Consider the following 56,986-nt stretch of genomic DNA (forward strand, 5'->3'; position numbering starts at 1 on the left):
GGCATCGGCTTTGCCCCGGAATGGACGCTTGATCTTCCCAATCGCGGCTTTGAACTGAAGAAGGTAAGCGGGATCGACTTCCGGATCGGGCTTGGGATCGCCTGGAATAAAGAAGACCCAACCGCTGGGCGCGATGATATTGTCGACATCGCGCGGTCGCTGGCAAGGCGCGGCTGACAGCATAGACCAACGGATCTAGGCAGGGTCGGTCGCCCCCCGCTCTTTGGTGCGCTCGCCGAGACGCGATGATGTGGGGGATTGCCATCTGAACCTGTTAATTCGCGCCGCAGGCATGAGTTTCATCTGCAGCCACGGATACTCCTACCCTCTGTCGCCTCCCCTGGGGGCGTATGTCGTTATTCCATCCTGGTTATGCCCGAAACTCGGTGTCGCGACTGAGGCCAATGGCACTTTGGGCATTATGAAAAGTTGGGCTTGCGCGAGAGGCGGCGGGATCACAGATTGAGGCATCACCATAAGCAAAGGACGGGAACGATGAGCGGCAATTTCTTTCAACCGGTCGATGCTGCCGAAGTTCCGCGCTTTGCCGGACATTCAACCTTCATGCGTCTGCCCGCCGTGCAGACCGCGATCGGGCTTGATATCGCCCTTGTCGGCATTCCCTGGGACGGCGGGACGACGAACAGGGCAGGCGCACGGCACGGGCCGCGGGAGGTTCGCAATCAGTCAAGCCTCATGCGGCGCGTACACCATGTCTCGGGCACCGCGCCTTTCAGCATCGCCAACGTCGCAGATGTCGGCGATCTTTCGGTGAACCCGATCGATCTTGCCGACGGCCTCGATCGCATCAGAAAGGGAATGGATACGATTGTCGCCGCCGGTGCCATTCCGCTATCGGTCGGGGGAGACCATTTGACAACACTGCCCGTGCTACGTGCCGTGGCAAAAAACAGACCGGTCGGCCTGATTCATTTTGATGCGCACTCTGATACCAACGATCGCTATTTCGGTGACAACACCTATACGCACGGAACACCGTTTCGTCGTGCGATCGAGGAGGGACTGCTCGACCCGAAACGAATCGTTCAGATCGGAATTCGAGGGTCGATCTATGATCCGGGCGAGCATGACTGGGCGAAAGAGCAGGGCATCCGGATCATCTACATGGAGGAGTTTGTCACCCGCGGCGCAGACGACGTGATGCGGGAGGCGCGAGAAATCGCCGGCGGCCTGCCGACTTACGTTACCTTTGATATCGACTGCATCGATCCATCCATGGCGCCGGGAACCGGAACACCCGAGGCCGGCGGCTTCACGACCCGTGAGGCGCAGCAAATGATCCGTCTGCTTGCCGGAGTTGAGATCGTGGGCGCAGACGTTGTCGAAGTCGCGCCGCCATTTGACCTGGCCGGCATGACGGCACTTGCCGGCGCCACCATGATGTTCGAACTTCTCTGCGTCATTGCCAAACAGGTTGGTGTTCGGCGCAATGCTGCCGGCGCCCCCGATCACCGGCCATCCCCTCGCTAGGGGCGGATGACAGCCTCGCCCGATAGCCGGCGGTAGCCGCCACGCCAGTAGAGCAACGGCTCGACATCGTCACGCGTTTTAATCGCGCAAACGTGACCGATAAGGATCGCGTGCGAATGGTGGTTTAGTACCGTTTCAAGTTCGCAGTCGATAACCGTCAGCGCATCTTTCAGCGCGGGCGTGCCGGTCGAAAGACTATACCATTGCGCGTCCTGATAGCGCTCCGCCCCTCGCCGCCCATCGAAGCCGGCGAAGGATTGAGCGATATGCTGCTGGTCGACGGCAAGCACATTGACGCAGAAGCGGCGATACCGTTCAACCACCGGCCAGGAAGACGACCCGCGATTGAGGCTGACGATGACCGAAGGCTGCTCGGCGGAAAGCGACGAAACCGATGTCGCGGTAAAACCTGTCCGCTCGTCGCGTTCGCCTACGGTGATGACGCTCACCGCGCCGGCCAGGTGGCGCATGGACAGCTTGAACGCAGATTGATCGACGACAGGTCGGCTTGTCATCTCTGGCATCCGCTCTCTCCTTGGTTAGCCTGTGGCTTCTGCCTTCGCGAAACGATTGGTCGGCATCGAAAGGCCGAGGTTGTCCCGTAGCGTCTTGCCCTCATATTCTTCCCGGAAAAGTCCGCGCCGGCGCAATTCCGGCAGGACGAGTTTCACAAAATCGTCGAGACTGGATGGCAGCGTCGGGAACATCAGGATGAATCCATCCGCCGCACGGGTCTCGAACCACTCCTCCATGAAGTCGGCAATCTGTGTCGGCGTACCGGTGATGCCATTGCCCGTGTGCTTCTCGGCGTAGTGGCGGACCAATTCACCGACGGTACGACCGCTCTTTACGAAATCGGTGAGTTCCTCAAACAGCGCCCGCGACCCCTTGGGTTCCGTCGGCAATCGATCCATCGGAAACGGCTTATCCAACGGGACGCCGCGCAAATCGGCTTCGAGGAACTCTGAGAGCATCAAGCGACCAACGTCCGGGTGCATCTTGTCGATAAGGTAGTTGACCTTCGCCTGTGCCTCGGCTTCCGTTTCACCCACGTTCAGCACGACACCAGGCATGATCTTGAGGTCGTCAGGGTTACGTCCGTAGGCCGGCATACGTCCCTTGACGTTTTCGTAGAATGCGCGGTTTCGCTCGATGTTCGAGGCGAGGCTGAAAACGATCTCGGCCGTGCGTGCTGCCATGTCCATGCCGGGCTCCGAGCCGCCGGCCTGCGCAATGACCGGCCGGCCCTGCGGCGAGCGCGCAATGTTCAGCGGCCCGCGCACCTGGAAGTGCTTGCCCTTGTGATTGAGCGTATGGTGTTTGGTCTTGTCATAGTAGACACCGCTCTCGCGATCGAGCAGCAACGCGCCGTCCTCGAAGCTGTCCCAGAGACCAAAGACGACATCCACAAACTCGTTGCCTCGCTCATAGCGTAGCGCGTGCGGATCCAGCCCCTCACGATTGAAATTGTAGCCAGTCTCGTCGTGGTCCGAGGTAACGACGTTCCAGCATACCCGCCCGTGGCTCAGATGGTCGATTGAGGCAAATAGCCGTGCGACGTTGTAGGGCTCGTAGTAGCTGGTCGATACAGTGGCGACGAGACCGAGCTTCTCCGTCGTCACCGCAAGCGCGGCGAGCAACGACAACGGCTCGAAACGGTTCATCTTGGTCGGGATGCGCGCGAGAGCATCCGGGTCGCCGACGGCTGCGGCCGGAGAATCGGCCATGAACATGAAATCGAGTTTCGCCGCTTCTGATTGCTTGGCAACATCGAGCAGGTGGCTAAAATCGTTGGCGCCATGGACGTCGCTTGCCGGATGCAGCCATGAGGCCGGGTGAAAGCCGAACGTATAGACGAATGTACCCAGTTTCATCTTGTCGGTACGCGCCATGCCATTCTCCAGTGGGATTGGTTCTTTGATTGCCCAAGGTAACGCCACGCGACTTTCTTCATCAATAACGCAACACTGACTTCCGTTTTAGTTTTTCTAAAGAGTCGCAGGTGCGGAGATTTGCGCCTGCCGCCGCCGTGGTGATACCGCCGCGCGTTTTATTTGACTCAATTTCGCATGTAACTGACCCTTTTCGCATCGTAGGGATGAGCAAGCTACCGATTGCTGCGGAGAGGAGCCAGTCTCACGGTTCGTCGCTGTCGGAAGAGAGGCTCGGGGGCGTTGCCTCTGGAGACTCCCGAGCCTCCCTTCCTCTGGCGTTCGAGCTTGCCGCAATAGCTGCTCGGTCCCCGCGGCCCGCCATCTCGGGTCAGGTCGCGACGATAGCCATGGTTTCATACTAGGCAAGTTCGACGTCATGGAAACGTATTCTTAGGCGATGGGTTAACGCCGGAACCTTGAGCGTCGCGGGTTCAGAAGGGATCCTGCTCATAGCCCAGCCACTTACTCAAATGTGGAATCGATTTGTGGGTCGGTTCCACATTTGAGTGATGACTGTTTGCGGCCCCAATCGACCGCTGGCTCTTGAAAAACCCAAGTTGTTAGGTTATTTTGGAGCATGGTCACCGTTCTCCGCGAAGCAGGAATGCGATTTGTCATTTACACGGATGACCACGAACCGGCGCACACCCATGTCTATGGAGATGGGGAAGCCCGCATCAATATCCTCGATCTCACCGTGATATCAAACCGGGGAATGAAGAAGCGGGATTTGAGCGTAGCCCTTGCCATTGTTCAGGCGAACAAGCGCCTGTTCATCGAAAAGTGGGAGAGCATCCATGGGTGAAGTTGTCTTTGAAGATCGTCACTACCGAAAAGCTACCGTGAAGGGGGAGGCAGAACGCGCCCGCGCGCCCATCCCGGCATCAGCTCGTTTCGATGAGGCATCCGGCCGCATCGTCGTGGATTTCACCAACGGCGCTGCGTTCATGGTGCCTGCCCGATCGATACAGGGCCTGGAGAATGCAACCGTTGCGCAGTTGGCGGAGGTAGAGCTTCTCGGCGAGACCGGCCTGCATTGGGAAAGCCTGGACGTGGATTTTACTATCGCCGGGTTGATGAACGGCATATTTGGCAATGCGAAGTTCATGGATGCACAGCGCCGAGGCGGTCAATCCCGTTCAACGGCCAAGGTAGAGGCAAGCCGTGCCAACGGTGCCAAGGGCGGACGCCCCCGGAAGAACGGCTAAGCGCTTGCAGATGTCATCGCAATTCACGGCCGAAGGCAGGCCCGATCCCCAATTCTTCGCGCTTGGCGACTATTCGAAATGCAGGTCCGCTGGGGCAAGTCGAAGCCGCTTTGGGTCTTCCGCAAAAATCTCCGGCATCGGCAATACCCCCGACAACCGACGTTGTAGCGACATTGCTAATATATCGCGTGAGTTGCAATACATTGCAAACTTGTCGTATAAAATGTGAATCAATGTTCGCGAAAGCGACCATGACCAGAGCTACCTTAGCGAAGGACTGGTGCGAGAAAGGCGCCCGCGAAGAGAGGCAATCAGAGACCTACCGCAGATTACTGCCAGGCTATCATTGATCTCGGGACTGCCGGTTGGAATTATCCAGCCGCGTGGCTGCGGCAGACAACCGACGACAAGCCACTGGGGTTTAGTTCCATGGTGAGATTGCTTTCACGATTTATCGCAAAGTTCTTCCCGCCGGTACTCGTTATAGCGCTGGCATATTTCTCGGCAGTTTTGGCTTCGGCTGCGACGTACATAATCTTTGTTGGAACTTTGAGACACGCCGGAAGCCTGAATATCGAGACCTTTTGGTATGGACTTTTATTATACTCTGCTGGTTTTGCTGTGCTCTTCGCGATACCTGCAGCGTGCGCGGCTTTGGTGGCCTGGGAAAAAGGATATCGGAACGTCTTTTACTACGCGGCTACATGGGGAGCCGGAGGGCTTGTCTTAAGTGCCATCCCGCCAATGTTTCCCGACATACATCATGACGCTTTCTCGCATCTCAAGTGGCTAGTTTGGACCGTGACCGGTGCAGCGGGCGGAACCAGTTATTGGATCGTCGCGGGGCGTTTCACTCGGGTCGTCAAGGCGAAACGTCACGTAGGATATAAGCCACCCGACGATCATTATTCTAAACGATGATACCGGCGGATATCGGCCGACTGCGGTAGAAAATCCCGCTGCCGTCCGCTCCATTGCGTGTTCGCCCTTATTTTGCAAGACGTTAAAAGTTTGGGCTGAAGTAGCGAAGGTTACGATTGAAGCGTCAAAGGGAATTCGGCCCGTGGCCCATAGATCTAGCTGGTCGAAGCCGCTTTCTCCAAGGCGTCCCGCAAAACCTGTTCCTTCGTTTCATCGAGAGAGGTTTTGAGCACGACGCCACCAAAGGCGGAGATCTCCTTGAGGACCTTATCCGCCGTCATCTCCTGGATCAGCACGAACAACGCCCCACTGCCCGGCTGGAGATTCGCAGCGAGATCCTTCATGAAAGCATCGTTGATTCCGACATCAGTGAGAGCGCCACCTATGGCACCGGAAGCGGCACCTACTGCCACGCCCAATAGCGGATTAAGAAACAGAACACCGATAAAGAGGCCCCAGAAACTGCCCGACGCGGCACCGGCAATCGTGGTATTGACCAACTGGTTCAACTTGATCTTGCCGTCTTCGGCCCTGGTCGCGATGACAGCGTCTCCGACCTTTAGCAAGTATTCCTTCTGCAGCTCGAGCAACCGCTGGCGCACTTCCTCGGCCTTGGCTTCGCTGGGGTAAACAATTGCAATCAACGTAGACATGCCATGTCCTCCATCAACGGAATTGCAGAAGTCGTTAACATAGTAGTAATAAATGAAAAAATACAACTTACCCAGCAGTCGGCCGCGGAACCTTCTACTCGCAAATCTGCGACTCCATGGCGCGAAGGAAAAAAAGACCCCACCTGGGTACAAGCGGGGCGCGGAACACTTAGAGGTTCCTTCGCCGTTTGATCGCAATTTTATCGCCCAGCGCGCCGCCACCCGGCCGCTCTGGCATCTTGTTCATTGCAAAACCAACGTTCGCCGTACTCGTATCGAATGATGGTGTCAGCGTAATTTTCTTGGCCTCTTACGTGGTAGATCTTCTCGCCTGAATTAATCGATATGTTCCCCTTAATGTTACAGGCGGGGTCGTAGAGAGATCTGGGTAAAAGTGTATACCCGCCAGCGCCTAGAAACGACACAGCAGATGAAAGCACGACGATGACCGAAAACTTGCTCATGCCCTTGCATACAAAGAAAGCTTGTAGTTTTCGTTGGTGCAACCTCTAAAATTCTATCTTCAAAGACCGCGAATTGGCCGCTGAATTTGAGGACGCCATCGGTGGGCAGTGCAGTTACAGAAGGAAACGGCGAAGAGGGGAACGCCATTCCACGCGAGCTAAACCAGCCACGTCAATATTTGTACCGTGCATGGTGGAGCGTCTACCGCTGGTTCGCTAGCGCCCCCCGCGAAACGTCAATGCTCCTTTACCCCCGAACTCTTCTATCCTGGCGAGGTGACCATGCCAGTCTCTCCCTAGTCATGGGGTGTGACACACGGAAGTAGCGGGTCGAGTAATGTGCTGCCGCTTGGTGCTTACTGAGAATTGGCAGCTGTCGGAGCAAAGCGCTTTCGAAGAGACAGTTCTACTTCATCCGCCTCCCATCGATCAGGGTACTGGGCTTCCCAAACCAAGCGCTGCAAATCGCGAGGTACAAGGCCAGCGTAACCCAACTGTTCAAGACGAACCTGAAGCAGCGAGGCGTCCGTCTGAACCACCAAACGCGCGGAGTCGCTGACCTGTTTTAGGACGGTGAGCATGGCGGAATATGATTTGAATCCGACCGAAGCTGCCAGCGCTTCATCAGCGTGCGACGACCTGATATTCGGGTACTTTTCTCGAAGCGCCTTTTTCAAGGCAGCGATGTTGGGGGGCGCAAGCCTAATCGTAGCATGGAACATAAGACGATCCGCTGTTCTGTCGAAGTCCGCCGATTACCCTTCGACCTTGTGAACGGGGTCGCCTTCAATGATAGGATTGCCCTTCAACCCGGCAGCAGGTTCGGATGGGCGTCCGAGCGACATGATAGCAAACCGCCGCGTTCCGTCAATTAAGGGAGACGAGTCTACGACCGGGGCAGAAATGACACTTTAAGCAGTCGATGGGTGTGTTCCAGAAGATTGTGGTGAGAAAGCTGAGACCGCCCAACCGGTAATGTTGCCCCTGCTCGGGCATTCTGTTGCGCCCGTAGGCCGCCGCGAAGCTCAACGCTAACCGTGCTCATCAAGCATGAGCGCCATGCGAATAGAATCGATAAATCGCCCATCAATCAATGTACCGCGTCTTTCTACCCCTTCACGGCGGAAACCGACGCGCTCGTAAAGAGCTATAGCGCGAGCGTTGTCGGCATGAACAAACAGTTCGATCCGGATTAAGCCCGCGTCGGTTGCTGCGTTCAAAGCCGCCTCCATCAAACCCTGCCCAAGTCGGTTACCGCGATAGGCGGGAATAATCCCCATGCCGAGCGATCCACGGTGCGATTGGGTCGGCCGGGAATGGCGAGTAATGTCGCACCAGCCGACGACCCGCCCCTTGTCGAGGGCGACGAACTGCGGATTGCCCTTGTCAATCATGCCGAGTACGAAGCTGCGCATCTCTGGAAATGGAGGGGCTTCCAGCCAAGTCAGATACTTTCGTTCCCGTGCTACAACGTCGAGCGCTGTGTGGAAACCTTCGATGTTTTCCGGCGCGATAGGAACGATATCTATTTTACCTGGCGTACACATGGATTTGTCGATTACCCCTTCCCATCGAACTGCAAGCTTCATTGAAGCTCATGCATCCTCGGATTGCAATCGTAAAGTTATGCGACTTTAGAAAGTGTCTCCGCTGAGGTAACACTGGAAGGAGGGACGGGTGGGAATCGAGCGTCGTGCGCGAGAATTTTTTTGCTGATTGCATCAAATTCTCTCGCTTTAATGGCTGTTTCGACCTCACGCGTAGCTTGCGACAATTTCCGGTCAAGAGACTTCGGCTCCTTACGACGCATCTCATGAAGGGTCACTGCGGCCCCTCGGCAAGCCATTGACGCATCGCAGGGGGTTCGCGAGATGGATTCTGATCAGGGCAGCGTGCAACGATGATCACCGGCCGTTCCCTCAGCGTAACGCGCAAAGCGAAGGCCCAAATCGAAGGAGCGGCGTGACCATCTATGACCCAAATAGAACTCGACTATGCACCGGCTGTCGAAGCCCTCACGCCGGTGCTCCACAACCTGCCAGGCAAAATCGTCGCGATCGGCGGATTGCCGGGCGTCGGTAAGACAACCCTTGGTCGATACCTCGCCTACCGCTTCAACGTCTCGCTCATCGAGACCGATCTGTTCCTCATCCCCAATCAGGGGAAGATGGTCTACCGCGAGGACTGGATCAATCAGGTTGTTGGCTCACGACTCGATAAGGACGACCCAGACTGGCGGCGTCCAGTGATCATCGAAGGTTCCACCGTCTTGCGCCTTCTCGCTAGCCTTGGGCGCAAGCCTGACTTTATCATCCATGTCGTCAACAACGAAGCGCCCGAGAGCAGCGGCGCATTGGCCAAAGACCTGAAAAGCTATGACGCCAAGTATGCGCCAGCCTCGAAGGCTGACATAACTCTAAAGTTCTCAGTTTAACCGGAGGAAGTTTCATAATCCCCATCCCGAAAAACTATCCCTGCTACACAGCGATGAAGAAGACCTCCCTGCCAAGTCCATTTCGCTCATCGAGGCAAGGGAGGACATGTCGCTCCACGTCTTGATGATCGAGCTGTGCATGGACACGCTACTATACGATCGCGGGAACACGCCAGACATGAGGATCGGAAGAAAGCGGGCTAGAGACGCCTGCAACCATCACCTGGTTGCGGCCGAGTCGCTTCGCGGAGTAGAGCGCTTGGTCGGCGTGTTCCATGGCGATCTTCATTTGGTCATCCAACCCATTCACCGTCGCGATGCCGAAGCTGGCGGTAATCTGTCGGTGGATCCCTTTCGATTGCCAGTCCATCCGGCCGAGGCGTGTTCTGAGCGTTTCAGCAAGTGTAGTCGCGTGCTCAAGCGAGCTTGCTGGAAGATAAACGATGAATTCTTCGCCGCCGAACCGTGCAGCGCATCCGTTGCGACCCATGACGCCTTCGATCTCCGCGCCCAATTCGATAAGGACGCGATCGCCCGCAGCGTGCCCGAAGCGATCATTGATCTCCTTAAAGTGGTCTAAGTCACAGATCACGACAGCACCTTCGCTATCCGCGCGATACATACGCACGGCCTGCTTTTCAAAGCCACGACGATTTAGAAGTCCCGTGAGAGGATCTCTCTCAGAAGTATCCCTGTGCCGATCTATCGCTTTGGATGCCATGGCACCCAAAGCAGCGAAAGGAAACGAAAGGCCAATAGTTATTGTCGTGATATGGACGGCCAAGTTGTAAGTGGAGTCCGCGAAGTCCGCCAACTGGTCGCTGGATTCGAAGAAGAAGGTGAAAAAGAATGTCCGCGCCAGGGTATCAACTACAATAAGTGCGGCGGTAACAACCAAGGCGATGTCTGCGGCGCGGCATGCCTTCGGGGCGACGGTGAGTACAGCGGCTCCCAGCACGCAGGCGAATGCGAAATCAGTAAGAAAAAGCTGGTACTTCAGGCTCTCCATAACGAAAACGAATTGGCAAAGCAGGAGGGTGTAGCCGGTGACGAACGTCCGATGCCAAAATTTTGAGTTGGGCACCCGAAAGTGCAATCTTATGGCAATGCTGTAGCAACAAGCCGCCCCCATAAAAATCATACCGGACACAAAGGCATCAAATTTCGGTTCAATCGGAAACGTAGAAATTACGAAGCCTAATCCCGCCTGCGCGAACGCAGCACTCCAATGCCAAGTATCCACGATACCAATACGCCACAGGAGGAGGAAAGCGATCGCAATCACCCCGAGGAGCGCGGGAGGCAAGAAGTAGATTATATCGCTGGTCTCCATGATGCCTGCACATCCCAGAATTTCGGTTGCGTCGCACCTCTTGTAGTTGTGATGGCTCAAGGCTTCATTGAATTTCTCGGCGGAATTTCATTATCCAACCTGGCGCCTAGTGACGCCGATATGAGCCTACACACAGGCTAGATGCACAGGGAATACAGTCGTTAAGGTGCCGAACAGAACCCACTGGGAACCCGGCTGAACGAATGCCAGGCTCCACAATCTAGTGGCAATCATGAATGTGTAAGACGCGCCGGTCTGGTTGACTGGCGGTTCAGGTAACTAAGTAGGGGGGCGGATAAGATCCGTCCCCCTCTGCTGGGACACAAAGGAAGGAAGGACTCAATCGGCGTTTTTGGGTTGAGGCCACGGCCTTCACAGTTCAATCGCTTCGACCAGATTGTCGTGCGGAGGCTGCGGTGTTGTTTGACGTGGTTCTGGCGCTGGCCTAGTAACGTTGGGTACTTGAACGCCTGCCGCTGGCTCGTTCTGCTGTGGTGCAGATGCCTGGGGAACACCGGCATCCTGCATGGCAACGATCAGATCACCGCAGGACTTTAGTGAGACAATCGCGTCAAGCGAACCCTTGAGATTATAGACTCCCATGCCAACGATGTTGATGGATTTTGCCTTGGCCCATCCATACAAGTCCGCATTGGTCAGGCTATCGATCATGATCTGATCTTTGCCGATAGCCCGACCAATATAGGTGCCGGACGAACCGAGCGAGGTAACCACGGACACCTTGTATTGGTTACCCGCAGTCATGTTGGCCGACCGCGATGCCAGTGATAGGAACCAACCCTTGGTGTCGATGCCAAATAGAATCTGATCACCCGTTCTCGGATACGCAGTATGCGCAATGCACCTGATGTCTTGGGGATAAGCCATGACAATCCAGTGTTTGGTTTGCTTATAGACCACTCCGTCACCGGCGAGAGCCGGTGTGACGGTCGCGGCTGCAGCTGTCACGGCAAGCACGAATGCGGCGATTGTGTTCTTCAACACTTATACGTCCCTTCCTGAGAGGTTGCGTTCTTTTCGTACTGCGCGATGTGGACTCGAAGCTCGGGGGGCGGCCAGAGCGTTCGGTATTGTCCTCGATCTAACTGAGCCTTCTTGGATCAGGTCTAGTCGTGTGATCGGAAGGCGCGCGGGCTCCCCTACCGTCGCATTGACAAGTGGAAAGCCGAGAGAACATCAGCAAGATGGTTGGCGGCTAGAAGCAAATCTCTGGCGGCAGGGCACAATAATTGGCGACGCAAAGCGGAGACAGGAGAGCGCTAGCGGCGCTCACTCTGGTAGATTTAGCGGCGACGAACCGCATTAGATATCGTGGGACGTTGTTGGGAGATGTGACGTGACAGAGAAGTCTATTCTTTTCGAAGCGGTCACTGTCGCAGCGGTCGCAACGTTACCGCCACGGGATTGAAAGAAGACTATCGACGCATTGCTATCGCGAATGGCCTTGTAGAAATCCGCGATGTCCATCAGAGCGTTCGAACTCGCTACCTACGACAAGGAAATGTGCCCCATGGACTGAGATCGCACCGCGGGCTGGAAATTCCGAAGAAGGAATGAGGTCGAAAAGTTCTGCGGAGGGCGCTACTGTCACGTGCCGCGCAGCCGATGAGGATCACGGAGTTCAATGAGTTAGCTGACTCGAATGTAGCGCTCGGCGTCAAACGCTGACTTCCGTTTCTAGTTTTTCTAAAGAGTCGCAGGTGCGGAGATTTGCGCCTGCCGCCGCGAGATCGCCATGACCCAGTCGCGAAACTCCGAGCCATAAGGCTTTTGCAGCGCGGAGCGGTCCCAAGCAAGGAAGTAACTCTCGCGCAACGGCATTCTGATATCGACCGGTATGACCAATGTCTGCGCTTCCAATTCGTCGGCGATCATCGACATCTGCGCGAGCACGATTCCGCGCTTGTTGATGGCGGCGTCGATGGCGCTGCTCGACAGGGTAAAGGACAAGCCGGAGGGTGGACCCTTGAAGCTCGCCCCGATCTTCTCAGCGAATTCCGCCCAGCTGGGATAGGGCGTGAAATGCCGCTCCCACTCGACATGCAGCAGCGGATAGGACAGGAGATCGGCGGCCGTCAAATTCCTGCCATCCGTCAGGGCAGGGGAGCACACTGGAACAACCCAGTCGCGAAACAACTCGGCATAGTGATCGTGCTGCAGAACGTCCGACCCGTAGCTGACCCGGAAATCAACCTCGTCGAAGCCCATTCGCGGCTCCCTGTCGCGGCCGGTCAGCCTGACGTGAGCGTCTGGATGGAGCACTTGCCAGTCAAAAATGCGCCTGCCGATCCATTTGTTGACGACCGACGACAGCGCGCTGAGAACGAGCGCATTTTCGTTGCGCGCCCGCTCGAGCACCTGCTGGGCGAGCGCAAACTGCTCAAACCCCTTCGATATTTCCCGGTGATAGAGCCGGCCCCATTGCGTTAGCTCCACCGTCCGTCCACTTCGCTCCACCAGGGTGATGCCAAGAAAGCTCTCAACTTTGCGTATCTGCTGGCTGATGGCGCCCGCAGACACTTTCAGTTCCGCGGCAGCCGCCATCACGCTCCCGCAGCGCCCGACCGCTTCGAATGCCTGCAGACCTTTTAGCGGAATTCCCCGAAACTTCTGTTCCTCGCTCACCACACTTCCCCATGGCTCCCGACGTTACGCAGGTTTTTCGGCCGGATGAAAGATGCCGGCAAACTGAAAGCGATCTCCGGGATGCGTGATCTCGACATAGGTCACCATGCGATCATTCTGCCACGTCTGACGAATGAGGCTCAGGCAGGGCTCGCCACGATCGATCTCAAGAATGCGCGCGGTCGCAGCATCGGCCGAGACCGCCCGTATCACATGCTTGGCCCTGGACCATGGCACTTGGGAGAGGAGCCATTTTGCCGGAGGCGCTGTCGCAAAGCTCTCGTCTCTTGCGAGCGGTACTGTGTCCAGCAGTATGATACGACGCTCGACTGCGGTGGGCTTCCCATCGACGATATGCAGACATTGGATCCTGAGGACTTCGGCTCCCGACGTACTGTCCAGCTGTGCGGCCTCGACCGAGCCCAGGGTCTCTATCTTTCGTGTCAGTATCTCGTAGCGATGCACAAAGCCCGCCAAGGTCGCCTCGGTGCCGATATCCTGGATATCCATGACCGTGCGGTCGATCTGCGGCGAGGCGACAAATGAGCCGGCTTTGCGCTTGCGTACGACAAGCCCGCGGTCGACGAGTGCCGTCATCGCCTTGCTTACCGTCATGCGCGAACAGCCGTAGTCGTCGACGAGGTCGTGCTCTCTCGGGATCCGATGGCCGGGACGCCAGTCCCCGGCCAGGATCTTCGCCTCTATATCCTTGAATATCCTGAGATAAATTGGCTCCAAGACGCGACCCCATCCTGCCGCTGGCGAAACGATATGGACGCGAAGCTCGCGCCCCAAAGAACCCGGTAGGCACAAAAATTGCGTCCGTCGACTTTGACGTTGACACCTTAGGCTAGCGCATATCTATTTGTATAGTCAAAAGCGGATCATAGAAGTCCGTGTCACGGGACTAAATCGGGAACTCGAACGCATCCACGGGTGCGAAAACTGGAGAGATGACAATCATGATCGCACGTTCACTGCTGAAGGGCCTCGTCGGCGCTGCCTTTCTGGTTGGGGCGACCCTGTCGGCGCACGCCGCCGATACGCTTGCCGCCGTCAAGGAGGCCGGCACGCTGAAGGTCGGTACGGAAACCGCCTTTGCGCCCTTTGATTTTATCGATGCCGGCGAACATGCTGGCCTGAACGTTGATCTTTTTGCCGAGATCGGCAAGGAGCTGGGCGTCAAGATTGAGTGGGTAGCGCTTCCTTGGGATGGCGTATTCCCGGCGCTCGAAGCCGGCAAGTTCGATGTCGTGGCCGGTCCTGCGACCATTACCAAAAAGCGCATGGAGCGTTACCGCTTCACGCCGCCGATTGCCGAAGCGACCATCGCAATCCTGAAGAAAGCCGGTGACACGACCATCAGCAAGCCGGACGATATCGCCGGGAAGACGATCGGTGTCGGCAAGGCCACCTCGCAGCTCGATCAGTTGAAGGAATTCTCGGCAACGCTGCCTTCCAAGGTGGATGTACGCGAATACCCCGCTTTCACTGAATCCTATGCCGATCTCGCCGCCGGTCGTATTGCCGGTGTCGCCAACTCGCTGCCGAACATCGCCTTCGTTGCCAAGCAGCGCGAGGGAACGTTTGAAGTCGTGCTGCCACCATTCGGCAAGAAGTCCTACTTCGGCTTCATTGGCCTGAAGGATGCCGACCATGCGCCGCTGATGGACGCGATCGATGCAGCACTGCTGAAGATCAAGGCTGACGGCCGTATGGCCGAGCTCCAGAAGAAGTGGTTTGGCGCCACCTTCGAAACGCCTGATGCGGTCAAAGACCCTGCGTTCTGATAGAAGACGATCGTTGATTGCGCCCCTTCCAGGGCGCAATCAAAGACGCCATCGTGCCTCCATGACAGCCAGGCGGGCAAAAGCCGGACATGTCCATCAAACTCTTTGAACTGCTTCTCTACGCGTCGATCTACACGGTGCTGATAAGCGTCGTGTCTATTTTGATCGGCTTTGCCATCGCGATCTTTCTCTCGGGCATGCTGCTGTCGAGGAAGGCTATCTTCGTCGTTCCTGCACAAATCTTCATCAGCTTCTTTCGCGGCGTGCCGCTGCTGGTGCAACTGCTGCTTATCTACAATATGTTGCCTGCAATCGGGCTGAACGTACCGAGCATCGTCGCAGCCATTATCGGACTGTCGCTTTGCACCGCGGCCTATCAGGCGGAAAACATGCGCGGCGGATTTGCCAGCGTCCCTGTCGGTCTCGTGGAGTCGGCCGAGATGGTCGGCTTGACGCCGGGGCAGATCTTCCGCCGTATCAAGGCGCCCATCGCACTGAGGCTGACGTTCCCTGCCTTGGTCAACGAGGCGATCCTGATCCTCAAGGCCTCGTCGCTGGTTTCCGTCGTGGGCGTCGTCGAATTGACCCGCATGGCGCAGGATCTTGCCGGCAGCACCTTCCTGCCATTGCAGATCTTTGCTGCTGCGGGCCTCATCTATCTTGCGATCAATTGGCTGGTGGCCCTTGCCGGCGACCTCATCGAGCGCTCTCTTCCGGGATTACCGCGATGACCTTTGACATCAACGTCATCCTCGACCAATTGCCGGCGATCACAAGCGGCGCCGGCGTTACGATCCTGATTTGGGTTGTCGGCACGATTGCCGCGGCGATCCTGGGGTTCTTCGTGGCTGTGGGTCGGCGCTTCGGTGGAGTGCTTCTCGACAAGACCCTCGGCTTTGTCGTCGCGGTCTTGCGCGGGACGCCGTTCCTCATCCAGATCTTTCTGGTCTACTATGGAGGTCCCTTCATTGGCCTGTCTCTCGATCCCCTGCCGGCGGGCTTGATCGGCATCTCGATCTACGGCGCCGCCTACTATAGCGAGATCTTTCGATCCGGCTTCATGGCGGTTCCCAAGGGCCACATCGAGGCTGGCGAATGCGTGGGCCTGACGCAGGGGCAGATCATCCGGCGTATCCTGTTGCCTGAGATGACCATGCTCGTGCTGCCTCCGTCTTTGAACATGGCAGTTCTTCTGATGAAGGAAACGGCCGTCCTTTCGATCATCACCGTGCCCGAGTTGACAGCAACACTGAGCGCGATCGGAGCACAGCAATATGCCTTCGTCGAAGCTCTCTCGGTGCTGGCACTCTTCTATTGGGTGCTCGTCGAGATCACCGGCCGGCTTGGCCGCCTCGTAGAAACGAAATTCACCAGATTCAGGTTTTTCAACGCATGAGCCTCCCAGCGATCGCAGTCAAGAATCTCGTCAAGAAGTTTGGGGAGACGACAGTCCTCCAGAACATCGACCTCGAGATCCCGCAAGGCCAGGTCTCCTGCCTGATCGGCCCCTCAGGCTCCGGCAAGAGCACGCTCCTTCGTTGCATGGCCTTTCTCGAAGAAGCAACGTCTGGAACCATCACAATCAATGGCGAGATCCTGGGTTTCACCGAAAATGCCAAGGGGCTACGGGAGCGCGTCGCTCCTGCCGCCAACCGTGCGATCCGCGCCCAGATTGGCATGGTGTTCCAGCAGTTTAATCTCTGGCCGCACATGACTGCGCTCGGAAATGTGAGCGAGGCACTGAAGACCGTCCAGAAGATGAGCCGCAAGGATGCTGAAGAACGAGCCATGGCGCAACTTGTGAAAGTCGGTCTTGAGGCCCGGGCAGGGCACTATCCGTCGCAGCTTTCCGGTGGACAGCAACAGCGCGTGGCCATCGCCCGAGCGCTTGCCCTCAAGCCGAAGATCATGCTTTTCGACGAACCGACATCCTCCCTCGACCCGGAACTGACCGGCGAAGTGCTGAACGTCATGCGCGATCTCGCCGCCGAGGGAATGACGATGGTCGTCGTGTCACACGAGATCGGCTTTGCGGCCACCGTCGGGCAGCAGATCGCTTTCCTCGACCACGGCAGAATCGTCTTCACAGGGCCCCCGCAGGAGGTCTTCAGGAAGCCGCGCAATGCGCGGCTTGAGCAGTTCCTCGACACCTATCTTGATCGCGGAGCGTCGATGTTGCTGTGAAGGCGCCGAGCCCTGCGCTCATTCATTCGATGTCATCTACGTGAACGCCCACCCAACGGCCCCATGCCAGCAGGCAGTGCACCGACAATATCGTCGACATCGCACGGTCGCTGGCAAGGCGCGGCTGACAGCATAGCCTGACCGGATGCCAGGGACGGTCGTACCGGCCGCTCTGTGTTGCCGTTCGCCGAGGCGCCGATCGCGTTAGCGTTTTCCTCCTGAACCTGTGGATCCGCTTGAACCCGCGTCCCTCGCGTCCTGCTGCGGCTTTCGGTCCTGCCAGGCTCGCTCTGGCCGCAACGGCGTTGCCGTCCTCCACTGGCGTTTCGGCCCTTCGGGTGCCGGCCAGCGCTTGAAGCCCGGCTTTTGGACCGCCGTAGCAGGTCGCGATGGTCGCGACCCCAAGCGGAGGTTCCAACATGACAAGGCAGCAACCCAGCCAACGGTCCGACATCCACGGCCGCATCACCGACACAATCATTGCCGCTCTCGAACAGGGTGTCCGTCCCTGGATCCAACCCTGGCATAACGCTTATCCGTCCGATCCGGTCTCACGACCGCTTCGCTTCAATGGCGCACCCTATTCCGGGATCAACGTCATTCTCCTCTGGTCGGAGGCAATCGCCCGCGGCTTCTCGTCCTCGACCTGGATGACCTTCCGCCAGGCGCTCGAACTTGGCGGCGCGGTTCGCAAGGGCGAAGGCGGAACGACCGTCGTCTTTGCCAGCTCGATCATCCGTACCGAAACCGCTGATGGCGGCGATGACGTCGAACGCTCCATCCCCTTCATGAAAGCCTACACCGTCTTCAATGCCGATCAGATCGATGGCCTCGATGCCCGGGTCCAACCAACAGCAAGCCTGTCCGATCCATTCGAGCGCATCGGTGAGGCCGGTCGCTTCTTTGCCAACACCGGCGCCATGATCCGTCATGGCGGCACATCGGCCTACTATGCCGCAGCCCACGACTATATTCAGATGCCGCACTGCGACGCCTTCCGGGACGACGTCTGTTACTTTGCCATCCTCAGTCACGAGATGACGCACTGGACTTCGTCAAAGGGACGGCTCGATCGCGATCTCAGCCGCTATGGGACGGATCGCAGTGAGCGCGCCCGGGAAGAACTGATTGCCGAACTCGGCAGCGCATTCCTGTGCGCCGATCTCGGGATCGTTCCGGAACTCGAACCGCGTCCCGATCATGCAAGCTATATCGATAGCTGGTTGACCCTGCTCAGCGGTGACAGGCGCGCGATCTTCACGGCCGCCTCACAGGCGCAGCGTGCCGTCGATTACCTGCACCACCTGCAACCGCGTTTCGCGGGCGAGGGGGCGGCGTGAGCCGCCCTTTCACACCTGACCATGCCGCATGGAAAACCGGACCCCGCCAACCCGAGCGGGGTCCTTCCCATTTACGTGTTCAGTGCATCCTTCAGCCAGCTTCTGATTAGATTCGCGAGCGATGACCGCTGCTCGCGGCTTGGCCAAGATACTGACGTCTTGGGCTTCAGGTGTAATGAAGAAAACGGCGCGCTGGAGAGCGCCTCCACATCTTAAGCTTGCTGCTTTTCGAACAGTCCCGCAAATTCCGGATCCGCGTAGTATCTGAGCTTTCCGGCGGCAATCGGCCGCTGTCCGGCGATGAACAGGATCTCGACACTGGCGGGCAGGTTGCGGACCTCATCGGGTGTCAGAAGCGGGCGGGCGACATGCTGCTCGGCAAACGAGAGACCGGTCTTTTCGGAATCGAGTGCGCGCGCAATCGTATTGAACACGACAGTCTCCTCACCGAGCAGGTCGGAGACCAGCCGGGCACTGTCATGATCATTGACCCCGAAGACCTGCAACACACCGGCATTCGATAAGAACGTGCCGGCGCGCTGGCCATAGGTGGCGCGTAGCTGATGAATGTCCTGGACGATGGGCCAGAGCTGCACGCCGTACCCCGCCATCAGCCCCATGGCTCGTTCGATCGGTGCCAGATGGCCAAGGGCTGCAAACTCGTCGAGAAGATATAGGACGGGTGGTGCCGACGAACGTGGCGCCGATGAACGTGACGCCGATGAACGTGACGAAGGTGGCGTGCGCGCCATCTCGATCAGGCTCTGGGAGATCAACAGGCGCAGCCAGCGCGAATAGGCCGCAAGCCTGTCTGGCGGCAACACCAGAAAGACGGTCGCCTTTTCTGACTTCAGATCGCCAAACCGGAAATCCGATCGCGACAGCACGTTGGTCATGCGCGGGCTGTCGAGGAAATGCGTGTGCCGCTGTGCGGCCGAAAGCACGCCGCTTGCCTCACGATCGGACTTGCCAAGATGCCGATTGGCCGCACGCGCGATCAGCCCATTGACCGCATCACTGTCCTGCATCTCGTCGAGCAGGATGCGGAACGCTTCTGGCGCCAGCGTCAGCATGTGCCTCAGCATCGTCAGCGTGCGCCTGTCATCGGGCTGGGTTGCAACGACATGCAGGAGCAGTCCCGCAATCAGGGCCTTGGCTTCCTCGTTCCAGTGAGCATCGCCCGTAAGGCCTGGTTCGTCGAACACGAGCGCATCGGCAAGCGTGGCCGCGTCCTCGGCGACATCGATACTGTCAGCGTCAAACCCGCTGAGAGGATTGAAGGCAGCCGATGGCTTGCCGGTAATGCCGAACGGATCGAGGATATGAACCGGTCCGAAGCGCAGCCGTGCATCGCCCGCTACCCTTGCATTCTCGCCTTTCGGATCGACGCAGATGATCGAACGATCCGCCGTCAACAGGTTCGGGATGATCGTCCCGACACCTTTGCCACTGCGGGTCGGTGCCATCGTGATGAGATGGGCCGGTCCGTCATAGCGAAGAAGCCGGCCCGAGCCAGGCGCGCGACCGATCAGCAGGCCGTCAGGTGATCGCGTTAGCGGTTTGATTTCCTTTTTGCTGGCCAGGCGCGCCGAACCATGCGTGTCGTCACTTGCCATTCCGAAATGCGTGATCAGGGGAGCCGACAGCATCCGCAGGAGCAACGCCAGTGCAAACAGGAAAAACACGCAGTTGCCGACAAGGACGAGGATGCCTCCTTCGCTGCTGCCGAAAACCTGCCGGGTCAGATAGTCGATCCCGATTGAGACGATCAGGATGATCAAGACATAGCCGAGCGCATGCATGGCGAACGACTTTGCGTAGCGGAACGGAAACGTGATCATTGCAACGATCGCCCATAGCGGGTCGCGCGCGGCCATGCGCATCATGTTTGCCACAGCACGTTTGACGAGAGCAAACTGGGTCATTGGCCCACCTCACTGTCAATGGTCGCGGTGCCCGAGGTTGGCGCCTGCACCGTTAGCAGGTCGTCAAACAGTTGCCGGTCGGCGTCCCGGACCAGGAACTTCGGCAGTTCGGATCTGAGCCACGTGGCGAGCCCTTCCGATATCTGGACATCACGGTTGGTCAGTCGATGCAGGATGAGCGCGCCGATCAGCACCTTGCGCCTTGTGTCGATGCTGCGCTCCTGCTTGCTGAGGCGGATCTGCAGGGTCTTTCGCCGCGCTTCCAGCTGCGCCAGCCGTTCGCCGATTGATTTGCGTGCCACGTTGCTGTCTCCCGTTTGAACTGTTGAAGCGCATGTCCGGCCAGGTGTCGTCCGCGATGAATGCGCGGCCATGAGGCTCATCGAACCGGTGGGCTCGGGCAACTCGCAAATCTGTGGGTAGATGCATGCAAGTGGCAGCGAAGACACTCATCGCGGGCATCGCCTGCATGCTCCCATTGGGCCGGAGGAGGCAAGCCGACGAGGGCACAAGGGCGCACTTACGAGTTGCGGGGCAACTCAGTGCGCGGGCCGGCAGACCCCGCGGGAAAGGAGGACTATGGCGATCTACCATCTCAGCATGAAGGCTATCGCTCGCAGTGGCGGGCGCAGTGCTGTCGCCTCCGCCGCCTATCGTGCCGCGGCGCGGCTCACCAATGAGCGCGACGGGATGACCCATGACTTCACCAACAAAAAGGGTGTGGAGCATGCCGAGATCGTATTGCCCGCTGAAGTGTCGGCTGATTGGGCAATGAAGCGATCGGTCTTGTGGAACGCCGCCGAGCGTGCGGAGAAGCGAAGCGACGCGCGTATCGCCCGGGAATTCGAGATCGCGCTGCCGCACGAACTCAATCCAGATCAGCGCTTGGCTTTGACCCGTGCGCTCGCCCAGCATCTCGCCAATCGCTATGGCACGGCTGTCGACTTCGCAATCCATCAGCCCGACGTCAAAAGCGATCTGCGCAACTGTCACGCGCATCTGATGATGACGACCCGAGAGGTGAAAGAGTGTGGCCTTGGCGATAAGACGCTGCTTGAGCGAGAGAACCGATGGCTTCTCGCCAACCATATGCTCCCGTCGCAGTTGCAGCTGCAGGAGCTCCGGCAAGCCTGGGAGCACCTCGCCAATCGGCATCTTGCGAAAGCAAGCGTCGATGTTCGCATTGACCACCGCTCGCACCAGGACGCTGGGCTGACGATCGAGCCGACTGAACATGTCGGTGTTCACGCGACCCAGATAGGTCGCCAAGGTGGGCAAGTCTCGCGTGCCCGCATCGCTCCGCAATCGGCAGATCGAAATGCAGAGACCATTCGCCGGCGTCCCGAAGAGATTCTGAAGCTCATCACCAACGAGAAGAGTGTCTTCAACCGTTACGACATTGCCCGGGCCCTGCACCGCTACATCAATGATGATTCGCAGACATTCCAGAATGCCTTTGCTTCAGTCATGTCGTCCAAGGCGCTGGTCGAACTGAAACCTGAAACAGCGGATCGCGGCGGCAGTGGAGAGGCACGCTATTCGACGATGGAGATGGTTGCGGTCGAGGGTGCGATGGCAACCTCGGTGTTGGCAATGAAAGGACGTCAAAAGCACTGGGTCTCGAAGCGGCACGTTGAAGAAGCGATTTTCGATCAGGACCGGTTGATCAAGGCGAGCGGTGCATCATCGGGGCATGGCCTGTCGGGCGAACAGCGTCGTGCGATCGAACATGTCACCGCGCCTGGTCAGATCGCTGTGGTACTCGGCATGGCCGGTGCCGGCAAGAGCACGATGCTGGCAGCCGCTCGGCAGGCCTGGGAGGCTCAAGGCTATCGTGTTCACGGGGCAGCGCTCGCCGGCAAGGCGGCGGAAGGGTTGGAGGAATCGTCAGGCATAGTGAGCCGTACTCTTGCGTCCTGGGAATACAGTTGGCAGGCCGGTCGCAGTCGCCCCAGATCGAGGGATGTGTTCGTCATCGACGAAGCCGGAATGATTGGAAGCCGGCAGCTTGCGCGCTTCGTCGAGGAGATCAGGGAGGCTGGAGCAAAACTCGTCCTTGTCGGAGACCATGAACAGCTCCAGGCGATTGGAGCAGGAGCGCCGTTTCGAGCAATCGCAAACGTGGTCGGACATGCGCAGCTTTCTGAAGTTCGCAGGCAAAGATCGGATTGGCAAAAGCGGGCCTCAATCGACTTTGCCTCTCACCGGACCACTGCTGGGCTGTCAGCCTACAACGCACACGGAAATCTTCATCTGAAGGCAAGCCGCGAGGATGCTTTGAAGGCGATCATTGCGGATTATGTTGCTGACCGATCGGCAAACCCTGATGGTACACGCATTGCGATGGCGCACAGTCGCAAGGACGTGGCTTCGATCAATGCTGGAATACGGGCAGCATTACAGGAGCGTGGTGGTCTTGCGAAAGGCGCCAAAGGATCGGACGTTCAGGGTCATGAACTCACTTACCGGACGAACAACGGGATACGCGCCTTCGCCCGGGGCGATCGGATCGTTTTCCTGGATAATGATCGCGACCTCGGCGTCAAGAACGGCATGTTGGGTGAAGTGATATCTGTCGCGCCGGACGCAATACAAGTCCGGCTTGATGGAAGCGCACGGGCGGCAAATGGCCAACGCTGCGTGACCATGCCGGTGAATAGCTATCGGGCGTTTGACCACGGCTACGCGACAACAATCCACAAGACCCAAGGGTCGACGGTGGATTGCAGTTTTGTTCTGGCATCGAGGACCATGGACCGACATCTGGCCTACGTCGCAATGACCCGTCATCGTGAGAAGGCACAGCTTTATGCAGGGTTGGACGAGTTCAAGACAGTGCGGTCCTTGAGTGAAAAACTCAGCAGGTCAGGGGCCAAGGAGACCACGCTCGACTATGCCCCATCGGTTGCCGGCCGACACGGCATAGGTGATCACCATGGCAAGGGCGGTGAGGCCGAGAAGGAGGAGCGGTCCGTTCCGGCTGGGCACACCGTCGCGCCGACGCACCAAACGCCGTCGCTGAGTGGTCATAATGTGTGTGAAGGCGCCCGTCCTGAGAGGCTTGACCACGGTCATGATCGTCCGGTGCTAATCCCGGCTATCGCGAAGTATGAGAACAGCGTGGATGACGTCGCACGCTTGAAAGCAATGCCGGTATTTGAACGCGATTGGGAATCCGCGAAGTTGCTTGCCCGACGGATATACTCCAACGCACATGCCGTCATTGACGGGTTGCGGGGCCGTATTGTCGAAGGAACCGCAGACCCTGCTGAACTCGGGAAACAGCTTCGCTCCACGCCGGAGACAGTCGGCACTCTCGTCGGAAGGACAGGAACATTCGGAGAGAACGCCGAACGCCGACACGCACTTGGCCTCGTCAACGCGCTTGCGTTTCGTGTCGAACAATCCGGAAAGACTTGGCAACGCCGTTTTAAGGCGGAATGCAGTTCCGAGCAGTGGAGGCGAGAAAAGGAGGATGTGATCGACGTGCCTGGTCTCAGCAATCATGCCGAGGTGCTGCTTCGGAAGCTCGATGATCTGCCTTACGCGGAAAAGGGGGCGTTCGTTGCACAGCTAAAGGCAACGATCGAGGGCTCCAAGGCGCTCGACGAGGCAAGTGAGACGGCCAGTGCGGTCGAAAAACGCTTCGGCCGCGCCAATCCGTCAGATCTTGCGGAGCAGCTGAGGCGGGCTGGGCTCAATCAGACTGGCGAGATCGAGCGCATCCGCGGCGTCGTACGCCTCGCCGATCGTAGCCATCGGGCCGAACTCACTCAGCAGAGTGAGATGAAGCGCTCGCTTTCACGGAGGAAGGGGTTGCGATTGGGGATGTAGCGTCGACAAGGCCGATGCACTGGCTGTCACCAGATGTTCATGGCGGAAGGCAAAAACTCGACTTGTGTGCCGTTCAGCAATGTGCAGACTTCATGTGGGTGGGGGACGGGAACGCGTGTCGGAGAAGGTGTTCGTAAGTGCGCAGGAAGTCGCTGATAGAGCGGGCGTTTCACGATCCGCTGTGTCGCGGACGTTTACGCCAGGTGCCAGCGTCTCACCCGAGACCCGGCGACGGGTGCTCGAGGCAGCCGAAACGCTCGGTTACCACGTAAATGCTCTTGCCCGCGGTCTCATGCGCAATGAAAGCGGCATTGTTTGCCTCATCGTGTCCGACGTGGCGACACCCAATCGTTCTGCTTTGCTACGCGAACTGACAATGTTGCTGCAGAATGCCGGCAAGGTGGCGATGTTGATCAACACGGACCGCTCGGACGGCAGCGTCGACCAGGCCCTTCGCCAAGCGATCCGCTATCGCGCGGATGCTTCGATCATCCTGTCAGGAATGCCGGACAAATCCATCGCACAACTCTGTCTGCGAAGCGGACAGCGGCTTGTCCTCATCAATCGCGATGACGAACAGCCCGGTCCATTGCGGATCAATCTTGATGATCGCGAGGCGGCCGGGCAGGTGGTGACAGCCTTCGTCAGAGCTGGATGCCGGAAGCTGGCTTTTGCCAACTCGGAAGCCGGAACACCAAGCTTGATGGCTCGTGAGCGGGGATTCATCGCGGCGGCGAATGCGCTCGGAATGGAGGTTTCTGTCGAACGTCATGGGTGGACGGGTTATGGTGCGGGAAAAGTCCTTGCACAGCGAATGTTGACGCGCCCGGAACGCCCGGATGCCGTCTTCTGCGCGACCGACCTCCTTGCATGCGGGTTCATGGACGCCGCCCGCCACCAGTTTTCGATATCGGTGCCAGACCAGCTGTGCATTGCAGGCTTTGACAATATCGAGCAGGCCTCATGGTCCTCGTATGACCTGACCACCTTCGCACAGCCGGTTTCAGCGATAGCTTCCAAGGCGATCGACTGGCTCTCGCATTCGCAGCCGGACAATGACGGCGACGTCCAGGAGCAGTCGATCAGACTTCATGCCGAACTGGTTTGGCGCGGCTCGATTCGAGGCGGCTAAGTCGATCTGCCCGACCGCGTTATTTCCATTCCCAGAACAGAGCAGATGCAAAAGGCCTGCGCAGCACCAAACTGTCCGTTCGAGCCGTCTGCTCGTAGGATGTGGCTTCCGCCTCCCCATTTAATCCGACAAAGTGCATTCGGGTGGACGCCGTCTTTGGTTGTCCCTTCCGACGGTAGTCAAAATGCACCGCACAGGTCGGGTACTGCCAATTATCGGTTAGAAGCTCGGCGAACTGTTTGGCATCCTGCTCGCGCCCCTGTCCGGTGAAGGCCAGAAACTGGCCAAGATTGAAGAACCCGCTGAACAGCGCATAGGCGCTTTCCTGCTGCATCCGGACAGCTTGCCCCGTCGTAAAGTCGCGTCGATAGGAGAGGCCTTCCGTTTGCCCCTTCGCTTTTTTTGCGGAGTAGCTGACAAGGTTCTTGTGGGCCAGCAGTTCCATCGTCAGCGCGTAGCTCTGATAGCTCTCCGCGTTGGTGTGCAGATCATCGATCCTGGCTTTCAGGTCAACGATGTAGTCTCGATACATTGCGGCGGCCATCTCAACTGCTCCGGTGACGTGGAGCGCGCTTGCTATCAGATTGTGCGGCGTGGCCAAACCGATATCGCGCTTCCCAAGCCGTTCCTGCGGAAAAATCGTATCAGATGTGCAGCGCGTGCCCCAACGCCTTCAGTGCTGCTTCCTGCAGGGCCTCGCTCCGTGTCGGATGCGCGTGGATCGTGCCCGCGAGGTCCTCCAGCCGTGCGCCCATCTCGATTGCCAGCGCAAAGCTCGCCGACAGTTCTGAGACACCCGCACCGACGGCCTGCAGGCCAAGAACGAGACCGGTATCCGCACGCGCCACGACCCGCACGAAGCCTTCCTCAGACACCATCGTCATTGCGCGGCCGTTTGCGCTGAACGGGAATTGCCCGACCCGGATCGCGTAGCCTTGGGCGCGCGCCTCCTCCGGCGAAAGTCCTGCCGTTACGATTTCCGGATCGGTAAAGCAGATCGCCGGGATGCAACGCTTGTCCCAGGCACGCTGCTTGCCGGCAACGATCTCCGCAACCATTTCTCCCTGCGCCATGGCGCGATGGGCCAGCATTGGCTCGCCGGTAATATCACCGATCGCATAGACGCCCCGCATCGAGGTGCGGCAGCGATCGTCGACACGCAGATATGGTCCTGTACGATCGAGATCGAGCTCCTCGATACCCGATCCCGATATTTTGGGGCGGCGACCGACGGTCACCAGCACGCGGTCGGCGGGAAGCAGTTGTTCTTGGCCGTCCGACGTCTCGACGGCCAGCGCATTGCCGTCGTCCGAAAGGCCCTTCGCTTTTGCGCCTGTCAGGACCCGAAGGCCAAGTTCGCCAAGCCGTCGTGCAACCGGCCGCACGAGATCGGCATCATATTGCGGCAGTATCTGCTCCATCGCCTCGACGACCGTTACCTCCGACCCCAGCTTCGCAAATGCCGTGCCGAGTTCGAGGCCGATATAGCCACCACCCACAACAACGAGTTTCTTCGGCAATTCGGCCAGCGAGAGCGCCTCCGTGGACGAGATGACCCGACCCCTGAACGGCAGGGCTGCGAGTTCCACAGGTTCGGAACCCGTAGCAATCACCACCGTCTCGGCACGAACGACCTGCGTGCCGACCTCGGTTTCGACCTCCACGGTTTTGCCGTCGCGGAAGGCCGCACGACCGTGAACGATCTTGACCCTGGCCTTCTGCAGCAGGGCGGAGACGCCTCCATTCAGCCGACCGACGATCCCATCCTTCCAGGAGATGGTCTTTGCAAGGTCGATCGACGCAGCCTCGACACGAATGCCCATTGCGTTCTTGCCAGCAAGCATCTGTCTTGTGGCACCAAACTCCTCGGCCGCATGGATGAGCGCCTTTGACGGAATACATCCGACATTCAGGCACGTGCCGCCGGGCTTGCCCGCCTCGACGATGACGGTATCGAGGCCGAGTTGTCCGGCCCTGATGGCGCAGACATAGCCGCCCGGCCCGGCGCCGATGACGAGAAGCTTGCAGACGATCTCTTTCATGGATGTTAGCCTTCGATGAAGATAAGGGCGGGCGTCTCGAGAAGGACCCGAACACGTTGGACGAAGGTGGCGGCATCCCATCCGTCGATGATGCGGTGGTCGAAACTCGAGGAAAGATTCATCATCTTGCGCGGCACGAATTGGGTGCCGTCCCAGGCCGGGCGCACGGCGATCTTGTTGACGCCAACGATCGCGACCTCCGGATGGTTGATAACTGGAGTCGAGACGATGCCGCCAAGCGCCCCAAGCGAACTGATGGTGATGGTCGAACCGCTCAATTCATCGCGGGTTGCGGTGCCCGCGCGCGCAGCATCCGCCAGGCGGCCCATCTCGGTCGCGCAATCCCAGATCCCACGCGCCTCAGCGTTCTTGACAACAGGGACGACAAGACCGGCGGGCGTCTGTGCGGCAATGCCGATATGGACACCGCCATGCCGGGTGAGGATGCCCTTGTCGTCGTCGAAGGTCGCGTTCACGTTCGGTTGTTCGGCGACAGCCCTTACAATTGCCCGCATCAGGAACGGCAGGACAGTGAGCTTCGGCTGCTCCGGCTTGCGGTCGCGGTTCATGGTGGCCCGCAATTCCTCCAGGGCCGTCATGTCGACTTCCTCGACATAGGTGATGTGGGGAATGCGAGAGGTCGACAACGACATCTTTTCGGCGATGCGGCGCCTGAGGCCGGTGAGCTTGATCTCCTCGGTCGACGTCCGTTTGGCGATCGTTACCGGTTGGGACGGCACTTCGCCGCGCGCGATAAATAGCTCGACATCCTCGCGAAGAATGCGGCCGGCGGGTCCCGATCCCTTGAGTTGGCGCAGGTCAACGCCGCTTTCCCTTGCAAAGAGCCGCACGGATGGTGATGCCAGCGGCTTTTCTGCCGGTGTCGAAGCCTCGGGGCGAAGCACAATCGCGGCCTTGGTGACCGGCCGGGTGTCCGGCTCGACGGCAGGGGGTGGACTGTCGGCAGCTTTCGCCGGTGCCTCGGCAGGAGGTGCCTTCACGTCATCTGCCGTCTCGCCATCGCCAGTCTCGATCCTGACAAGCGGCGCCTTGACGGCGATCTTGTCGCCAATTTCAGCGCCCAACCAGACGACGGTCCCCGTAACGGGCGAAGGGATCTCGACCGTCGCCTTGTCGGTCATGACGGCGGCGATGACCATATCCTCCTTGACCGGGTCGCCCGCCTTGACGTGCCATTCAACAAGCTCGGCCTCCGCCACACCTTCGCCGACATCGGGCATCTTGATCGTGAATTCGCCCATGTGTCAGGCCTCCATGACTTCGGCAAGCGCCCGTCCAACCCGTCCGGGGCCGGGGAAGTAGTCCCATTCCTGCGCATGCGGATAGGGCGTATCCCAGCCGGCAACGCGCATGACCGGCGCTTCGAGATGGTAGAAGCAGTGCTCCTGCACGAGAGATGCGATCTCTGCGCCAAACCCCGACGTCAGGGTCGCCTCATGGACGACGACGCAGCGCCCGGTCTTGTTGACGGACTGCACGATGCTATCGAGGTCGAGCGGCAAGAGGCTGCGCAGATCGATCACCTCGGCATCGATGCCCGTGTCTTCGGCGGCGGCAAGCGCCACGTGCACCATCGTGCCGTAGGCGATGACCGTCACGGCTGAGCCCGAGCGCCGGATGTCGGCCTTGCCGATCGGGATCGAGTAATGGCCCTCGGGCACCTCTCCGAGGTCGTGCTTCGACCATGGCGTGACCGGACGCTCGTGGTGGCCATCAAATGGCCCGTTGTAGAGCCGCTTCGGTTCCAGGAACATCACCGGATCCGGATCCTCGATCGAGGAAATGAGCAGCCCCTTCGCGTCATAGGGATTGGAGGGTACGACGACCTTCAAGCCGCAGACATGTGTGAACAATGCTTCCGGGCTCTGGCTGTGAGTCTGGCCGCCGAAAATGCCGCCGCCAGTGGGCATTCGCAACACGATCGGGCATGTGAAGTCGCCGTTCGAGCGATAGCGGATGCGGGCCGCCTCCTGGGTGATCTGATCGTAGGCCGGATACATGTAATCGGCGAACTGGATCTCGACACAGGGCTTGAGACCATAGGCCGCCATGCCGATCGCGGTGCCGACAATGCCGGACTCGCTGATCGGCGTGTCGAAGCACCTTGTCTTGCCGTACTTTGCCTGCAGTCCTTGGGTGCAGCGAAACACGCCGCCGAAGTATCCGACGTCCTCGCCGAACACCACCACATTGTCGTCGCGGGCCATTGAAACGTCCATGGCGCTGCGCACCGCTTCAATCATCGTCATCCTGGCCATGTCAGAAACCTGCCTTCTGCCGCTGGCGACGAATGTGTGGCGGCATTTCCGCGTAGACGCCTTCGAAGATGTCTCGCACCGAGGGTCTGCCCCCTGCATGCAGCGTGCCGTGGTGCTCGGCCTGCTTCTGGGCTTCAATCACCTCATCCATGATTTCGGCTTCGGCCTGGACATGCCGCTCTTCCGACCATGCACCCCTGATGATCAGGTGTTTTTTCAAGCGCAGCACCGGATCGCCCAGTGGCCAGGCTTCGGACTCCGTCTTTGGCCGATAGGCGCTCGGATCATCAGATGTCGAATGGGCGCCAACGCGGTAGGTGACATATTCGATCAGGGTGGGGCCGAGGTTTCGCCGTGCCCGCTCGGTTGCCCAACGTGCGACGGCGTAGACCGCGAGATAGTCGTTGCCATCGACGCGCAGGGCCGGAATGCCGAAACCAAGTCCGCGCGCTGCAAACGTGCCGGAGCCGCCGCGGGCGATCCCCTGGAATGTCGAAATCGCCCACTGATTGTTGACGATATTGAGGATGACCGGGGCTTTGTAGGTAGAGGCGAACACCAGAGCGGAATGAAAATCAGACTCCGCCGTCGAGCCGTCGCCGATCCAGGCAGCCGCGATCCTGCTGTCGTTCTTGATGGCCGACGCCATGGCCCAGCCGACCGCCTGGACATATTGGGTGGCGAGGTTGCCCGAGATGGTGAAAAAGCCGTGTTCCTTCGACGAATACATGATCGGCAGCTGGCGCCCTCGCAACGGATCGCTTTCGTTCGAGAAGATCTGGTTCATCATCTCGACCATCGGATAGTCGTCGGCGATCAGGAGACCTGCCTGGCGGTAGGTCGGGAAGTTCATGTCGCCCTTGCGAAGCGCCTTGCGGAAGGCGCAACTGACTGCTTCCTCGCCGAGATGCTGCATGTAGAAGGACGTCTTGCCCTGCCGCTGCGCCATGAGCATGCGAGCATCGAAGGCGCGAAGCTTCATCATGTTGCGCAAGCCGGTCAGCAACTCTTCGTCGGAGAGCATGCCCGACCATGGGCCGACAGCCTCTCCCTCGCGGTTGAGGACACGAATGATCGAGTAGGCGAGGTCGCGGATCTCTTCCGGCGCAACGTCGACCTCGGGGCGCGGCACCACGCCTGCCTTGGCTATCTTCACGTTGGAGAAATCGGGTAGACCGCCCGGCCGGACGGCAGGTTCCGGCACATGAAGGCTCAGTTGAGCTGTGTCCGTCATATCGTATTTTCCCTCCCAACTGCGATGTTCGCTTCTCTCCTCAAAGAGGAACGCCGCAGTTCTTGTTCTTATAGATTGCGCGCGATCACCATTCTCTGCACGTCGCTTGTGCCTTCATAAATCTGGCAGATGCGCACATCCCGATAGATGCGCTCGACCGTATAGTCCGCCATATAACCGTAGCCCCCATGGATTTGGATCGCATCCGAACAGACCCGCTCTGCCATCTCGGACGCGAAGAGCTTGGCCATCGATGCTTCGGAGAGGCACGGCAGGCCATTGTCGCGCAGTGCCGCAGCGTGAAAGACGAGTTGGCGCGCCGCTTCGATCTGGGTCGCCATATCCGCAAGGCGAAAGGCGACCGCCTGGTGCTCTATGATCGCCTTGCCGAAAGCCGTGCGTTCGCGTGCATAGTCGCGCGCTGCCTCAAAAGCGGCGCGTGCCATGCCGACAGCCTGAGCGCCGATGCCGATGCGACCGCCTTCGAGATTTGCCAGCGCGATCCGGTAGCCTTCGCCCTCCGCACCCAACCGCAATTCGGCCGGGATGCGCATGCTGCTGAAGGCGATCTGACAGGTGTCGGTCGAATGCAGGCCAAGCTTTTCCTCGACGCGGACGACTTCGTAGCCCGGCGTGTCGGTCGGTACGATGAAGGCGGTAATCCCCTTCTTGCCGGCATCCGGATCGGTCACCGCAAAAACGATGATCATCTGACCGTTCTTGCCCGACGTGATGAATTGCTTGGCGCCGTCGAGCACGTAGTGATCGCCATCGAGGCGCGCGCGGCTGCGCAGGTTGGACGCTTCCGAACCTGCTTGCGGCTCCGTCAGCGCAAAGCCGCCAATCCATTCGCCGCTGGCAAGCTTCGGCAGGAAACGCTGCTTTTGCTCCTCGGTGCCGAACTTCAGGATCGGTACGCATGCGACCGAACTGTGGACGCTCATGATCGTCGAGCATGGCCCGTCGCCTGCAGCGATCTCCTCGAGAGCTGCTGCATAAGCGAGCGTTCCGGTATTGGAGCCGCCATATTCCTCGGGAACCAGCATGCCAAGCAGACCGAGTTCGCCCATCTCGCTCAGCTCTTCGCGCGGAAACCTGTGTTCCCGGTCACGTGCTGCCGCACCAGGGGCAAGTTGCTCGCGGGCAAAATCGCGTGCCAGATCGCGAATTTGCTGCTGGAGATCGGAAAGAACCATGCTTGCCTCCTTGCTGTCCGCTCTAGTGCCGCTCGATGGCCACGGCGGTCGCTTCGCCGCCGCCAATGCACAGAGCTGCCATCCCGCGCTTCAGGTCGTAGCGTTTGAGGGCGGCAAGCAACGTGACCAGGATACGCGCGCCGGATGCGCCGATCGGGTGGCCAAGAGCGCAGGCTCCGCCGTGCACGTTAACCTTTTCCTCTGGTAGCCTGAGGTCGCGCATCGCAGCCATGGCGACAATCGCAAAGGCCTCATTGATCTCGAAGAGATCGACGGTCTCGAGCGGCCAGCCGGTGCGATCGGAGAGCTTCTGCAAGGCGCCGATCGGAGCCGTAGCAAAGAGATTGGGCGCCTGCGAGTGTGTGGCGTGTCCAGTAATGGTCGCGAGCGGTGCCAGTCCTTTGCGCTCGGCCTCGGAACGACGCATCAGCACGAGGGCGGCCGCACCGTCGGAAATCGAGCTGGAATTGGCAGCTGTCACGGTCCCGCCGTCACGAAAGGCAGGCTTGAGGAGCGGGATCTTGTCGATCTTCGCCTTGCCCGGCTGCTCGTCCCGGCTGACCGTTTGTTCGCTCTTTCCCGCAGCGATCGTGACTGGCGTGATCTCGGCCTCGAAGCAGCCGGTGTGGATCGCCTCTTGCGCTCGGGTCAATGATGTCACCGCATAACGGTCCTGCGCCTCGCGCGTGAACTGGTAAGCTTCGGCGCAGTCCTCGGCGAAGGTGCCCATCAAACGTCCCTTGTCATAAGCATCCTCCAGCCCGTCGAGGAACATATGATCGATGACGCGTCCGTGGCCGAGCCTGTAACCGCCACGGGCACGATCGAGAAGATAGGGCGCGTTGGTCATGCTTTCCATGCCGCCGGCGACGCCGATCGTGGCGCTGCCCGCTGCCAGGAGATCATGTGTCAACATGACGGCTTTCATGCCGGAGCCACACATCTTGTTGACGGTGGTTGCACCGGTCGAGAAAGGCAGGCCCGCGCCGATCGCCGCCTGCCGGGCAGGCGCCTGGCCGAGGCCGGCCGGGAGCACGCAGCCGAAGACGACCTCGTCGACGGCATCCAGCTCCACGCGGCTTCGTTGAAGTGCCGCGCGGATCGCGGTGGCACCGAGGTCGGGCGCCGTTGCCCCTTTGAGTTCGCCTTGGAAGCCGCCGATCGGCGTGCGCGCCGTTCCGACAATGACGACAGGGTCCTGCAAAGCCATGTTCAAGTCTCCTGGTCAAAACGCGCTAGCGCGCACTCATGCGCAGTGCGCCGTCGAGGCGAATGACCTCGCCGTTCAGCATGCTGTTTTCACATATATGGCGCACCAGCGCCGCAAATTCCGCAGGCCTTCCGAGGCGCGGCGGGAAAGGCACGCTCTTGCCGAGCGCTTCCTGCACCTCATGTGGCATGCCGGCCATCATCGGCGTCTCGAAGATGCCCGGGGCGATCGACACGACCCGAATTCCATGGCGGGCAAGCTCGCGTGCAATCGGAAGCGTCATCGAGGCAATGCCACCCTTGGACGCTGCGTATGCGGCCTGTCCAACCTGTCCATCGAAGGCCGCGATCGATGCGGTGTTGACGATGACGCCGCGCTCCCCCTCAGCGTCCGGGTCCTGCTGCTGCATGGCAGATGCCGCCAATCGGATCATATTGAACGTGCCAACGAGGTTGATGGTGATCGTGCGCACGAAGCTGTCGAGGTCGTGGGGGCCGTTGCGACCGATGATCTTCTCGCCCGGCGCCACGCCGGCGCAGTTCACCAGCCCGCTCAGGCCGCCAAAGGCCTCCATCGCGGCGGCCACGACAGCTGCACCATCCCCGGCGCTCGTCACATCGGCCCTGATGTATCTTGCGTTCACCCCGAGTTCCGCGGCGATCGCTTCGCCGGCAGTCTCGTTGAGGTCGGCGATGATGACGCGCGCGCCGTTCTCAGCCAGCATGCGCGCCGTGGCAGCGCCCAGGCCAGAACCTCCACCGGTAACGATAAAGCTTCCTTCACGGATCAGCATCGGTTTGCTCCCATCACCTCGCGATCGTCTGCCCGAACCGTGCCAACCTCCCCGGCCCAGCCCAAGCTGACGGATTCTATTCCGTCGCCATATTGCAAGCGATGACAAAAATGCTGCATTGTTTCGGACAGTTTTGCCATAGGTGGAGGAGCTGGTGGCTGACATTGAGAGACGCATGATCGCGCGCGGCTTCGTCGAGGAGGCGCTTGACAGCTTGCGCCGAACAGGGCGGCCGACAGTGCCAATTCTTGTGTCGCTGGGGCTGCCCGAGGTTATCGATGAGCCCGTATCCGCCGAGAGCTATGGCGCTCTCTGGCTTGCGATTGCCAAGGAGCTCGATGACGAGTTTTTCGGGATGGGCGGGCGTCCGATGCGCAGCGGCAGCTTTACGCTGCTTTGCCATTGTGTCCTGCACGCGCCGACGCTCGGCCATGCGCTGCGACGGGCACTACGTTTCCTCGACGTAGTGCTGGACGATCCGCGTGGGAAGCTTGTTGTCAGAGACGGGCTTGCCCAGATCGAGTTAACGGACGCCTGTGAAGCACGGTCGGCCTTCGCCTATCGCACCTATTGGATCCTTATCCATGGGATAACCTGCTGGCTGGTCGGCAGACGCATTCCGATTCGGCTTGTCGATTTCCGTTGCGCCGAGCCGACGCAGGGGGCTGACTATCGGCTCTTCTTCGGAGCGCCCGTCAGGTTTGGACAACCAACCAGTCGCCTCGGTTTCGACAGCGCAATGCTGGATTTGCCGGTCACGCGCACGGAACAGGCGCTGAAGCAGTTTTTGCGGGGCGCACCGGCCAATATCCTCGTGCGCTATCGCTACGATGCGGGGCTCGCCTCCAGCGTCAGGCGGCGCCTGGACAAGTTGCCTCCGGCCGCATGGAAGACATTTTCGGATCTCGCTGTTGAAATGCGGATACCGCCCTCAACCTTGCGTCACCGCTTGCGTGACGAAGGCCAGAGTTACGCCGGCATCAAGGATGACATACGCCGCGATCTTGCCGTCGATCTGCTGCTCAACACGTCGAAGACAACAGGCGATATCGCCGCCCAGCTTGGCTATTCGGAGCCCAGCGCCTTCTTCCGAGCCTTCCGCAAATGGATGTCGAAAAGCCCCGACGCGTTCCGGCGCGAGGGCAGTGGCGCGGCCGGGCAGGACGGGCGCAGCTCGAGGACTATGCGTCACGTATCCCGGATCGAGCCCTGAACATTTCAAAGTTCCGCCCTCGGCGCAGGAAGATACCCGGCTGACGATGTATTTAAACGGCGCACCATTGCCGTGCCGAGTACGAGGGGCCGCTGTCGAGGAGGCGCCTGCGATATGGCGGCGGCGAGCATTGCGGACTATCATATTCCTTCGTGCATTGGTGCTTCGGCCATGTCAGACGTGTGTTGAGGGCCATCGAGTGCATGTGTGTACTTAAAAGGAAAGGTTGATCGGTATGACGGCCGCTCGCGAGGATTTGCGGGACTTTTTGCGCGGAGAACCGGATTGCATACTCGTCGAAGTGACGGGAGCAGCCGGCTCGACGCCGCGCGATACCGATGCCTGGATGCTGGTGTCCAAGAGCCGCTCCTTTTCAACGATCGGCGGTGGTCAACTGGAATATATGGCGATCGACCAGGCACGACGGGCGCTCCGCCAGTCCCAGTCGGTAGCGACGATGAGCATTCCTCTCGGGCCTGAGATCGGTCAATGCTGCGGTGGTCGCGTTGGCCTTTCCTTCACCGCGGTCACAAACGAACTGGCCGATGAGTTGATTGCTCGGGCCGATGACGAGATTGCCCAACGGCCCCATGTCTATGTCTTTGGAGCCGGTCACGTCGGCGACGCATTGGCCCTTGCACTGTCACTGGCGCCATTGCGCACAATACTGGTCGATACCCGTGAAGACGAGCTTGCCGCCTCGCGTGCTTCGGGGATCGAAACGTGCCTGACCGCAGTGCCCGAGGCGATCGTGCGCAATGCACCGGCAGGAAGCGCGTTTGTCATCCTCACCCACGATCACGCGCTCGACTTTTTGATTGCCACGGAAGCACTGCGTCGGGACGATGCCGCCTATGTCGGGATGATCGGCTCGAAGACGAAGCGTGCGACCTTCAGGAATTGGTTATCACGCGAAGTGGGCAGGCCAGAGCTTCTTGATCGCCTCGTCTGCCCGATCGGCGGCACCGCCATAAAAGATAAGCGCCCCGCTGTCATCGCAACGCTGGCGGCTGCCGAGATTATGGTGGCGGTGCTATCTTTCGGCGCGGGGGCCAGTAGCGGAAAGCACAAGCTTAAGGCTGACGAATGACCTTTCGACGCCACCGCTCCCAGGCAGCCGTCGGGTTCCTGACCGACCGTGATTTGTTACGATGTCACGATCGGTGGCTATCCGATGCCAAAGGGAACTCTTGACAGAGGCGTATGAATTTCGCGCCTTCGATGCAATGTTGTTCTGCCTCGCGCGGCAAGCAGCCTATCCATTTCATGCCGGGAGCTGCCGAAACTGGTCAGCAGCCGCCGCGCTTCTCCCTTGTCGAGGCAATACTGTCTCTGCAACATGGCCGGTGAATACGATATCTCGCGTAACTCTTCTCTCATGACGTCTCCTTTCAACTAGGAAACAATCGCGGGCGCTCGGTCGTTCCTTCACAGCTTGAGACCGCGTGTAAGATTGGGCGAGGTCGAGGGCTACGGCCTGGCGGCTAAGCCGACTTCGGGCGATGGGTCGGACGGACCGTGTGGCGTTCGATCCGCCCCGCGACTGAAAAGATCAGCACCTCGACGTCCATGTCGATCCTGTCGCCATCCATGAGCCTGACCACGTCGTCGATACCAGAGGTCGGGTGGCCATCAATCGCAAGCAGATAGTCACCTTCCCGAAGCCCGGCTCGCGCTGCGGGACTGTCAATTTCGACCCGGCGCAGTCGCACTGCCGTTGTCTGGACAAGCCCGGCTTCCAGGGCCACGCGGCGTTGCAGTTCCACGGTATCCGCCGCGATGCCGATGTAGGCGCGCCTCACATGGCCGAACCTCAAGAGTTCCGACACAACATGCTTGGCGGTGTTGGAAGCGACAGAGAAGGCGATGCTTTGCGCACCTTGGATCACGGCCGTGTTAACGCCAATGACCTCGCCTGCCGAGGACACAAGCGGGCCTCCGGAATTTCCAGGATTGAGCGCCGCATCGGTCTGGATGATATCATCCATCAAGCGTCCGCTGGCGGCGCGCATCGATCGGCCGAGCGCGGATACGATGCCAGCCGTCACGGTCCACTCGAAACCGAGCGGATTGCCAATTGCGATTGCGATGTGGCCGCGCTTCAAGCTCTTCGAGTCCCCAAGCTTGGCCCAGGCGCCCGGCCAGTCGTTCGCTCGAATGAGAGCGAGGTCGCTGTCCGGATCCCGGCCCAGCACCTTGCCCTCGATCACAGCGCCATCTGGCGTTTTGATGCGAACGGTTTTGGCATCGTCGACGACATGGTTGTTCGTCACGACAAGACCATCGGGAGAGATCGCGAAGCCGGAACCGTGTCCGGCGCGGCCGCCCACCCTTTCGATGCGACTGACCGCGGGGCCGACGAGGTCGACCGCGTTCGATACAGAATGAGAATAGGCATCCAACAGGCTAGCGTCCTGAGACGGTTGGATGTCACGATCCAGGAATCCCATGAAAACTCCTCCGACGCGCAAGCGTCGCTTTGAGGAACGGCAGCGGCTGCAAAGGCGAGGGGCTGTCGGTTCGACAGGTTGAAATAGTGTCTATTCAGATGAGATTGTGCGCAACTTAAATCAAGGGGTGAGTCCGAGCTGCTGTAGCGGGCACGTTCAGAGACGCCGGCATCGCGCAGACCCATCACTGAAATTTGACCCAGGGGATGCAAGGCACCGTCGCCTGCATATCAAGCTGTGCTACATTTTTGACTGCTTGGATAAGGGGATTGGAGTGCCATGTTTGCGACGCTCGCGATGCTGATCAGCCTCTCCGGTGCAACCCCCGTTGTGGCGGAACCCGGGGGAGGCGAGGTTGACGTGAAACTCGTCCTCGCAGTCGATACCTCTCGATCCATGGATCAGGAAGAGGCTCGCATCCAGCGCGAAGGCTATGTCGAGGCGCTCAAGCACAGAGAATTCATCGACGCGGTGACCGGGGGCCTCACAGGCCGCATTGCGATCAGTTACTTCGAATGGGCGGGCTACGTGGTGCCGGATTCCGTCATCGATTGGCATGTGATCGCGACGGAGCAGGACGCGATCGACTTTGCCAACAAGCTCGAGCAGCGGCCGATCGCCACGCAGCGCCGCACGTCGATCTCCACCGCGATTGCGCAAGGGGCTGCGATGATCGTCTCCAGCCCCTACACCGGTATGCGACAGGTGATCGACGTCTCGGGAGACGGTACGAACAATTCCGGCAGTCCGGTTGCGCCAACTCGCGACAAGGCAGTGGAGACGGGCATGGTCATCAATGGACTTGCGCTCATGCTGCGCCCGTCCGGGGCTCCAGGCGGTCTCGACAGGTATTATGCGGATTGCGTGATCGGCGGCCCGGGTTCTTTCGTCTTGCCAGTCTACAAGATCGAGGATTTCGCCGTCGCGGTGCGGCGGAAACTTGTGCTTGAGGTCAGTGGTCTTCCTCCGCCGCCGGCGACACAGCGGATCGCCGGCCAGCCCGCGACCGACTGCATGATCGGCGAGCGGCAATGGCAGGACATGTTCGAGCGATGATCGCAAACCGGCTGCCGCCCTCTCAGCCCCTCAATGTGTCGCGCAGCACATCGAAGACGCGGGCATCCAACGTCTGGGACACATTGAAGCGCATAAAGTTCTGGGCTGATTGCGAAAGGCTGAACGCGTTTCCTGGGGCGAGGACAATTTTCCGTTCCAGGGCAGCGCGTGCAACATCGGCCGCATTGGCGTCTCCGGGCAACCGGCACCAAAGAAACATGCCTGCCGAGGGTTCCAGCCAGGGAACGATGCCGAGGTTCTTCAGCTTCGCCGAGACGTTAAACATCGCCTCCGAGAGCCGGCTGCGCAGAGCCTCGACATGCTTGCGGTAGCTGCCATCACTGAGGACCTTATAAACAAGTTCGGACGAAAGCCGCCCGCCGCCGAATGTGGTGGCGATCTTGAGGTCGATCAGTGCATCGACCCATTCCGGCTTTGCGGCGATGAAACCGCAGCGGGCCGAGGCCGACAGGGTTTTGGAGAAGCTTCCGATATGGATGACCCTGTCCAAGCCATCAAACGCCGCAAGACGGGGCGCCGGCGTGTGCTCGAAATCGGCGAAAATATCGTCCTCGACGATGGTGAGTTCGAATTGATCAGCGATCTTCAAGACCTTGTGGGCCGCAACAGGAGAAAGCGTAGCGCCTGTCGGGTTGTGGATTGCCGAGTTGGTGATGTAGAGGCGTGGTCGATGTTCAGCAACAACCTGGCCGAACAGTTCGATGTTCGGACCTGAGGGCGTATAGGGAACGCTGACGATCCTGGCACGATGGGCCCGCAGAAGCGCCTGGAAATTGAAATAGCAGGGATCATCTACCAGCACGACGTCATCAGGTTCGAGAAGGAAACGGCAGAGGAGATCGATCGCCTGTGTGCCCGATTCCGTCAGCATGATCTGATCCGGGGAGGCCTCCACGCCTCGCTCCGCCATGCGTCGCGCGATGTGCTGGCGTAACGCCGGTAATCCGAGGGGCGAGCCGTAGTCGGCGAACGCCGTGTTGTCGGCACGCGACAGTGTTCGCAAGGCCCGTCGAATGCCGTTTTCCGGAAGCCAGGACGGTGGGAGCCAGCCGCAGCCTGGCTTCAGATCCCCGTCATCGGCTTCAAGCGACTGCCGGGATACCCAGAACGGATCGACGGCTCGGTCCAGCTTGGGGCCGATGTCGGAGAGGGAAAATGGAGCGGCCTGGTTTGCGACGTAGAAACCCGAACCCGGTCGAGACAGGATCACGCCTTCGGCAACCAGGCGCTCATAGGCGTCGACGACGGTCGACGTGGACACGCCGGATGTTTTGGCCATTGCCCGAACGGATGGCAATTTCGCGCCTGGCGTCAGGTTACGGCCGGCGATCCGTTGCCGGATCGTGGCCATGACCGTCGCCACCCGGCTGGTGTTGAGTTCCGTATTTACATCCATCTGTACTGCTACCTCAGGCATAACAGTTTTGTTGAACTGTACCAGATTGTCGCTGGTGCTTCCATGGCTTTGGGCCGATAAGAACGGCATGTGAGAAAGGCAGTGTACATGGACCGCACCGCATCTGCGTGGCTTAACGGCCTTATCGGCGTAGTGATTTTCAGCGGCTCGCTGCCCGCCACGCGTGTGGCGGTCATGCAGTTTGATCCGGTGTTTCTGACAGTGGCGCGAGCGGGAATTGCAGGAGCACTGGCGCTTTTGCTTTTGCTGCTGTTCAAGGAGAAGCGTCCGGCAAGAGACGATCTGGTATCGCTGGTGGTGGTTGCCGCAGGCGTGGTGGTCGGCTTTCCATTGTTGACTGCGCTTGCCCTGCAGCATGTTACCTCGGCACATTCGGTGGTCTTTATCGGGCTCCTGCCACTTGCCACCGCCATCTTTGGCGTTATCCGCGGCGGCGAACGTCCGAAGTTGGCATTCTGGCTCTTTGCAGTGATGGGAAGTGCGCTGGTCTGCAGTTTCGCCGTGGCGCAGGGACTGAGTGCTGCGCCCCTCGGAGACGCCTTGATGATGGCGGCGATCGTCGTCTGCGGGCTTGGTTACGCCGAAGGGGCGAAGCTTTCGCGGAAACTCGGGGGATGGCAGGTCATTTCCTGGGCGCTCGTTCTCTCGCTGCCGCTGATGATCCTTGCATCGATCTGGTTCATGCCGACAAGCTTCTCGGGCATCAATGCTCCTGCACTGGCCGGCCTCGTCTATGTCTCTTTGTTCAGCATGCTGATCGGCTTTGTTTTCTGGTATCGGGGCCTGGCACAAGGCGGAATCGCGAGCGTCGGTCAACTGCAATTGCTTCAGCCCTTCCTCGGCCTGACGCTTGCCGCAACGCTGCTGCATGAAACGGTGACCTGGACGATGTTTGCGGTAACCGCAGCGGTGATTGCCTGTGTGGCGGCTGCCCGCAAATTTGCCCGATAGCGCGGCGCCTCGTCGTCGGCAGCGCTTTTCAAGCGCCGTCGAACCTGAGTGCTCCTTCCGCCTCCAGACGAACGCGGCCCCTTCCGACCCTGACAATCCGGATTGGGGCCCGCTTCTCTTCGAGCCGCCGGCGCAGCAGCAACAGCCGGGTCTCGAGATTGTCCTTGATCTCCGGCATCCGGCCGCCAACGGCCAGCCGCATCTCCCTGTTGGTGAACTCGTTGCGGCCGTCGCTCAGGTGCCATTCGAGCATCAGACGAAGCAGCGTACCGGCAATGCCCTTCACGATATAGGTACCGTCGACGAACACGCTGTCGTCCACGCGATGATGGACAACACGGATATCCCGGCCGCTGGCCGCAGGTTCGGACGCGAGCGCGGGTGCACCCTGCGTCGGCTCGGCCGACGCCGCCTCCCGTTCGCTCGCCCTCAAGGCACTGGCGGCCTGTCCCGCCAGAATTTCAAGGGCTGCCTCATCTTCCTCGCGGAAGGCCAGCCGTTCCGCGCTTTCGACGAAAAGTACTCCGGTCACGGTGCCTCGAGCTGACATGGGAACGGCGATCTGGCTCATTACCATGGGCAATTGCGGAAAGGCGACGATACGCGTGGCGTTTTCCGATGCCTCTGCCTCCATGCCGATCGCTTCCCCGAGCCGGCGCACGCGGCTCATGTCGCTGACCTTGATCGTTTGCCCGCTCGTTGCCGCCGCGCCGATCAGCCCCTCGCTCCCGGCGATTTCCGATCCCAGTCCCGAGCGGTCGTAGCCGAGGCTGCCGGTCGTGATCAGGCAGCCGCGATGGCTATCATGGATGAGCACGACCGCATTTCGATATCCAAGAACGCGCTGAATACCGGCGAGCAGGCTATCGATGATCTCGTCCGCTTCTCCCTGCCGCTCGATGGCCCGGATTGCGTCCGAGAGAGCGGGAAGGCTGACGCGATCACGGCCTGTCGGGCTACGCGCGGTTTCCACCGGGGAGGGGACCTTCTCGATCCGGCGCACCCGGAAGATATCCGCGCTCCGCAGCCGCATTACCTCCGACATGCCGACCTGCGCGCTGCTCGCCTTGAGCTGGAGCGCTATCTTGTCGAACAGTTGGCCGGCATCAACGGAGCGCACGAATCCGATGTCGAGCAGGAATTGGTCGCCCGTGAAGCCATCGACGAGGATCAGCGCGACATGAGGGTTGGCGCGCACGTTCGCCGCCGTCTTGGCAAAGAACTGATTGGAGAGGGCAACGTGGTCTTCGTCGACCCGCACCACATGAGAAAGATAGGAGATGTTCGGCGTTCCGTCGGCCGCGGCAGTGGCGATGATGGAGGGAATGACGCCTTCGAAGCAGGCTGACAGATCGCTGAGACGCAAGTTCATTTGGGCCTCGCGAAAGCCAGCATGCCGGCAAGCGGGCCGGGCGTCTGGATGTATATTTCACTCACGGAAAGCCGAACGACCTTGGCCTCGCGAGCAGTAAGCCACGGCGTAATGATGCGCCCGGGCACTCCAAGGGCTTCAAGCTCGCCCGTGGCTGCCGCGATGAAGCGGTGGGCACAATCGATATCATGTGCCTCAGTGTCACGCATCGAGGCGGCCCCCTTGAGCTGAAAGCTTACATAGTCAGACGGACTGACGAAGGTGGCGGCAATCCGGCCCGTCTGCCGGACGGAGGTTTCGAGCCGAGGCCATTGCCAGGAAGAGAAGATGACGTCGATCGTCTCCCGGTCCTCGAAAATGTGGAAGCCGACTCCGCGTCCAGCGGATGGGTGCCCCGTTTCGTCGGCGGCGGCGATGATGCACATAAGGGGTCGCTTGAAGAAATCGAGAAGCTTGTCGTCGACCTGCACCGCCGCCCCCACTGCGTGTCCTAATCCTCTTTAGCATCCTTTTAGGATATTCGGCACGGTTTGCACATTCTTTTAGGAACGCGCGTTTTTCCGGCGCGCTATAGAAACCTCGCACGGATTGGACCGTCTGGATAACCATCTGCCCCGTCATTTGTGGATTTATGCCCCCGAATGCAAACGCCGAGATCATGCCGGCATATCGGACCGGCACGGCATCCGAACCCGTCCGTGCACGAAATCGTCGCAACCGAAACGGCTGAAGCCTGGAGTGAATGATGGAGAAGTTTACGCATGCGGCGGTATCGCCGCCGAACCATGGAACGCCGGCAATGGCGTTCGGCAAGCATGTCATACGCATGATGGCGGCCAACACCGGCGGTTCGTTCGGTGTGTTTGAGGCCATCGTGCCGCCCGGAGAAGGTCCGCCGCTTCATATGCACGAGCGCGAGGATGAGTTCTTCCGTGTCCTGTCTGGCCGCTTCGGTTTCTGGTGTGCCGGTGACTATGTCGAACTGACGGAAGGCGGCTGCATCGCGCTGCCACGCGGCGTTCCGCATCGCTTCCGGAATGTCGGCGAAAGCGAAGGCCATATCATGGTCGTTGTGACGCCCGGCGGGTTCGAGAATTTCTTTCCGATCATCGAGCTTTGCAAGCCCGAAACGCCCGAGCAAATCGCCTCTGTCGCGATGGATTTCGGCCTGACCTTCCTGCCCGTCGAAGGCCGCAAGGTCGCCTGATCCGGCGACAAGCCACCCTGAAATACAGCATCGAGAATTCAATAACGGTCCATCGAAAGGAGACCGAAGGATGACACGCGCGCCTTCAAACGAAAACGAAATGACGCTGACAGCCAATCAGCTGGATGCCTATCTTGCCAAAACCGGGGTCTCCCGGCCTATTTCTCTCGACCTTCAGAGCCTGTCGAGACTGCATCGCGCCCACCTCATGACATTCACATGGGAAGCGCTGGATGCCTTCATGGAGTGGCCGTCCTCGATCACACCAAGATCGGCTTTCGCCAAGATGGTGGAAGGAAGGCGCGGCGGTTGGTGCTACGAGATGAATGGCCTCTTCGGTGCGGCTCTCGATGCACTCGGCTTTCGAGTGACCCGCCTTTGCGGCGGCGTCGACCGTGAAAAGCTGGGCGACATCGCGATCGGCAATCACCTGACGCTACGGGTCGATCTTCATCGACCTTATCTCGCCGAAGTGGGCGTGGCCGACGCCATCATCGAACCCGTCCCGCTTGCCGTCGGACCCATCAGCCAGCGCGGTTTCGATTTTTCGATCATGCCGACGGATGACGGCTGGTTGCGCTTCAACAATCATGTGCATGGCATCGCGCGCAGTTTCGATTTCCGCGCCGACCACAGCGATGAGGCCGCCATGGCCGCCACGCATGCCTGGTTGACGCGGGACCCGGGATCGCCGTTCACAAATGCGCTTGCCGTTCTGCGTCATACCACGGACGGCTATGTCGCCCTGCAGAACGATCGCTTGCGCAGCGTCACGCCAAACAGCGTTCGCGAGCTGCGCATCACGAGCGCGGACCATCTCGCGGACACGTTTGAAACCTTTTTCGACCTCGACGTTCCCCAATTCGGACGGGTCTGGGAAAAGATCCAGGCGATTGGTCACAACAAGGCGGCCTGAACAGACCGCCCATTTCAGAACTATGGACTTCAAGGAAATATCCATGCTTCGCATAACGGCATTCTGTATCTGTCTCGCCCTGAACACGGCATTCTCCGTTGCCGCGGACTCCGGTGAGCCGGCTCCCGCGGGAGCATACAAGACCGACCCCTCGCATTCGAGCGTCAATTGGTCGTTCAGCCATTTTGGCCTGTCCCACTACACCGCGCGCTTCACAAAGGTCGACGCGCGGCTTGAATGGAATCCGGAGAAGCCGGAGACATCCGCGCTTTCGGTCAAGATCGACCCGCTTTCAGTTCGCACCGATTATCCCTGGCCGGAACGGGTCGACTTCGACGCGAAGATCGGCGGTGACGAAATGTTCCTCGCTGGCAAGCCGATCACTTTCGTCTCAAGGGCGATCCGCGTGACGGGCGACAAGTCTGGGACCGTCGAAGGGCTTTTGACCTTTCGCGGCCAAACGCACCCGGCAACCCTCGACGTCATCTTCAATGGTTCGATGGCGAAGCACCCGATGATGGGAATCCCGAAGGCCGGGTTCTCGGCGACCGGCAGCATTCGGCGCAGCGAATGGGGACTGGACTTCTCCATTCCGGAGCTGAGCGACGAAGTAACATTGGTCATCGAGACTCAAATGGTTCCCGCCGATTACGAGTTCCAGTGATCGACCCATTGCCGGCGGAACGGGTTCGGCCGAATTCGGATCATTTAACCCGCCGCTCTGCAAAGCATGGATATTGTCATGCCCGAACCAACGGCAAATTCCACTTGCAGAAGGGCGGGATGTTACGCGCAGTTTCGGTGGATTTACCGTTGCGTACTTCAGTCGCGACGAATTGAAGGCAAACTCGATACGGGCGGTGATGGGCTGAGGTCAGCTCCCTTGCCGCCGGATATCGGAGGAAGTCTGAATGACGGCGCGTGACGATATTTTCGAGCTTGGCAAACGGGTCAGCCAATCCATCATTGGTCAAAACACAATGGTCGAGCGGCTGATCATCGGTCTCCTTGCAAACGGGCACCTGCTTGTCGAAGGTCTTCCGGGACTTGCCAAGACGCGAGCGATCAAGAGCCTGGCGAAGAACCTCGATTCAGAGCTGTCACGTGTGCAGTTCACGCCGGATCTGCTTCCCGCCGACATTACTGGTTCGGAGGTGTATTTTTCCGAAGGTGGAAAGGGCGAGTTCAAATTTCAGCAGGGACCGATCTTCGCAAACCTTATCCTCGCCGACGAGATAAACCGCGCGCCAGCCAAGGTCCAATCCGCGCTTTTGGAAGCGATGGAGGAGCGGCAGGTAACCGTCGGCGGCACAAGCTATCCGCTGCCCGACCTTTTCATGGTGATGGCGACGCAGAACCCTATCGAGCAGGAAGGCACCTATCCCTTGCCGGAAGCGCAGCTTGACCGCTTCCTCATGCATGTCGAAGTCGGCTACCCCGACGAGACGTCCGAGGCCGCAATCATGCGCCTCAATCGCGACGAGGAGAATACAGGGCAGAACAAAGACAAGCACGCCGATGCCCCGAGACTCAATCCCCAGGCGATATTCGACGCGCGGAAGGAAATCGGTGCCACTGCGGTATCAGAGCCGGTGGAGAAATATATCGTCGCTCTGGTGATAGCCACGAGGTACCCGGATCGCTACGACAGGGATCTCGCCAAGCTATTGCATGTCGGGGCGAGCCCGCGCGGCGTCATCAGCCTAGACAAGGTTTCACGATCGCATGCCTGGCTCAAGGGGCGCGACTATGTGACGCCTGACGACGTCAAGGCGGTCGTCAACGACGTCCTGCGCCATCGCCTTATTCTGTCCTATGAGGCGCATGCCACTAATACGAGCGCGGATGAGGTGATCAATCGCATCACTGAATTGGTGGCAGTCTCATGAAGGCCCCGACACCGAGCATCGGGAACGGCATACATGTCACGACCCAGGAACTTGTTGCCCTGGAGGGACGCGCGCGCGACCTGGCTTTCCTACAGCGTGCGCGTAGCCATCAGCAGCTTGCGGGGCGCATGCAGTCCTCGGTGCGTGGGCGGGGTTTGATTTTCGAAGAGCTGCGCGAGTACCTCCCCGGTGACGACGTCCGCGCGATCGATTGGCGCGTCACCGCCCGAACGAGGAAGCCCGTCGTCAGGGTCTACGGCGAGGAAAAGGAGCGTCCTGCAATTGTTGTCGTGGACCAGCGCATCAACATGTTCTTTGGCAGCCGCTTCGCGATGAAATCGGTAGCTGCCGCGCAAGCGGCGATGCTCGCGGCCTGGCGCATACTGGGGTCCGGTGACCGCGTCGGCGGCTTCGTTTTCAATGATGAAGACATCAGCGAGATCAAGCCGCACCGCAGCCGGAATGCCGTGATTGCGCTGGCGGACAGGATCGCCGAAAAGAACGGGATGTTGAAGTCCACCTATGCAGGGGTGCCATCACCCGAGGCATTGGACAACGTTCTCCGGCAGGTCGCGGGCGTCGCACATCACGATTTTCTCTTGGTTGTGGTCAGCGACTACGATGGCCATGGGGACACAACGCGGCAGCTCCTTCTCGAGCTTTCCAGCCGCAACGATGTCATCTGCCTGCTGATCTACGATCCGTTCATGCTCGAATTGCCGACAACCGGAGATATCGTGGTGAGCGGCGGTGCGCTGCAGGCGGAGCTCTCGTTCAGGCAAGCCGGCGTGCGCCAGTCCATCGACACCTTCGCGCGAGATCGCGGTCGCGAATTGCGGGAATGGCAGCGGCAACTCGGTCTTCCGATGCTTCCGATTTCCACCGCAGAAGAGGTCGCTCCCCAGCTGAGAAACCTGCTTGAGCAATCCGCCTGGCGTCAGCGGAGGCGATGATGGACACCGAACCCAAACTCGACCCCATCACCGAAATGGCGCTTCGTTCGCTGAAGGACATTGTGGTCCCGGCGCCGGTTTCCTGGATGCCTCAAACCTGGGGCTGGCTGATTGTCGCGCTGCTTCTGCTCTTTGCAATCTTGCTGTGGTGCGCGCTGGCCTATCGTCGGTGGCGAAAAAACGCCTACCGCCGAGAAGCCCTGAAGCACCTTGAAGCAATAGAGGTCGCGGTTCGTGACGCGGGCAAGCGCGCGCGGGCGCTCCGCGACCTTGGTGAGGTGCTCAAGCGTACGGCTCTTGCGGCTTGGCCGCGGGAGGATGTTGCCGCGACCTCCGGATCTGCGTGGGCAGCGTTTCTTGTCGCGCATGGCAATACAAAGAACCGCGAGGCATTTCAGCGGTTCTTCGACGATCTCGAGTATCAGGCAGGTGCACAGGTTTCCACAGAGGCTGCAGACGAACTTGTTCGTGACGCTCGGCGCTGGATCGAGGGGCACCATGTCCCAGCTTGATTTCCCCTGGCTGCTCCTGATCTTGCCGGCTCCCCTGATCGTGTGGTGGTTGTTGCCCCCGCATCGTGAAACGTCCGCTTCGATCCGCCTCCCATTTTTCAACGAGGTCGCACGCGCCGCCGGCGTGGAGCCCACCGAGGGCTCTGTCGTGCCGAAGAGGTCCTGGATGCAGGTCGCGGTCGATCTGATCGCCTGGTGCCTCATCGTTCTCGCTCTGGCACGGCCGCAATATGTCGAACCACCGGTCGTGAAGACCGAACCGCAGCGAGACATCCTGCTCGCGCTCGATCTCTCGCAATCGATGGATACGCGCGATTTCGCCGCGCCCGACGGTACGTCAAAGGCGCGCGTTGAGGCAGTTCGAACCGTCGTTTCCGATTTCGTATCCAGACGACCCGGGGATCGCCTCGGGCTGATCGCCTTTGGAGACGCGCCGTATCCCCTTGCTCCCTTCACCATGGACCACGCCCTTGTCAAAAACCTCGTGGAAAGCCTTTTGACTGGCATTGCCGGTCCGCGCACGGCAATGGGGGATTCGCTCGGGCTCGCCATCCGAATGTTTGAGAAGACAACGGTGCCGCAAAAGGTCCTGATACTACTGACCGACGGGAACGATACAGCCAGCAAGATGCCGCCTCTGAAAGCTGCCGGCATCGCCAAAAGCAAGCAGATTGTCATCCACACGGTCGGTATTGGCGACCCTGCGGCGACGGGGGAGGACAAACTCGACACCGCGTCGCTCGAGAAGATCGCCACTGATACTGGAGGCCGCTACTTCTTTGGGGGTGATCAAAGCCAGCTTCAGGAGATTTACGACGAGCTTGATCGGATCACGCCTGAGGACCAAAAGCAGCTGTCCTGGCGTCCCAGAACTGAGCTGTTCTTCTGGCCGCTGGGCGGAGCGATCGCCACGATGCTCGCCTGGTATGGTCTAACCGGATTGTATAGCCTTGTTCGAAGGAGATTGCCGGCATGATCTCCGATTTTCATTTCCTGCGCCCCCTGTGGCTGCTCGCTCTTCTGGCGCCGCCGGCAATCGTCTGGATGGCATCCCGTTCAGGAGATATTCGCGATCGCTGGAAGGGCATGATCGCGCCGCACCTGCTCGACAGCCTCGTGATCGAGCCCGACGGGCGACGTCGGTATATGCCAGCCTGGATGTTGGCCGCCGTGATTTCGATAGCGGTGCTCGGCGCTGCCGGACCGACCTGGAAACGCGAAGCCCCTCCCTTCGTCGCCGACACGGCTTCCCTGGTCATTGCCATTGATCTTTCGCCGACGATGGACGCCATCGACGTCTCCCCCAGCAGGCTTGAACGGGTCAAGTTGAAGATCCACGACATTCTGGCTGGCCGGAATGGCGCACGAACTGCTGTCGTCGCCTACGCGGGTACGGCGCACCTGGTGGTCCCTCTGACCGATGACACCGATCTCATCGAGACCTATACCGATGCGCTCGCCACGGACATTATGCCAAAGCCCGGTAGGAATACCCCTGCGGCCCTGAAACTCGCGGATGGGCTGCTTCAGCGGGATGGAGCTCCCGGAACGATCCTCCTTATAACCGATGGCGTCGAGGCGGGAGCGACAGTCGCGTCCGACGGGCTGCATAGTGCAATTGTCGTTCTCGGTGTCGGCACCCCGGAAGGTGGCGTCGTCAAGCGCTCCGACGGTAGCTTCGTCAATGACGCGGGTGGCGCTCGGATCAATGCCAGGCTGGATGTGGAAGCTCTGAAGAAGTTCGCGAATGACGCTGGAGCGGATGTCGCGACGATGACGGACGATGACACCGACATCAGGTGGGTCGGGCAGCGCGTAAGGACGAATTTCGCTCAACAAACGACATCCCAGGGAGATCGCTGGCACGACGTCGGATGGTGGTTCATCGCACCGGCGGCGGCGCTGTCAGCACTTTCGTTTCGGCGAGGCTGGCTGGTCAAGTTCGCAGCGATCGGGCTCTGCTTTCATCTGCTCCAGCCTTCGTCCGCGGGAGCAGCCGGGTTCATGGACCTTTGGTTGACGCCCGATCAGCAGGGCCGTCTCGCCTTTGAGCGAGGAGACTATGCATCGGCCTCCGCGCACTTCCGCGATCCCATGTGGAAGGGGACGGCGCTCTATCGTGACGGTCACTATCAGGATGCCATCGATGCGTTTGCGTCGATCGACAGCGCGGACAGCTGGTACAATCAGGGAAACGCGTTCTTTCATCTGGGAGATCTGGAGGAAGCGGTTTCGGCCTACCAAAAGGCCTTGGAAAAACGGAAGGACTGGTCCGACGCGCAAGGAAACCTGACAATCGCGCAGCGACTGCTGAAGATACAGAAAGACAAGGAGCAGGAGCAGCAGCAGGATCCGAACGAGAAGCCCGACAGCGTTCAATTTGACAATAAAGCCGACAAGGGCAAGGCAGGCGAGGTCCAGGTCGTCGAAGAGACGTCGGAGATGTGGATGAAGAACATTCAGGTGAGCCCCGCCGATCTCATGGCGCGAAAATTTGCCATCGAGGCGGGTGAGACCAAGCCATGATGAAGTTTCTGCCGGGTGTCTTCCTTTTGCTTTTACCGGCCCAGGCCTGGGGAGCGGAACCCTTCGCGCGCGCCACGGTGGAAGACAACGGCAACATTGTGCCCGGGCAGCAGGTGCGAGTTGATGTCGATGTGTTCGCGCCTGATTTCTTTACCTCGCCTCCGCAGTTTCCTCTTTTTGATGTTCCAGACGCTCTTGTCACTCTTCCAGAAGAGCGGACGCAGAACATCAGTGAAACCATCGACGGCGTTCAATATTCCGGAATTCGGAAATCCTATGCCGTCGTGCCGCAGGCGCCCGGAAAGTTTGTTCTGCCTGAAATCGACATCGGGTTGGGCTATTCGGTCGATGGAAAGCCGACAAGGGCAACGGTGAGAACGCCTTCGGTTTCGTTCAACGCCGGAGAGGCATCCGGGGCCGCTGGGCAAAGGATTGTCTTCGCAGCCAGCGATCTCACGATCGAACAGGCTTTCGATCCGAGCGCCTCGTCGCTCAAGGTCGGCGATGCTCTTGTCAGAACAATCACGGTGACGGTGGAAAACACGCAAGCCATGATGATACCCCCGATTGGGGTCGGGACCGTTTCGGGGCTGCGTCAATACCAGAAGCAACCGAAGATCGAAGACGGCATCCCCGTCGGGCGCGAGACGGCAAGCCGCCGAACCGAAACATATGTGTATACCGCGGACAGGGAAGGGTCGTTTACAATCCCTGCGGTTTCCTATGATTGGTTCGATGTCGCGCGCCATGAGCAGACATCCGCTTCGCTGCCGTCGATAACGGTTGCCGTCTCTCCCGCCGTCGCCACTACCCCGATCAAGCCTGTACTGGATGACGTACGACGCCAGGCGCCCCACGTCGTCAGACAGAAAGTCGCCCTGGCTATCATGGGGCTGTTGGCGGCAATGGGAGTGTTGTGGGCTTGCTTACGCTTTTGGCCGGTGATCAACAGTCTGCTGCAGGGCGCAGGCCTGAAACACCAGGCATCGCACGGCTACCGCTTGAAGCGGCTCCGCCAACTCATCCGCTCGGGGAGCGAGCAAGAGATCTATAATGGTCTCCAAACCTGGAGCCGAAGTCTGGGGAATGGCACGCTGGAGGAATGGGTTCGTTTCGGCCCCACCGACCTACAGCGCCAGGTCGACATTCTTTCTCAAAAGCTGTTCCGATCCGGGCGTGCTGAAATCGACAGGGAGCGACTGGCCGCAGTCGTTGACTACCGCCGACCAGTGCGCCTGGACGCGTCCCCCGTGCTTCCGCCGCTCAATCCTTGATCGGAAGCCATAGATGTTCGCCTTTGGTGGAGACCGTCCACTGGCGACGATATCGGGGAATGCGAGCTCCTGGTGACCTGCTGGCCGCGGTGGTGGGCATGAGCCAACACCTAAGAGGAAGCCGTTTCAAGCTCGTAGAGCTGGTCCATGCTCAATGTCGCGATCTTGGCAAAGGAGGTCTGGTTCTTGACGCGGCCATCTTGAAGTATGACGACTTCGTCGCAGAACGAGATGGTGCTGCGATGATGGCTGATGACGATTGTCGTGCGCCGACCGGCTCTTGATTTCAAGGTTTCGACAATCGCTGCCTCGGACAGTCCGTCCATGGCATTCGTGGCCTCGTCCAGAATGAGGATTTCCGGATCGCGCACCAGGGCCCTTGCCAGCGCGATGCGCTGTCGCTGTCCGGCCGAAACGGTAGCTCCCCGGTAGCCGACGACGGTCTCATAGCCATCTGGCAGCTTCTCGATGAATTCGTGCGCTTCAGCAAGTCTGGCTGCGTTCTTGACCTCTTCAAGCGAAGCGCTGTGGCCATAGGTGATATTTTCGAGAATGGTGCCGTCAATCAGCTCGAGATCCTGGCTGGCGAGCGCAATTTGTCCCCGCCACTGCATCGGATCGATTTGATTGAGTGGGGTGCCGTCGACCAGAATGTTTCCTCCGTCAGGCTCGACAAATCGACATAGGAGATTGACGATCGTCGTCTTTCCGGCGCCAGACCGTCCAATTATGGCGGTTGAACGACCTTTGGGAAGATTGAAGGTCGCAGCGCGCAGCACGACGGGTCGCGAGCCGGAGCCTGGATACTTGAACGTCACGCCATCGAATTTGATGTGCTGACGGATGGCCTGAACCGGAGCATCGCCTGCCGGTGGGTTCGGCTTGTCGGACGGATCCAGTAACCATCTGACCTCTTCCAGGGACCCGCTCCAGCCTTGCACGGCGCTCCATGCCATTTGCAGCGCACGGACATGCGGCTGCAGCCGATAAAGCAAGACAACGAAGGCCACGATAACAGGAAAGCTTATACCCCAAAGCCAGGCGCTGACGACGACAGTCAAAAAGAGAGCCGAATGCAGCACCTCTGTCAGTGGCGGCAATACCGCCTGGCGGGATTGGAGATCGAAGCCAGCCTCTCTGACCGCATCCGACGAGGTATCGAAGACTGCTTTCTCCCGCTGTTCCTGTCCGAAGGCGCGGATAAGCCGTCCGGCGTGAACGAGGTGAAGCATCTTGGCGGCAAGTTCACCGTTGAACGACGTGACTTTGCGGCTCGGGGCTCTGAGGCTGGCTGAGAGAAGCGCGTGCAGGGCCTGGATTATTACCAGCCCAAGTGCAACGCCAAGCGTCATCTGCCATGAAAGAAGCAGGAGAAAGGCGAGGAGAATGACCACAGCCGATGCGTTTACGACCGCTGAAAGTGTAGTCTGGATTGCGTCCGAAGCACGCCATGACTCGTTTGATATGATGTTGAGCAGTCGCCCCGGACTTTGCTGGAGGAAGAATGAGTATCCAACCGTCAAAAGCTGGCGGGCAAGAGAGCTTCGCATGGCATGGCCGGCCCTGCCGTAGATCAAATTGGTGAGCACGGCGTTGGCGAAGGCGAGCACATTCTTCAGGGTGATCAATCCGAGGATTGCGGCGGCAATCACAATCAGCCTTGCCCGGTCATCCAACCCGGCACCGACTTGCTGAAAGACCGCTGAGAGCCCCGCCATTCCCGACGGTTCCTCCCCGCCGGCGATAATGCTGAGCATTGGGATGATGAGACCGATGCCCGTACCTTCGAGAACGGCGGTGCTTAGTCCCAAAATGACGACGACCACCAGCAGACCGACCTGCCGGCCGAGTGCCTGACGCAAGAGACGAAAGCTCAACTTGGCGAACTCTAGCATGGCTGTGACCCCAGCGAGTGATGAACGCGTGCGCGCGGGAATTCGCGATACTTTCCCGCCATCATGCTAGCCCTTGAAGCGGCTGTACGGACTTGGCGGGCACCGATTGATAGTACCGCGTCATGAGATCCATGCGCCGGGTTGCACCGTCCGAGAAACGGCACAGCCACGGTGCATAAGCGGCGGAAAGAAGGCCGTATCGCTCTCGACGCCGGATGAGCCGCCACTTTCCCGTCTGCGTGAGAAAGGCGTGTGTCAGCTCCGGGCGCTGCTCATCGATAATGAGCTGATAGAGGAAATAGAAGAAGCACAAGGTTCCATGCGCATAGCTCGAGGACGCGCGGCCTGCCTGCTCGGCGATTTTTCTTTCGATCGTAAGTATGCAATCCGCAGCGCGGCGCACGGTGTCATTGGTGACGGCAGCACCAATATCGTGAAGGGCGCCGGGATCGTCGCAGAGAGACTGTCGTTCAAGGTTCTCGGCCACGATCTTCAGGTGGGTTCGCCGCATTTGCCGCTTGTGCCTGCTTGAGACGCTGTCGCTATGAATGCGATAGGCGACCAGGCTCTCATCGATCATCGCTGCTGGAAATTGCCGTGCAATGCGTCCGAAGAGATCGAAATCCTCGGCATGGACATAGCCAGCATCGTACACCAGCATGTCTTCGGGAATGACATTGCGGTTGTACATCACTGTCGAATGCAAGAAGATGGTAAAAAACATCGACAAGATGTGCCAGTCGCCAGTCTGATAGATTGGATTTGGCCTGCCGCGGACCACCCGGTTGCCGAGAAGCTGATCGATGCCGGTGCCGCTGATGGCGAGCTGAGGCTGTCGGGCAAAGAGCGCGACCTGACGCGAGAAGCGCGATGGGTAGGAGATATCGTCCGCATCCATTCTGGCGATGAGATCGCCTTGCGCCAAGGCGATTCCCTCATTCAGCGTCGCAATCAGCCCACGATTTTCCCGTGAGACGATCCGGATGCGATTGTCGGCGTTTTGATATCGTTGGAGGACCTGCAGCGAGCCATCGGTCGATCCGTCGTCAAGAGCGATGACCTCGAAGCGGGTGTAGTCCTGGCGCAGAATGCTCTCGAGTGCGGCGGCAACATGGGGTTCACCGTTATAGACCGGCAGCACGACGGAGATCAGTGGATCAGACATCCTTCAGCTCCCGCGTTCATCAGGGTTGGCGTAGCTCGGGCGATAGGCCGAAGCCTCATACCCCCGCTCGCCGGCAATGCTCGGCCGGGACGACGGCGTGCTCGGCCTCGCGGAGCTGACGTAGGGGAAATAGCGCTTGAGCTGGTTGAGCGGCCTCTCGAATGCCAGCCAGGAAATCGAAGCCAGCATCAATGTCGCTGCGGTCGCAACCACAAAACGACCGGGCCCCTGCTCCGAGACATTGACCGGGATCCAGGACTGAGCCTTGACGATCAGCGACAGCACAACTGGATGAAATAGGTAAACCCCGTAACTCATACGTCCGATCGCGGTACTCGTCGGTCGTTCCAACATCCGGCCGAATGCACCCTGCATGCCCGATGAGCAGCATCCGACCAGCATGACGAGGGGTATGAGGGGAAACACCTCCCCGCCGATCCATGTCACCCATTCCAGGGGCGGTGTCATGGACACCGACTTCAACCACAGGACCGTGATCGAGGCTAGGGTTAAGGGCACGACACTTAGCCCAATCCATCGGGGCCCAATCCATCTGGGCCAAGCCTCGGTTTTCCTGCGGTAGACGGCAAGGAGAGCGCCGGCCACCAGCGCATCGACGGACGCCGGAGGAAGGAGGTCCCGCGCCAGAGATGGTGTGCCCGTAAATGGCCAATAGAGGCGATAGGCCAGCGAGAATGCTATGACGGCGACGCAAACAGGCGCAATCAGCCGGCGCGGAGCCAGCAGGATCACCAGAGGCCAGGCGATATAGAACTGTTCCTCGATGCTCAAGCTCCAGGCGTGACACAACACCCAGGGCGTCCATTCGTTTCGAAGCGCATACCAGAAGTTCGACAGATACAGCGCGTGCCACTTGAGGCTGCCCCGGGCGCCCTCAAGGTTGACAAACCATATGAAGCCCAACATCGCGAAGTAAGGAGGAAATATGCGCAGTGCGCGGCGAATGTAGAATGCCTTCAGCGCCGCACTTGGCTGGTAGTCGGCTAAGGAACGTGCGTCCAGCAGGAGCCGGGTTATCAGAAAGCCGCTGAGGACGAAGAACAGACGGACGCCGAGATGGCCAAGGACTGATCCATTGACCGCAAAGAAGTGGTGATAGAGGACCATTGTGACTGCGAGAGTCCTAAGTCCGTCCAGTTGCCGGTCGCGAGACATGAATCTCCTTGGCCGATCGGGACTCGCTCCTTGTGAGAGCCTTCCTCGATGGCATTCTTGCAGCTCGCATTGCTGCTGATTGTGCCGTCCCGGACGAGACGAACTGAAGTATCGACGCAGGCGCGAAAATTCTGGCGGAATCGGGCCAAACTGTGACCCTGGCGTGTGATCAGACTTTGGTCCGATGCCTCCGCGACAAGGTTTGCCTCGATCTCGGGGCTTCGCGTGTCGGCACTGATCCTCCAAGTCCGCAGCCCAGATCGGGTTCCAAAAGCCGCTAGCGCGCACCCGGAACATGACGGCTTGTCGATTGCCAGCAGACATCAGACGAGCCGCTGGCCCAGATGCACGAAAGCTATCCGGTGCTCGCTGCGAGCGCGTGAATTGCGCTCTCATTGCGGGGAGGGAGAAGTCGTCGGGCCCTCATCGAGGTGCGATGTTGCAAACCAAAGTCGAGGCTATTTCTGCATGACCCTTTGCCGAAATTGAATTGGTCAGCCGGCCCAAGTTCGCGTCAATGTGCCGGCCTGGGCCAAACAGTCGAAATGGGGGTTGCATGAGCAGGATCGTCTTTGTTCACGGGTCTTTCGTTCCCGAGGAGGAGGCGCGAATCAGTCTTTTCGATCGCGGCTTCCTGTTCGGCGACGCGGTCTACGAGGTCACGGCCGTGATCGATGGCCGGATGATTGACAACGATCTGCATCTGGCTCGGTTCGCCCGTTCTCTGAAGGAGATGGACATTCCCCTGGCCTTGTCTCTGGATCGCATCGTCTCGATCCAGTTGGAGCTGATCGAACGCAATGACCTGCAGCACGGCACCGTCTATCTTCAGGTTTCGCGCGGCGAGGCCGATCGCGACTTTCTGTACAGCGACAAGATGGAGCCGAAGCTCGTCGGCTTCACCCAGGCGAAGCGGCTTACGGGAACCGCGGCGCAGCGCGACGGAATCT

51 protein-coding genes and 1 pseudogene (1 of these 52 cut by a window edge) are annotated in these 56,986 nt (G+C 59.5%); 26 read left to right on the forward strand and 26 right to left on the reverse strand.

Annotated features, from left to right (window positions below; translation table 11 throughout):
• Together RHIBUN_RS37345 and speB are read left to right on the forward strand one after the other, a co-directional pair.
• Window positions 1–177, forward strand: a pseudogene (locus tag RHIBUN_RS37345) (LysR family transcriptional regulator); the annotation flags it as partial.
• 318 nt (window positions 178–495) lie between these two features.
• Window positions 496–1,491 (forward strand): agmatinase, encoded by a 996-nt coding sequence (speB, locus tag RHIBUN_RS0115255; RefSeq protein WP_025660181.1) that lies wholly within the window; start codon window positions 496–498, stop codon window positions 1,489–1,491.
• On the opposite strand, the gene RHIBUN_RS0115260 is transcribed toward speB, so the two are convergent.
• Window positions 1,488–2,006: a flavin reductase family protein gene (locus RHIBUN_RS0115260; RefSeq protein WP_025660182.1), complete on the reverse strand. Its 519-nt coding sequence runs from the start codon at window positions 2,004–2,006 to the stop codon at window positions 1,488–1,490. The two genes, speB and RHIBUN_RS0115260, sit on opposite strands and share 4 nt — an antisense overlap.
• A 24-nt stretch (window positions 2,007–2,030) precedes the next feature.
• Window positions 2,031–3,383, reverse strand: a complete 1,353-nt coding sequence (locus RHIBUN_RS0115265) for an LLM class flavin-dependent oxidoreductase (RefSeq protein ID WP_025660183.1) — start codon at window positions 3,381–3,383, stop codon at window positions 2,031–2,033.
• A 646-nt stretch (window positions 3,384–4,029) separates the two neighbouring features.
• On the opposite strand from RHIBUN_RS0115265, the gene RHIBUN_RS0115270 reads away from it, so the two are divergent.
• Together RHIBUN_RS0115270 and RHIBUN_RS0115275 are read left to right on the forward strand one after the other, a co-directional pair.
• Window positions 4,030–4,230 carry a DUF4160 domain-containing protein gene (locus RHIBUN_RS0115270; protein ID WP_062369716.1) on the forward strand — a complete coding sequence of 67 codons (201 nt, stop codon included), beginning with the start codon at window positions 4,030–4,032 and terminating at the stop codon, window positions 4,228–4,230.
• Window positions 4,223–4,633, forward strand: a complete 411-nt coding sequence (locus tag RHIBUN_RS0115275) for a DUF2442 domain-containing protein (RefSeq protein WP_025660184.1) — start codon at window positions 4,223–4,225, stop codon at window positions 4,631–4,633. Before RHIBUN_RS0115270 ends, RHIBUN_RS0115275 begins: the two co-directional genes overlap by 8 nt.
• Window positions 4,634–5,709: 1,076 nt before the next feature.
• Here the strand turns inward: RHIBUN_RS0115275 and RHIBUN_RS0115280 are convergent.
• The 3 genes from RHIBUN_RS0115280 to RHIBUN_RS0115290 all read right to left on the reverse strand — a co-directional run bounded on the left by RHIBUN_RS0115280 (window position 5,710) and on the right by RHIBUN_RS0115290 (window position 8,260).
• Complete coding sequence (locus RHIBUN_RS0115280) at window positions 5,710–6,207, reverse strand: DUF1269 domain-containing protein (RefSeq protein WP_025660185.1); 498 nt, start codon at window positions 6,205–6,207, stop codon at window positions 5,710–5,712.
• A gap of 820 nt (window positions 6,208–7,027) precedes the next feature.
• Window positions 7,028–7,393 (reverse strand): hypothetical protein, encoded by a 366-nt coding sequence (locus RHIBUN_RS0115285; protein ID WP_025660186.1) that lies wholly within the window; start codon window positions 7,391–7,393, stop codon window positions 7,028–7,030.
• 309 nt (window positions 7,394–7,702) lie between these two features.
• Window positions 7,703–8,260 carry a GNAT family protein gene (locus RHIBUN_RS0115290; RefSeq protein WP_245271674.1) on the reverse strand — a complete coding sequence of 186 codons (558 nt, stop codon included), beginning with the start codon at window positions 8,258–8,260 and terminating at the stop codon, window positions 7,703–7,705.
• 383 nt (window positions 8,261–8,643) lie between these two features.
• On the opposite strand from RHIBUN_RS0115290, the gene RHIBUN_RS0115295 reads away from it, so the two are divergent.
• Window positions 8,644–9,105: a hypothetical protein gene (locus RHIBUN_RS0115295; protein WP_025660188.1), complete on the forward strand. Its 462-nt coding sequence runs from the start codon at window positions 8,644–8,646 to the stop codon at window positions 9,103–9,105.
• 151 nt (window positions 9,106–9,256) lie between these two features.
• Here the strand turns inward: RHIBUN_RS0115295 and RHIBUN_RS34780 are convergent, their stop codons facing one another.
• The 4 genes from RHIBUN_RS34780 to RHIBUN_RS0115315 form a co-directional block, all read right to left on the reverse strand.
• Window positions 9,257–10,438, reverse strand: a complete 1,182-nt coding sequence (locus RHIBUN_RS34780; RefSeq protein ID WP_025660189.1) for a GGDEF domain-containing protein — start codon at window positions 10,436–10,438, stop codon at window positions 9,257–9,259.
• A gap of 372 nt (window positions 10,439–10,810) precedes the next feature.
• On the reverse strand, window positions 10,811–11,443 hold the full coding sequence (locus tag RHIBUN_RS0115305) for a hypothetical protein (protein ID WP_025660190.1): 633 nt from the start codon (window positions 11,441–11,443) through the stop codon (window positions 10,811–10,813).
• A gap of 702 nt (window positions 11,444–12,145) precedes the next feature.
• Window positions 12,146–13,084, reverse strand: coding sequence for a LysR substrate-binding domain-containing protein (locus tag RHIBUN_RS0115310; protein ID WP_025660191.1), 939 nt, complete (start codon window positions 13,082–13,084; stop codon window positions 12,146–12,148).
• 24 nt (window positions 13,085–13,108) lie between these two features.
• Window positions 13,109–13,822 carry a UTRA domain-containing protein gene (locus RHIBUN_RS0115315; protein ID WP_025660192.1) on the reverse strand — a complete coding sequence of 238 codons (714 nt, stop codon included), beginning with the start codon at window positions 13,820–13,822 and terminating at the stop codon, window positions 13,109–13,111.
• A gap of 224 nt (window positions 13,823–14,046) precedes the next feature.
• On the opposite strand from RHIBUN_RS0115315, the gene RHIBUN_RS0115320 reads away from it, so the two are divergent.
• From RHIBUN_RS0115320 to RHIBUN_RS0115340, 5 genes are all read left to right on the forward strand, one after another.
• Window positions 14,047–14,874, forward strand: a complete 828-nt coding sequence (locus tag RHIBUN_RS0115320) for a transporter substrate-binding domain-containing protein (RefSeq protein WP_025660193.1) — start codon at window positions 14,047–14,049, stop codon at window positions 14,872–14,874.
• A gap of 89 nt (window positions 14,875–14,963) precedes the next feature.
• A complete protein-coding gene (locus RHIBUN_RS0115325; RefSeq protein ID WP_025660194.1) occupies window positions 14,964–15,605 on the forward strand; it encodes an amino acid ABC transporter permease in 642 nt (213 codons plus the stop codon).
• Window positions 15,602–16,270 (forward strand): amino acid ABC transporter permease, encoded by a 669-nt coding sequence (locus RHIBUN_RS0115330; RefSeq protein ID WP_025660195.1) that lies wholly within the window; start codon window positions 15,602–15,604, stop codon window positions 16,268–16,270. Before RHIBUN_RS0115325 ends, RHIBUN_RS0115330 begins: the two co-directional genes overlap by 4 nt.
• The gene (locus tag RHIBUN_RS0115335; protein WP_025660196.1) at window positions 16,267–17,058 is read left to right on the forward strand and encodes an amino acid ABC transporter ATP-binding protein; all 792 of its coding nucleotides are present in this window, start codon (window positions 16,267–16,269) and stop codon (window positions 17,056–17,058) included. Before RHIBUN_RS0115330 ends, RHIBUN_RS0115335 begins: the two co-directional genes overlap by 4 nt.
• A 419-nt stretch (window positions 17,059–17,477) precedes the next feature.
• Window positions 17,478–18,398, forward strand: a complete 921-nt coding sequence (locus RHIBUN_RS0115340) for a zincin-like metallopeptidase domain-containing protein (protein ID WP_025660197.1) — start codon at window positions 17,478–17,480, stop codon at window positions 18,396–18,398.
• A gap of 212 nt (window positions 18,399–18,610) precedes the next feature.
• On the opposite strand, the gene RHIBUN_RS0115345 is transcribed toward RHIBUN_RS0115340, so the two are convergent.
• Entirely contained in the window at window positions 18,611–20,323 is a 1,713-nt protein-coding gene (locus tag RHIBUN_RS0115345; protein WP_025660198.1) for a type IV secretory system conjugative DNA transfer family protein, read from the reverse strand.
• On the reverse strand, window positions 20,320–20,625 hold the full coding sequence (locus RHIBUN_RS0115350) for a hypothetical protein (RefSeq protein WP_025660199.1): 306 nt from the start codon (window positions 20,623–20,625) through the stop codon (window positions 20,320–20,322). Before RHIBUN_RS0115350 ends, RHIBUN_RS0115345 begins: the two co-directional genes overlap by 4 nt.
• A gap of 277 nt (window positions 20,626–20,902) precedes the next feature.
• Here RHIBUN_RS0115350 and traA point away from each other — a divergent pair, with 277 nt between their 5' ends.
• Together traA and RHIBUN_RS0115360 are read left to right on the forward strand one after the other, a co-directional pair.
• On the forward strand, window positions 20,903–24,157 hold the full coding sequence (gene traA / locus RHIBUN_RS0115355; protein ID WP_025660200.1) for a Ti-type conjugative transfer relaxase TraA: 3,255 nt from the start codon (window positions 20,903–20,905) through the stop codon (window positions 24,155–24,157).
• A gap of 115 nt (window positions 24,158–24,272) precedes the next feature.
• Window positions 24,273–25,289: a substrate-binding domain-containing protein gene (locus tag RHIBUN_RS0115360; RefSeq protein WP_025660201.1), complete on the forward strand. Its 1,017-nt coding sequence runs from the start codon at window positions 24,273–24,275 to the stop codon at window positions 25,287–25,289.
• Window positions 25,290–25,308: 19 nt separating this feature from the next.
• On the opposite strand, the gene RHIBUN_RS0115365 is transcribed toward RHIBUN_RS0115360, so the two are convergent.
• From RHIBUN_RS0115365 to RHIBUN_RS0115400, 8 genes are all read right to left on the reverse strand, one after another.
• Entirely contained in the window at window positions 25,309–25,833 is a 525-nt protein-coding gene (locus RHIBUN_RS0115365; protein ID WP_025660202.1) for a hypothetical protein, read from the reverse strand.
• Between the two features lie 100 nt (window positions 25,834–25,933).
• Window positions 25,934–27,331: a dihydrolipoyl dehydrogenase gene (lpdA, locus tag RHIBUN_RS0115370; RefSeq protein WP_025660203.1), complete on the reverse strand. Its 1,398-nt coding sequence runs from the start codon at window positions 27,329–27,331 to the stop codon at window positions 25,934–25,936.
• Between the two features lie 5 nt (window positions 27,332–27,336).
• A complete protein-coding gene (locus RHIBUN_RS0115375) occupies window positions 27,337–28,593 on the reverse strand; it encodes a dihydrolipoamide acetyltransferase family protein (protein ID WP_025660204.1) in 1,257 nt (418 codons plus the stop codon).
• A gap of 3 nt (window positions 28,594–28,596) precedes the next feature.
• Complete coding sequence (locus RHIBUN_RS0115380) at window positions 28,597–29,610, reverse strand: alpha-ketoacid dehydrogenase subunit beta (protein WP_018857997.1); 1,014 nt, start codon at window positions 29,608–29,610, stop codon at window positions 28,597–28,599.
• Window position 29,611: 1 nt separating this feature from the next.
• Window positions 29,612–30,844, reverse strand: a complete 1,233-nt coding sequence (locus RHIBUN_RS0115385; RefSeq protein WP_025660205.1) for a thiamine pyrophosphate-dependent enzyme — start codon at window positions 30,842–30,844, stop codon at window positions 29,612–29,614.
• A 68-nt stretch (window positions 30,845–30,912) separates the two neighbouring features.
• Complete coding sequence (locus RHIBUN_RS0115390) at window positions 30,913–32,040, reverse strand: acyl-CoA dehydrogenase family protein (RefSeq protein WP_025660206.1); 1,128 nt, start codon at window positions 32,038–32,040, stop codon at window positions 30,913–30,915.
• A 22-nt stretch (window positions 32,041–32,062) separates the two neighbouring features.
• Window positions 32,063–33,250 carry an acetyl-CoA C-acyltransferase gene (locus RHIBUN_RS0115395; protein ID WP_025660207.1) on the reverse strand — a complete coding sequence of 396 codons (1,188 nt, stop codon included), beginning with the start codon at window positions 33,248–33,250 and terminating at the stop codon, window positions 32,063–32,065.
• A gap of 25 nt (window positions 33,251–33,275) precedes the next feature.
• Window positions 33,276–34,043, reverse strand: coding sequence for a 3-hydroxyacyl-CoA dehydrogenase (locus RHIBUN_RS0115400; RefSeq protein ID WP_018858001.1), 768 nt, complete (start codon window positions 34,041–34,043; stop codon window positions 33,276–33,278).
• 154 nt (window positions 34,044–34,197) lie between these two features.
• Between RHIBUN_RS0115400 and RHIBUN_RS0115405 the strand changes: the two genes are divergently transcribed.
• The gene (locus RHIBUN_RS0115405; RefSeq protein ID WP_025660208.1) at window positions 34,198–35,256 is read left to right on the forward strand and encodes an AraC family transcriptional regulator; all 1,059 of its coding nucleotides are present in this window, start codon (window positions 34,198–34,200) and stop codon (window positions 35,254–35,256) included.
• Window positions 35,257–35,491: 235 nt separating this feature from the next.
• A complete protein-coding gene (xdhC, locus tag RHIBUN_RS0115410) occupies window positions 35,492–36,346 on the forward strand; it encodes a xanthine dehydrogenase accessory protein XdhC (protein WP_025660209.1) in 855 nt (284 codons plus the stop codon).
• A gap of 394 nt (window positions 36,347–36,740) precedes the next feature.
• Here xdhC and RHIBUN_RS0115415 read toward each other — a convergent pair whose 3' ends face one another.
• The gene (locus tag RHIBUN_RS0115415) at window positions 36,741–37,706 is read right to left on the reverse strand and encodes a trypsin-like peptidase domain-containing protein (RefSeq protein WP_025660210.1); all 966 of its coding nucleotides are present in this window, start codon (window positions 37,704–37,706) and stop codon (window positions 36,741–36,743) included.
• 279 nt (window positions 37,707–37,985) lie between these two features.
• Here RHIBUN_RS0115415 and RHIBUN_RS0115420 point away from each other — a divergent pair, with 279 nt between their 5' ends.
• On the forward strand, window positions 37,986–38,762 hold the full coding sequence (locus tag RHIBUN_RS0115420; RefSeq protein WP_025660211.1) for a DUF1194 domain-containing protein: 777 nt from the start codon (window positions 37,986–37,988) through the stop codon (window positions 38,760–38,762).
• 22 nt (window positions 38,763–38,784) lie between these two features.
• Here the strand turns inward: RHIBUN_RS0115420 and RHIBUN_RS0115425 are convergent, their stop codons facing one another.
• Window positions 38,785–40,200: a PLP-dependent aminotransferase family protein gene (locus RHIBUN_RS0115425; RefSeq protein ID WP_025660212.1), complete on the reverse strand. Its 1,416-nt coding sequence runs from the start codon at window positions 40,198–40,200 to the stop codon at window positions 38,785–38,787.
• An 87-nt stretch (window positions 40,201–40,287) separates the two neighbouring features.
• On the opposite strand from RHIBUN_RS0115425, the gene RHIBUN_RS0115430 reads away from it, so the two are divergent.
• Entirely contained in the window at window positions 40,288–41,151 is an 864-nt protein-coding gene (locus RHIBUN_RS0115430; RefSeq protein WP_025660213.1) for a DMT family transporter, read from the forward strand.
• Window positions 41,152–41,179: 28 nt separating this feature from the next.
• Here the strand turns inward: RHIBUN_RS0115430 and RHIBUN_RS0115435 are convergent, their stop codons facing one another.
• Window positions 41,180–42,523 (reverse strand): GAF domain-containing protein, encoded by a 1,344-nt coding sequence (locus RHIBUN_RS0115435; RefSeq protein ID WP_025660214.1) that lies wholly within the window; start codon window positions 42,521–42,523, stop codon window positions 41,180–41,182.
• Window positions 42,520–43,005: a hypothetical protein gene (locus RHIBUN_RS0115440; RefSeq protein WP_025660215.1), complete on the reverse strand. Its 486-nt coding sequence runs from the start codon at window positions 43,003–43,005 to the stop codon at window positions 42,520–42,522. The genes RHIBUN_RS0115435 and RHIBUN_RS0115440 overlap by 4 nt, the downstream gene beginning before the upstream one ends.
• A gap of 263 nt (window positions 43,006–43,268) precedes the next feature.
• Between RHIBUN_RS0115440 and RHIBUN_RS0115445 the strand changes: the two genes are divergently transcribed.
• The 9 genes from RHIBUN_RS0115445 (at window position 43,269) to RHIBUN_RS0115485 (ending at window position 51,800) form a co-directional block, all read left to right on the forward strand.
• The gene (locus tag RHIBUN_RS0115445; protein ID WP_025660216.1) at window positions 43,269–43,730 is read left to right on the forward strand and encodes a cupin domain-containing protein; all 462 of its coding nucleotides are present in this window, start codon (window positions 43,269–43,271) and stop codon (window positions 43,728–43,730) included.
• A 70-nt stretch (window positions 43,731–43,800) separates the two neighbouring features.
• Window positions 43,801–44,646: an arylamine N-acetyltransferase gene (locus tag RHIBUN_RS0115450; RefSeq protein WP_025660217.1), complete on the forward strand. Its 846-nt coding sequence runs from the start codon at window positions 43,801–43,803 to the stop codon at window positions 44,644–44,646.
• Window positions 44,647–44,689: 43 nt separating this feature from the next.
• The gene (locus tag RHIBUN_RS0115455) at window positions 44,690–45,310 is read left to right on the forward strand and encodes a YceI family protein (RefSeq protein WP_025660218.1); all 621 of its coding nucleotides are present in this window, start codon (window positions 44,690–44,692) and stop codon (window positions 45,308–45,310) included.
• A gap of 247 nt (window positions 45,311–45,557) precedes the next feature.
• Window positions 45,558–46,535: a MoxR family ATPase gene (locus tag RHIBUN_RS0115460; protein ID WP_025660219.1), complete on the forward strand. Its 978-nt coding sequence runs from the start codon at window positions 45,558–45,560 to the stop codon at window positions 46,533–46,535.
• A complete protein-coding gene (locus RHIBUN_RS0115465; protein WP_037216430.1) occupies window positions 46,532–47,488 on the forward strand; it encodes a DUF58 domain-containing protein in 957 nt (318 codons plus the stop codon). Before RHIBUN_RS0115460 ends, RHIBUN_RS0115465 begins: the two co-directional genes overlap by 4 nt.
• Window positions 47,488–48,000: a DUF4381 domain-containing protein gene (locus RHIBUN_RS0115470; protein WP_025660221.1), complete on the forward strand. Its 513-nt coding sequence runs from the start codon at window positions 47,488–47,490 to the stop codon at window positions 47,998–48,000. The genes RHIBUN_RS0115465 and RHIBUN_RS0115470 overlap by 1 nt, the downstream gene beginning before the upstream one ends.
• Window positions 47,987–48,976, forward strand: coding sequence for a VWA domain-containing protein (locus RHIBUN_RS0115475; RefSeq protein WP_025660222.1), 990 nt, complete (start codon window positions 47,987–47,989; stop codon window positions 48,974–48,976). The genes RHIBUN_RS0115470 and RHIBUN_RS0115475 overlap by 14 nt, the downstream gene beginning before the upstream one ends.
• Window positions 48,973–50,526, forward strand: a complete 1,554-nt coding sequence (locus tag RHIBUN_RS0115480) for a VWA domain-containing protein (protein WP_025660223.1) — start codon at window positions 48,973–48,975, stop codon at window positions 50,524–50,526. The genes RHIBUN_RS0115475 and RHIBUN_RS0115480 overlap by 4 nt, the downstream gene beginning before the upstream one ends.
• Window positions 50,523–51,800 carry a BatD family protein gene (locus tag RHIBUN_RS0115485; RefSeq protein ID WP_051420062.1) on the forward strand — a complete coding sequence of 426 codons (1,278 nt, stop codon included), beginning with the start codon at window positions 50,523–50,525 and terminating at the stop codon, window positions 51,798–51,800. Before RHIBUN_RS0115480 ends, RHIBUN_RS0115485 begins: the two co-directional genes overlap by 4 nt.
• A 110-nt stretch (window positions 51,801–51,910) precedes the next feature.
• Here RHIBUN_RS0115485 and RHIBUN_RS0115490 read toward each other — a convergent pair whose 3' ends face one another.
• The 3 genes from RHIBUN_RS0115490 to RHIBUN_RS0115500 form a co-directional block, all read right to left on the reverse strand.
• Window positions 51,911–53,695 (reverse strand): ABC transporter ATP-binding protein, encoded by a 1,785-nt coding sequence (locus RHIBUN_RS0115490; protein WP_025660225.1) that lies wholly within the window; start codon window positions 53,693–53,695, stop codon window positions 51,911–51,913.
• Window positions 53,696–53,756: 61 nt separating this feature from the next.
• The gene (locus tag RHIBUN_RS0115495; RefSeq protein ID WP_025660226.1) at window positions 53,757–54,860 is read right to left on the reverse strand and encodes a glycosyltransferase family 2 protein; all 1,104 of its coding nucleotides are present in this window, start codon (window positions 54,858–54,860) and stop codon (window positions 53,757–53,759) included.
• 3 nt (window positions 54,861–54,863) lie between these two features.
• Window positions 54,864–56,036, reverse strand: a complete 1,173-nt coding sequence (locus tag RHIBUN_RS0115500; protein ID WP_025660227.1) for an acyltransferase — start codon at window positions 56,034–56,036, stop codon at window positions 54,864–54,866.
• A 556-nt stretch (window positions 56,037–56,592) separates the two neighbouring features.
• Between RHIBUN_RS0115500 and RHIBUN_RS0115505 the strand changes: the two genes are divergently transcribed.
• A protein-coding gene (locus RHIBUN_RS0115505) for a D-amino-acid transaminase (RefSeq protein WP_025660228.1) crosses the window boundary here: on the forward strand, window positions 56,593–56,986 show its beginning. Its footprint extends 458 nt past the window's final position; the window shows 394 of its 852 coding nt (coding positions 1–394); the start codon lies at window positions 56,593–56,595; the stop codon falls past the right edge of the window.

The sequence above is a fragment of the Rhizobium sp. IBUN genome (assembly GCF_000510625.1).
Classification (GTDB): domain Bacteria; phylum Pseudomonadota; class Alphaproteobacteria; order Rhizobiales; family Rhizobiaceae; genus Rhizobium; species Rhizobium altiplani.

Bases quoted from the DNA above. Each gene is read 5' to 3' on its own strand.
- speB (WP_025660181.1), top strand. From the start codon at position 496: ATGAGCGGCAATTTCTTTCAACCGGTCGATGCTGCCGAAGTTCCGCGC.
- RHIBUN_RS0115260 (WP_025660182.1), bottom strand. From the start codon at position 2,006: ATGACAAGCCGACCTGTCGTCGATCAATCTGCGTTCAAGCTGTCCATG.
- RHIBUN_RS0115265 (WP_025660183.1), bottom strand. From the start codon at position 3,383: ATGGCGCGTACCGACAAGATGAAACTGGGTACATTCGTCTATACGTTC.
- RHIBUN_RS0115270 (WP_062369716.1), top strand. From the start codon at position 4,030: ATGCGATTTGTCATTTACACGGATGACCACGAACCGGCGCACACCCAT.
- RHIBUN_RS0115275 (WP_025660184.1), top strand. From the start codon at position 4,223: ATGGGTGAAGTTGTCTTTGAAGATCGTCACTACCGAAAAGCTACCGTG.
- RHIBUN_RS0115280 (WP_025660185.1), bottom strand. From the start codon at position 6,207: ATGTCTACGTTGATTGCAATTGTTTACCCCAGCGAAGCCAAGGCCGAG.
- RHIBUN_RS0115285 (WP_025660186.1), bottom strand. From the start codon at position 7,393: ATGTTCCATGCTACGATTAGGCTTGCGCCCCCCAACATCGCTGCCTTG.
- RHIBUN_RS0115290 (WP_245271674.1), bottom strand. From the start codon at position 8,260: ATGAAGCTTGCAGTTCGATGGGAAGGGGTAATCGACAAATCCATGTGT.
- RHIBUN_RS0115295 (WP_025660188.1), top strand. From the start codon at position 8,644: ATGACCCAAATAGAACTCGACTATGCACCGGCTGTCGAAGCCCTCACG.
- RHIBUN_RS34780 (WP_025660189.1), bottom strand. From the start codon at position 10,438: ATGGAGACCAGCGATATAATCTACTTCTTGCCTCCCGCGCTCCTCGGG.
- RHIBUN_RS0115320 (WP_025660193.1), top strand. From the start codon at position 14,047: ATGATCGCACGTTCACTGCTGAAGGGCCTCGTCGGCGCTGCCTTTCTG.
- RHIBUN_RS0115325 (WP_025660194.1), top strand. From the start codon at position 14,964: ATGTCCATCAAACTCTTTGAACTGCTTCTCTACGCGTCGATCTACACG.
- RHIBUN_RS0115330 (WP_025660195.1), top strand. From the start codon at position 15,602: ATGACCTTTGACATCAACGTCATCCTCGACCAATTGCCGGCGATCACA.
- RHIBUN_RS0115335 (WP_025660196.1), top strand. From the start codon at position 16,267: ATGAGCCTCCCAGCGATCGCAGTCAAGAATCTCGTCAAGAAGTTTGGG.
- RHIBUN_RS0115340 (WP_025660197.1), top strand. From the start codon at position 17,478: ATGACAAGGCAGCAACCCAGCCAACGGTCCGACATCCACGGCCGCATC.
- RHIBUN_RS0115345 (WP_025660198.1), bottom strand. From the start codon at position 20,323: ATGACCCAGTTTGCTCTCGTCAAACGTGCTGTGGCAAACATGATGCGC.
- traA (WP_025660200.1), top strand. From the start codon at position 20,903: ATGGCGATCTACCATCTCAGCATGAAGGCTATCGCTCGCAGTGGCGGG.
- RHIBUN_RS0115365 (WP_025660202.1), bottom strand. From the start codon at position 25,833: ATGGCCGCCGCAATGTATCGAGACTACATCGTTGACCTGAAAGCCAGG.
- lpdA (WP_025660203.1), bottom strand. From the start codon at position 27,331: ATGAAAGAGATCGTCTGCAAGCTTCTCGTCATCGGCGCCGGGCCGGGC.
- RHIBUN_RS0115375 (WP_025660204.1), bottom strand. From the start codon at position 28,593: ATGGGCGAATTCACGATCAAGATGCCCGATGTCGGCGAAGGTGTGGCG.
- RHIBUN_RS0115380 (WP_018857997.1), bottom strand. From the start codon at position 29,610: ATGGCCAGGATGACGATGATTGAAGCGGTGCGCAGCGCCATGGACGTT.
- RHIBUN_RS0115385 (WP_025660205.1), bottom strand. From the start codon at position 30,844: ATGACGGACACAGCTCAACTGAGCCTTCATGTGCCGGAACCTGCCGTC.
- RHIBUN_RS0115390 (WP_025660206.1), bottom strand. From the start codon at position 32,040: ATGGTTCTTTCCGATCTCCAGCAGCAAATTCGCGATCTGGCACGCGAT.
- RHIBUN_RS0115395 (WP_025660207.1), bottom strand. From the start codon at position 33,250: ATGGCTTTGCAGGACCCTGTCGTCATTGTCGGAACGGCGCGCACGCCG.
- RHIBUN_RS0115400 (WP_018858001.1), bottom strand. From the start codon at position 34,043: ATGCTGATCCGTGAAGGAAGCTTTATCGTTACCGGTGGAGGTTCTGGC.
- xdhC (WP_025660209.1), top strand. From the start codon at position 35,492: ATGACGGCCGCTCGCGAGGATTTGCGGGACTTTTTGCGCGGAGAACCG.
- RHIBUN_RS0115415 (WP_025660210.1), bottom strand. From the start codon at position 37,706: ATGGGATTCCTGGATCGTGACATCCAACCGTCTCAGGACGCTAGCCTG.
- RHIBUN_RS0115420 (WP_025660211.1), top strand. From the start codon at position 37,986: ATGTTTGCGACGCTCGCGATGCTGATCAGCCTCTCCGGTGCAACCCCC.
- RHIBUN_RS0115425 (WP_025660212.1), bottom strand. From the start codon at position 40,200: ATGCCTGAGGTAGCAGTACAGATGGATGTAAATACGGAACTCAACACC.
- RHIBUN_RS0115430 (WP_025660213.1), top strand. From the start codon at position 40,288: ATGGACCGCACCGCATCTGCGTGGCTTAACGGCCTTATCGGCGTAGTG.
- RHIBUN_RS0115435 (WP_025660214.1), bottom strand. From the start codon at position 42,523: ATGAACTTGCGTCTCAGCGATCTGTCAGCCTGCTTCGAAGGCGTCATT.
- RHIBUN_RS0115445 (WP_025660216.1), top strand. From the start codon at position 43,269: ATGGAGAAGTTTACGCATGCGGCGGTATCGCCGCCGAACCATGGAACG.
- RHIBUN_RS0115450 (WP_025660217.1), top strand. From the start codon at position 43,801: ATGACACGCGCGCCTTCAAACGAAAACGAAATGACGCTGACAGCCAAT.
- RHIBUN_RS0115455 (WP_025660218.1), top strand. From the start codon at position 44,690: ATGCTTCGCATAACGGCATTCTGTATCTGTCTCGCCCTGAACACGGCA.
- RHIBUN_RS0115460 (WP_025660219.1), top strand. From the start codon at position 45,558: ATGACGGCGCGTGACGATATTTTCGAGCTTGGCAAACGGGTCAGCCAA.
- RHIBUN_RS0115465 (WP_037216430.1), top strand. From the start codon at position 46,532: ATGAAGGCCCCGACACCGAGCATCGGGAACGGCATACATGTCACGACC.
- RHIBUN_RS0115470 (WP_025660221.1), top strand. From the start codon at position 47,488: ATGGACACCGAACCCAAACTCGACCCCATCACCGAAATGGCGCTTCGT.
- RHIBUN_RS0115475 (WP_025660222.1), top strand. From the start codon at position 47,987: ATGTCCCAGCTTGATTTCCCCTGGCTGCTCCTGATCTTGCCGGCTCCC.
- RHIBUN_RS0115480 (WP_025660223.1), top strand. From the start codon at position 48,973: ATGATCTCCGATTTTCATTTCCTGCGCCCCCTGTGGCTGCTCGCTCTT.
- RHIBUN_RS0115485 (WP_051420062.1), top strand. From the start codon at position 50,523: ATGATGAAGTTTCTGCCGGGTGTCTTCCTTTTGCTTTTACCGGCCCAG.
- RHIBUN_RS0115490 (WP_025660225.1), bottom strand. From the start codon at position 53,695: ATGCTAGAGTTCGCCAAGTTGAGCTTTCGTCTCTTGCGTCAGGCACTC.
- RHIBUN_RS0115495 (WP_025660226.1), bottom strand. From the start codon at position 54,860: ATGTCTGATCCACTGATCTCCGTCGTGCTGCCGGTCTATAACGGTGAA.
- RHIBUN_RS0115500 (WP_025660227.1), bottom strand. From the start codon at position 56,036: ATGTCTCGCGACCGGCAACTGGACGGACTTAGGACTCTCGCAGTCACA.